We start from the raw sequence: 57,671 nt of genomic DNA on the forward strand, positions 1-57,671 counted from the left end.
GGACCGGCCGTGTCGTTGACCGCGTCGATCGCCGCCGCAGCCACCACCACCGTCACCACCGCACTGTCGCAATTGACCGGATTGGTCTGTTCGCAGATCTGGTAGGTCGCCGTGTAAGTTCCGGCGGGTGTGTTCGGCGCAACATCCACGCTGCCGCTGGGATTGATCGTCAATGGGCCGCTGTTGGTCGGCGTCAGCGTGATTTGCGAGAGAACGGCCGGGCCGCCGTCGACCGTATCGTTCGACAGCACATTGACGACGCCCACGCCGCCAGCGTTTCCGTTCAATGGCCCGGCGTTGTCGTCGGCCGCCTGGATGACTGCTGGCGACACGGCAACGGTTACCAGGGCCGTATCGCAATTGGTCGGATTGCTCCGCTCGCAGATGCGGTAAGTAAGCGTGTAGGTCGCCGCCGGCGTGGCGGGCGCAACCGTTACTTCTCCATTGCTTGTGTTGAGCGCCACGCCCGGATGACTGGCCGGATCGACCAGACTCAGATCCACACTGGCAAGGGTAGCCGTCGCACCGTTGAGGCTGTCGTTGGCCAGGACATTGGGTACGGCAATCCCTCCGGCCAGGCCGGGCACGGGCGTGGCGCTGGCATCGTCGTCGTTGGCTATCAGTGGATTGGCCAACACCGCCACCGGTGGCGTGGTACTGGTGTTGTCGCCGGGGTTGGGGTCGGTGACGGAAGGCGGTAGCAGGACGCTGGCGGTGTTGGCGCCGATGGTCGCCGGTGTCGCCAGCGGCGCGGTGCCGGCGACATCGATGACGACTGCGCCACCTACGGCAAGCGCCACCGTCAAGTTGAGGTTGCCGGTACCCGCAGCCGCGCTGCAGCTTGAGCCTGCCGAGACGGGCGCGCATGTCCAGCTGATCGCGCTCAGTTCACTGGGCAACGTATCTGTGACCGTCACGCCCGACACTGAAGAGGGGCCGGCATTGCTGACCTGTATTCGATAAGCGACCTGGGATCCGGCCAGTGCTGGCGAAGCGCTGATCAGCGTCTTCAAGACCGTGATATCGGCCTGCAGGGAAAGCGCATTGCTGTCGGTGGCGCTGTTGTTGCCGGCGGCGGGATCGGAAATGTCTCCCGGCAGCGTTACGGTGACCGTGTTGGACAGAGTGCCCGGATAAGTCTGGGCGAATGCGCCGAATCCGGCCGTCAAGGCGGACAGGAATATCGAGGCCGCCATGGCGTAGCGCGCAAGCGCGCTTCTCATGCCGGTGGGCATGCGTCGCGGTAGTGCAGGAGCGTCCTGTGCCATATCCCTGTTCCCGCCATAAGTGGCTACCGCGTTTTCCATACTGGCCATTCGCATTCCCCAGTCCATTGCTGTCGGTCTTGCCTGGGCCTGCTTCGAAATCAATACGCCGCGGGGTCGGCGCTGAACGCAACGGGCACGGTGATCGTCGCCTGACCGCCTGCGGCAAGATCGACCGTAACGCTGATGTTCTGTTGTCCCGGCGCGCCGCCGCTGCCGGCGGCGCAGGAGCCGCCGGTTGCGACGCAGGTCCAGGGTGCGGAAAGCGTGGCGCCCGCAGGAAGGACGTCGTTGATGGCCGCGCCGACGACCGGATCCGGCCCGGCGTTGCTGACGGTGATCGAATACGTTGCGGTATCGCCGGGCGTGTAAGTGCTGCTGCCATCCGACTTGCTGACCGATACGTCCGCCTGGCGCGCCCGATTGGTGATCCGGCAGGTAATGGTGACCGGATCCGAGGTGAGTTCGGGAGCGGATAACGAGAAGCTGCTTCCGGTGCCGGAACTTATCTGGGTTCCATTCTGGTCGGTGCACGCCCAGGTGCTGACGTAGCGGCTGAGCGTGGTGCCCGTGCCGGCGGCTTCGGCCAAGTCGTACGCCGCCCCCGGAGTCGTGACCGCAGGCGTGGTCGCGCCGCCGTTTCCAACATCGCTGGCCGCCGCCACCACGGCACCGCTTTGGCTTACGCTCAGATTGAATAGCCCGGGGTCTTCCGCCGGTTGCAGCACCTTCGCCAGGGTCAGCAACGCAGCGCAGGAGCGTGCGACGCCTTCGACCGTGAAGATCGCGTTTCCTACCCGGATGCCCAGCAGGCCCAGCAGATTGTCGACCAATCCGCCCAGCAGCGTATTGAGTACCGGTTGCAGCACCGTGGTGGCGGTCGATCCGAGAACGCTCTCCACCGTACTCACGACCGTATTCAAAATCGGCACCAATGCAGCCGGCACGCCGATCGGAACGCCCAGCAGCGTCACCGTCGGCGTTCCGCTGGTGACGTTGATGTCCAAGCTGTTCAACAGGCTCACAATCAATGTGCCCGCACTCACCGTGCCGCTGCTGGCGGTAACGGTCTGCGGATACGGACCGCTGAGGGTAAAACCCTGAAGCGACGGCGACCCGGTTGCGGCCGCGCGTGCCGTCACGGTCAGGGGAACGCGCACTGCGACCAGGCCCACACCCAGCAGGTTGACGTTGAATCGAAGATCCAGATTGTTGATGGCCACGGGAGTGACGACCGCATCGGTGATCACAGTGGTGCGATTGAAGAACACGCTGTCGGCCACGGTGCCGATATAAAAGTTCACCAGGCCCGGGCGGGCGTTGAAGCTCACCGTGCCGGCAAGGCCGTCCACCGCGGTGAGGGTGCCTTCGGCGCGGGCTATATCGGCATAGAGCTGAAGTTTGAGCACATCCGCAGTCAGGGTGACGTTGGTCAACCCCAGACCCAGCGCTTGGATCGCATCGGTGACCGCTTGCAGATCCAGGCCCTGCGCCACATCGACGTTGAGTTTGACGCGGATAGCGCCAGTGTGGAAGGACGCGCCTTGCGGCCCGCAGACGTAGACGGGCGGTTCCACCACCTGAAGCCATAGTTGCAGGTTGGCCACGCCCGTCAAACCCAAAGCAGCGGTGTTGACCGTTATCGGCTGCGGCGTAGTCAGAACGTTGCGGTAGTTGTACAGCTGCGCCGCGCCGGTCACCAGATCCAGCAGATCCAATTCCACCAACGCCAGCGAACCAGGCGGCAATGCGATCTGAAGCAGATCCGAAAGACGGATGGTGCCGACCAGACCCGGCACGCCCAGCGGCAACGCATTAAGCGCATTGGCCGCCGCAGTATTGCCGTCGGCCTGCAAGACCTGCGCCATCGCCAGTTGCAATTGCGCCAATGTGATGTCGGTGTTGAGTATCTGGCTGGTATCGCTCAGACCCAGGTTCAACCCCAGCTGTGCGATCAAGGCGTTCAAGTTGATGTCGGACTGCGCCAATGCATTCCAATCCAACACGCTCACATTGACCGTCGTGCCGGGCAACAGCGTACTGAACAGAAGATTGAGCAAGGGCCCTTGGGTACTGTCCACCTGGACCAGGCGGGGGCCAGCCGACACGCAGGCGCCTGCGGTACATCCGGCCTGGGCCCGGGCCGGCGGCGAGATCGAAAACAGAAGGGCAAGCACCGACAGAGAAACCGCCAACGCCATACGGACGTACCGCCCGCGCGCGCGCTTCCCCATACCCAGAAGGTCCTTCATCGGCTTACTCCCCATGTAGTCGATGTCATAGCGCCAGCGAGACGTTCTCCGCTGGTTTGTCCCCGTGCACTGCTACTTGGGGGAATTAATATGGCGCCCCACGGCGGCGGTCAACAGTCGCTAACTGTGATTGCGGTTAGTACGCCTTAGCGCGGAATTCGACTACCATCCGCAACAGGGGAAATTGAACATGCGTCAGTGATTGGCTACAACTTTCTGTAAGAGTTGTTTAGCAGTCAGAATCGCTTACATACGCACATGGGGGATTGAATGCTGTCGATGCCGTGCCGTATCCGCAAGTTGCGGAACAGCGCCAAGTTGTCCCAGACCGAACTGGCGATGCTTGTCGGTGTCCAGAGAAGTGCTGTTGCCCAATGGGAAAGTGAGAATGGAACTCATCCCAGCGTCGAACACCTGTCGAAGCTGGCGGTGGTTACAGGCGCCACCTTCGAATGGCTGGCGACCGGTAGAGGCCCCGATACCAGCAATTTCAGCGCAGAATCCGATACCGCCGCAGTCGCCTGGGATTTCGCCCAGGACGATATCGAAAGCCGGGTGCTGGAGCTTTTGCGCCAGATGCCAGTAAAAAAACAGCTTATAGCGTGCAAGCTCCTGGAAGCCTTGATCGGCCCCTAAGTACGCGCGGCCCCATCGCGCCGTCCTGCCCAACATGCGCACTTGGATCGTCGACAGCAAAGTCGCGCGGCCCATGCCGAGCCAACTCTTCCTTGTGCGACGCTTCACCAACCGAGGCCGGATGCCAGTGGATAGGCGCCGCCTCATACCGCCTGCTACCACCGTCTACAACGTAAATACTTCACAGCCCGGAGCAATCGGCCCGCTGCAAGAACAGCGATGCGAGCGAAAGTGGGCTCCGACGCAGCTTGGTGAGGACTGGGCTGCGCGTTTCTATCGTAAGAAGAGCTCGCTCCGCACATCTCGAAAGAAAGCTTGGCTCGCGTGCTGCAGGACTGGTGCCCGTCTTTCTACGGCCATCCCTGTGCCACCCCAACCATCGTCGGCATTCCCCTGCTTTGTCGCTGGTCGCGGATGCGCTGTGGGTGCGACTGGGGCGCCGCAATCCGTTATTTCTTATCAGCCATACCGTCCTCGGGGAGAGCAGTATCGGAGTCCCGGCTGTCCCAGTGCGCCTTGGTTTCAAGCAGCCGCGGCAGGCAATCAAGGAACAAATCCACCATCCGCGGTTCGAAGTGCATGCCTCGTCCTTCTTCGATCTTTGCGATGACCTGGTCCATGGGCCAGGCCTCCTTGTATGGGCGGCGCATGGCGAGCGCATCGAAGACATCGGCCACCGCCACGATCCGCGCCGACTGCGGAATGTCTTCGCCTGCCAACGCACCGGGATAGCCCGTCCCGTCCCAGCGCTCATGATGGTTCAACGCCACCTCCGCGGCGAGCTGGAAAAGCGGCGCTTGGCTATGGCTGAGGATTTCGTAGCCGATCTGCGTATGGCGCTTCATGATCTCCCACTCGTGCGGGGACAGTTTTCCCGGTTTCTTGAGGATCTCGTCGGGAATACCGATCTTGCCGGTGTCGTGCATCGGGGCCGCTTGTTCCAGCAACTTGGCGCGCTCGTCTTCCCAGCCGGCCACCTCGGCCAGAATCCGCGCATACGCGGCCATCCTCCAGATGTGCACGCCCGTGTCCGAATCGTTGTAATGGCCGGCGATGCCCAGCATCCGGATCGCATCCTGGTAGCTGCTGTTGAGCGCGGAGGCTCGAACCAGAGACAGATGCGTGTTGACGCGCGCCCTCAAGATGAAAGGCGAGACCGGCTTGGCGATGTAGTCCACGCCGCCGCAGGCGAAACCGGTGCGCTCATCGGCCTCGCGACCCAGCGAGGTGACGAAGATGATGGGGATGTGTTCGGTTTCGGGATTGGACTTGAGCGCCGATGCGACTTCGTATCCGTCCATGTCCGGCATCTCCACATCCAGCAGGATGAGCGATGGTGCGTGCTTCTCGGCCGCGCGTAGCGCTTGCGCGCCGTCGCGCGCCAGCACCAGGCGATACTCGCCGCCGAGTATCTGACGGAACAGCGCCAAGTTGTTCGGCTCATCGTCAACGCACAGAATCGGACCTTGAGGCATGCAGTACTCCTAGCCGTCGCCTTGGTTGTCCATGGCGCCATTCGCGGCCGCATCGCGGATCAACCCGCAAATGAAGTCCTCCGCACCGCGGAAATCGAACTCTTCGATGTACTGGAATATCCTGTCGGCGGCGTCGAACCGGATTCGGCCCGAAAGCGGCGCCGCAGCGGCGTCGATGGATTCGGGATCGTCGCTATCGAGAACCTTCAGCAACTCGCTCAGCAAGGCTATGGAATCCTGCCCCTGACTCGCCGACACTGTCTCTGCGATCGGTTCCGAACCGACGTACTGATGGATGTCCTCCAGGGTTTCGCGCAGGACCAATCGCAGTCCGCCCATCAGGTCGTCGATATCCCTTCCGTCGCGCAGGAGTTCTTCCATCTCCGCCGTGGCGGCCACCAGCGAGGGCAGCGCCAGAGAAGAAGCCGCGCCGCGCACCTTGTGCATTTCTGCGCAAGCGCCGACCTTGTCGCCGCGCCGCAGAAAAGCCTCGAGCGCATCCGCCATTCCCGTGTAGCGACGCGCGAACTGAGCCAGATAACGCCGGTAGGGTCCCGCCTCGCGCCAATAGCTGAGCCCCTTTCTGATGTCCAGCAGTTGCGGGTCGATGTCCTCCACTACCGGCCCGGCATCGTAGGCCGGCACCCGCTTGTCACTGAAGCTTTCCTGCGGATGGTGGGGCGGGAACTGCAGGATGGCGGCCACCAAGTCCGGCACTTCGAACGGTTTGGCGACGAAGGCGTTCATGCCGGCCTGCAACGCGGCGTCCTGCTGCCGTTTGAAGGCTCCAGCGGTCAGCGCGATAACGGGCATCTCCGCCAACTCCGGCGACTTGCGTATCCTGGCGGTGGCCTCGTAGCCATCCATCTCGGGCATCTGCACGTCCATGAGAACCACATCGAACCGATCGGCCTGCGCCTGCAACATCTCCAGCGCCTGGCGTCCGTCCACCGCGAGCTCGACCCGTGCGCCCTCGCCTTCAAGGATGCGCTGGGCCACTTCGCGATTGATATCGCTGTCGTCCACTACCAACAGTCGGTAACCGCTCAGTCGCTGCTCCACCGAGACCCTGTCCGGCAGCGCGGCGTTGCCGACGCGCCGCCGCAATACTTCGTTGATGACGTTGTAGAGCGCCGAGGCCGTGATCGGCTTGGTGAGCACGGCATCGACGTCGTCCCGGCAGGGATCCTGTTCGATCAGCTTCCGCTCGAAGCCGGTCACCATGATGATGATCGGTTGCCGCGGCGACGGAATGCGGCTTCTGATCATCGCCGCCGTCGCCAGGCCATCCATGCCCGGCATCTGCCAGTCCATCAGCACGATGTCGTATTGCGTCGCATCTTGCCGGTCCAGCCTTTGCATGGCCCGCTCGCCGGAATCGGCAACATCCGCGGTCCAGCCGAAGCCGCGGACCAGCAGACCCAGATGTTCCCGGGCGATGTCGTGGTCGTCGACCACCAGCACGCGATACCTGTCCTTGCTCGCTTTCGGCTCGGCCCCCGCGTCCAAGGCCAACGGGATTACGAAAGAGAACCGGCTGCCCTTCCCCGGCTGGCTCTCCAACGCCAAGGTACCGCCCATCAACTTGACCAGGCGGCTGCAGATACTCAGCCCCAATCCGGTGCCCCCGTACTTGCGCGTCGTGGAAGAATCCACCTGCGAGAACGGCGAGAAAATCATCCGCTGCTTTTCTTCCGCAATACCTATACCCGTATCGGTAACCGAGAATCGCAGATGGACGCCTCCATCCTCGGCGCCGGCAAGCTGTTCCACGTCCAGCACGACTTCGCCTTGCTGGGTGAACTTGATCGCATTGCTGACCAGATTGACCAACACTTGGCCCAGGCGAAGCGCGTCTCCGCGCACATACCGCGCCGCTGGTGGCGCAGGGGATATCAGCATCTCCACGCCCTTGGCGTCCACTGCGGAAGCCATCAGCGCCGCCACACTCTCCATCACGTCCGCCAGATCGAAAGGTTCGTCTTCCAGCTCGATGCGGCCCGCTTCTATCTTGGAGAAATCCAGAACGTCGTTGATGATGCTCAGCAGTGACTGGGCGGCAAGGCGGATCTTCCTGGTCATATCCTGCGCGGCGGAGGGAAGTTCCGCACGGTCCATCAGATAAAGCATGCCCATGATGGCGTTCATGGGCGTTCTTATCTCGTGGCTCATGTTCGCCAGAAAGTCGCTCTTGTAGCGGTTGGCCTGTTCCGCTTCGCTGATCGCCCTGCGCAGTTCCGCGTCCAGGGCCTTCTGCTCGGTCAGATCGGAAGCCATCACCAGATAGCCGATGGCTTCCTGCCGATCGTCCCTAAGCACGCTGATGCTCAGCCTGACCGGCAACGGCTCGCCGTCCTTGCGAAGATATTTCCACTCGGGAATTTCGACGGCGTGCCGCTCCAGGTGCGATGCGATGCAGGTGAAGGCCGGGGCCACGCGCTGATCGCTCGTTGCCGACAGCTCCTCCGATTTCGTGCGCAGGTCGCCGTCGTCGTGAAGGCATTCGATGCCACTCTGGCCTATGAGTTCGTCCGCCGAGTAGCCGAGCATCCGTTCGGCCGCAGGATTGAACAGATTGATGGTTCCATCGATGTCGGTCGCTACGATGGCGTAGCCTGCGTGCTGAAGAATTGCGGTCAGGCGCGAAGAGTAAGTCCGGATTTGCTCCGTACGCTCCATGACCTGCTGTTCGAGCGTGGCGTTGAGCCGGATGATGCGCTCTTCCTGGCGCTTGCGTTCGGTGATGTCGATGATCGATGCCAGGGCATACAGGCCATCGGCGGTGGGGAGAGGATTCAGCCCTATCTCGACGGGCACGCGGATGCCGTCGCTGCGCAGGCAGTACAGGTCCCGGCCCGCACCCATGGCGCGGGCTTCGGAGTTCTCGAAGTAGTGCGCGATGAACGCATCGTGTCCTCCGCGCGCATCCACGGGGAGAAGCTTGGTGATCGAATGTCCCAGAAGCTCGCTCCTGGGATACCCGAACAGCTCTTCGGACTTGGCATTGGCCAAGCGGATGATGCCCGCTTGGTCCACCATCAGGATGGCGTTGGGCGAAGCTTCCACTACCAGTCTGAAGTGTTCCTCCGCGCGAAGGTGGTCGGCCATGTCGTGCAGCAGCAAGCAGGTTCCGGCGATGCGCCCGTCGGCTACGCTGAAAGGCGATGCCAGGACCATGAAATCCAAGAGCTGCGCATCCGCTCCGCGCAGCTTCATGCGGCGTCCATCGATTTCCTGCGCATCGTGCCGCACACCGTCGCCGGCCTCGTCGACCAGCAAATCCTCCAGATCCTGGCCCAGGGCGCTGCTGGCCGTTCGGCCGAGCATGCGCTCGGCGGCGGCATTCCAGTGCGTGACCTTGCCTTGGGTATCGCAGGCGATGATGGCATCGACCGAGCCCTGCACCATCGCCGCCAGCCGGGCGCTCTCCAACTGCGAATGCTGCCTTCGCTCACGGGCCAGCGCCCACACATACCAGAGCAATGCAGCCATCGCGCCAAGTACTGTCACCAGGCAGCCAACCAACCAGGGCGGCGTCAGGCCCAGGTTGGCGACGATCGATGGCCGGGCCCGCACCTCCAGCAACCATCTGCGGCCATGCACATCCAGCGGATATCGGCGCGAGAGGCTGGCGGAACCGAGAGCGCCGAAATCGGGGCTGGCATAGAACGGATGGGCCGCGGCTTTCTCGCTCTCATCGGCCAGCGAAAGCGCATAAGGCTGGTTGGCGGTATCCAGGGTGCCGAGGATCGCTTCAATGCTGAGCGGCGCGAAGACCCAGCCGGAGGTCGCCTGCCAACGCGCGTCGCGCGTCGAGACGTCTGCGTTGTCCCGGTATATCGGCAACAGAAGCAAGAAACCATGACGCACGCCTTCTTCGCGCTGGACAAGCGTAATGGGGTGGCTCAGCACCGCACGGCCCGTCTGCGCAGCTTCAAGTGCCGACGCACGGCGGTTCGGCTCGGAGGCGATGTCCAAGCCGAGTGCGCTGCGATTTCCTTGCGCCGGCTCCAGGTAGAGGATGATGAAGCGTTCGCCGTCGTGCGGCGACAACTGGCGCAGACTGAAATCCGGCGCGCCGTCCCGGCGTGCGCGCTCCTTGAATTCCTGTATTTCCGGCAAGGGAACACGTTCGATGTAGCCGTAGCCCCCCACGCCCGGGAACTCCCTACCGTATTCGCGCGAGCGGCTGTATGCGGCGAACCGCTCTCTGCTCAATTGCGGACCGGAGGCGATGATGGCGCCGCGCGCTCCGCGGAGACCATGTTCGTAGGTATTCAGGCGATCGCCAAGACTCGACACGAGCTGGCCAGCGACCTCATCGAAATGTTGATCGATGCGTTTCGCATCGGCTCGCGCGTAGAGCGAACTGGCTGCCCAGCCGGCGAGGATTGCGGCCAACAGGAAACCGGTCAGGAGCCATTGGCGCCGTCCCCAGTGTCGTGCGATCGCCTCTCCCCTCTGCTGCATGCTTTCCCTCACGTCGTCATGACATGGGTCGGCGGCCTGATCGACGGCCGCTCTAGTCCTGCAAGCTTTCCTCGGCACTATAGGTCAGGATCCGGCAGCCCTCAACAAGCCCGCCCTATTCCTCGGAAATAGGTAAGACCATACACCTCGCTGCTCGAGCAAGCTCGGTTTGCGTACCCATAGCGGGATTAGGAACGTAAATAATTCACACACGATCGCCCGGTGTTGCATGCACTGGGGGCAAGCTGGAAGCTGCCTCTCTCCGCTACGTTGGAACAAATTCCGACGGTATCCGCCGTCGATACGTAGGAGGCGGATATTTCAGCACTTGGCTTACGACTTCCATCGCCGGCGCTCAAGCAGGTTTGATGAAGAGGATCTCGTTCCTGTAGGATTGGTCCCGACGATTTTTTGCTTCAACCGCTGGCTAGGGCACCGGGCCAACGTTCTGCGACACCCCTCCGGCGGGCGCTGCCAACCAGTCAATGGAGGGCAACTCGTGCCTGTGATCAATCGCCGCCAACTGCTGCTTGGCGGTCTCTCGCTTCCCTTGCTTGCCTTGCCTTCCGTCGGACGGACGCAAGTCCAGGCCTCGCGCGTCTCCTTCGAATCGCTTCTGCGGCCCACGGTCCATTCGGGAAACGAACACTGGGAACTCACCCAGCGAATGTCCCACTACGGCGTGCCAGGCGTGGCGGTGGCGGTTCTGCGCGATGGACGGGCGGTTAGCCTGAAAGGCTATGGCTCAAGGCTGGCCGGACATGATTTTCCGATAGGGCCGGACACGCTGTTTTCCGTCGGCTCGGTGAGCAAGGTCGCGACCGCGGCGCTTTGCCTGAAACTCGTCGCGCTGGGCAAGCTCGATCTCGATCGAGGCGTCGGCCGCTGGCTGCGCCGCTGGCGTCTTCCGCAAGGACCGGAAGGCGACACCAGCGACATCAGCCTGCGAATGCTGCTGTCGCACACCGCCGGCTTCAATGTCCATGGGTTCAAGGATGTGCAACCGTCCGAGCCGTTGCCCTCCCTTCTGCAAACATTGAACGGCGTACCGCCAGCGCTGAACAAGCCGCTGCAACGGGTCGATCGGGCAGGAAGCCGGTCCCGTTACTCGGGTGGCGGCTACATGGTGGCGCAAGCCGTCATTGAAGATGCGATGGGGCAAGCCCTCGACACGTTGGCGCGCCGGTATCTGTTCGCTCCGCTGGGCATGGGCCGCAGCCGGTTCGATGCAGCCCCTTCGGCTACTACGGCCGATATCGCTCACGCCCACGACGGCTCCGGCAAGCCCGTGGCGCTTCCTCGTGGATGGCAGAGCTTTCCCGAACTCGCTCCGTCCGGGCTCTGGACTTCAGCCCGCGACCTTGCCCGGCTGGTCGAAGCGCTCTGCGCCAGCTACCGTAAATCCGGCGGCTTTCTGCCGCAAGCGCTGGCGATAGACATGATGACCACGGTTTCTCCGGGCACGTTCGGACTCGGACCGCGCCTGGCCGGCGAAGGCAGCGCGCGCATCTTCCATCATGCCGGTGCGAACGACAGTTACAAAGCCTATATCGAGGGCAATCTCGACAGCGGCGACGGTCTGGTGATCGTCGCCAATGGCGCCAATGGCGACGTCCTGGGCGATGAGATACGCAACGCCGTGTCCGACTCGCTGGAGTGGCCTGGCGACTGGTCGGTGAAAATGAATCCCGCCGCCGCCACGGGTTTGCTCGACGAATTCGTCGGCGCATACAAGCGGCGAGCGGATCAGAGTCCCGAGTTGATGGGGATTCTGGACACCAGTTTCGATATCCAGGATCTCGCCGTGCTCCGCACTCCCGATGGACTGGAACTGCAAGCGAAGGGCAAGCGCAGGTCGCTCGAACCGGTGAGCAGCAACCGATTCGTCGCGCCCGATTCCTACATTCCGGCCGGCACCTTGCAGATCGCATTCAATCGGGGGGCGATGCGAGGCGTACAGAGCTTAACGGTCGTCGCGGGCGGTGGTGTTCTCGTCTTCGACAAGCAGCCCACCCAAGTTCAATCGGATTGAGCCGTCCAAATTCTGTCGGCACTGTTCCGGATTGGCCCGGGCAGTTCTCATTGGGAAGCAGGCTCTGCGCATGACGCAAACGAGAACACCCCTGGAACTATCGGGACATCATCAACGGTACCTCGACGCCCTCGAATATCGTCCGCGTGGCTCCGCCCAACAAGAAGTCGCCGACGTACGGGTGAGCGCGACCGCCGGCTACCAGCATGTCCGCGTTGAGGTCCTTGCACCGCCCGAGGAGAATTGCTCCGGCATCGGCGCCGACGTGCTGTTCAAGCACCACCCGCACGCCATGCCGCGCCAGATGCGCGGCCATGTCTGCGCCGGGCTCCGGTCCGTAGGGACCCCGCAAGCGTCCTTCCGGTACGACGACAAGATGCACCGATTCGGCCAAGGCCAGGAACAGCATGGCGTCGGCAATCGACCGCGCCGCTTCCCGCCCCCCATTCCAGCCAACGACGATGCGCCGCGCAGTCCTGTCTTCCGGCCAACGTTCCGGGAGAAGCAGGCAAGGACGGCCGGATTCGAATATCAAGCGTTCCGATAAGCCGAGACGTGTGGTTCTACTCTGCTGACAAGCGGGAGGACCGAGAACCGCCAAGCTCGCATGCCGCGCGTGCTGCATCAATGCCTCGCTGTCCTCGTTATCCGAAACGCGCCACTCCGAACTGAAGCTCCGGTCGTGCACAAGCGCGTCGAAGTCTTCCCGTGCCCTGGAGAGCGATTCCGCGGCTGCTTTCGAGTGTTCGGCCAGCATGTCCGTCAGAGCGGCGCCGACCGCGAAACCTGCATACGGCTCCAATGCGAGTTCACGTACGACAAAAGTGGCGATCAGATGCGCCCGCCACTGTTTGGCCAGGAAAGCCGCATAGCGTAGCCGCGAGTCGCGCTCCCGGGCAGGCTCTAGAAAGACAACCAAGTCTGCCGGCGCTGCGATGTCCACCATGGCGAACTCTCCGTCGTAGGAGGCTTCAGGATGACCTCGCCCTCCTCGAGAAGGATTGACATGGATCAACGAACATTCTGGCGCCCGGACCATGATCGACACTCATGGCGACGGACTCCTCTTGCTTCAATTGCCGGGCCGCGGCGTAAGTGATTTTCGATATGACGCACTCTTCCGGTGGCTTGGTCGTATGGCTTTCTGAAACCTAAAAACGCCCGCAAAGATTGATCCAGGTCAATCCGGCCATGCGGTCCGGCGGTCAAGCTCGGCCTACCGAACCGGAGGATGCATCCATGACTGACAAGCCTTCCCATGCCGCATATCTGGGGCCGGACTATCCGCATTGGAATACGACACTGTCCGACGGCTCCGAAGTTCTGATCCGCCCTATCGGTCCGCAGGATGCGGCGGCGGAAAAGGCGTTCATCGAGTCGCTTTCCCCGCAAAGCCGGCGCAACCGCTTTCTCGGCCAGATCGCGCATCCCAGCGACGAATTCATCCATCAGTTGACCGACATCGACTACATCAACGACGTAGCGCTGGTGGCCATCGCGCCCGAAGGCGCTGGATACAGGATCGTGGGGGTAAGCCGCTACGCGATCGACTCTTCGCGCAAAGACTGCGAATGCGCGGTGGTGGTGGCGGACAAATGGCAAGGCAAAGGTCTGGGAACGGCCCTGATGGAATGCCTGAAAACCCTGGCCACCGAGCGCGGCCTGCTCAGCATGAGATCGGTCGACTTGGCGGAGAACTGGGAAATGCGGGACTTGGCCTCTGCGCTGGGATTCCATTCCAGCCCCGACCCTTCGGATCCGCACTAGGTGGTCCATACGATTTCTCTCGTTTGCCACGCGGCGCCGGCAACGGTATCGATCAGATCCGATCTGGCCATCTGAGGTCGCGTCGCCCAGCGGTCCGCTTGGCTTGTCGGACGGCCGGGGACGGCATTCGCATCAACCGGTGCGCATCACGCTGTAAAAAGCTTCGGCACGTAAACCGTTCTGGAATCATCCGGGCATTCGCCGTAAGGCATCGGTCGTCCATTCACGCCATCAGTACCGCCACGGCGAATGCCACCAGCATCAGCACGATCCCGGGGACTACTCTGAGCGCATACGCGTTCCCGCCCTTCAGCCAGGCCATCAGGCTCTTGAGCAGGGAATTTGCACCGAAGGCGGCCAGCAATCCGTACTCGGCCTGTATCGACGAGAGGGTCGCGGCAGACTCCAGTTGCGCCGCCGACGCAGCGGCGGCGTGCACATCCACCAGTCCCGATACCCCGAGAACCCATATCGCGCTGCCTTCTCCCAGCACGCTGCGCAGCCATGCAGCCACGAGCATGACGCTGGCCAGCAAAACGGCGAAACCGAACGCGCGCAACGGCTCGAAAACGCGTTTTCCGTAGAACGCGCCCATATTCACGGGTTTGGCGAACGAGTTCCTGCTGGCGATCAGCGCTGCCGCGACCGCGACCGCGCCTGCCGCTGCCAACGGCAAAGCCAACCGCTGCAGCAGCGCCAGCGAGAACGTGCCGATTACGACGACCAGCTGGACTATGGTTCCGACATTGGACATCAAGGCCGCACTCGCCGCCGCGGGAACGAGCGTCTGTGTTGTCCTGGCGCGTTCGCCCATGGCCGCTATCGTCGCGGTGCTGGACACGAAGCCTCCGGCGAGCCCGACGATGGCAAGGCCAGCACGCGCACCCAGCACTTTCAAGGAGAAGTAGCCCAGCGCAGTGACCCCCATCATCGCCACCGCAAGCAGCCATAGCCTGCGCGGGTTGAGCGCACTCCAGGTGTCGACCGGATGGTCGGGCAACAAGGGAAGGATCACGAAGGCGGACAACGACAGGAACAGCAAGTCGTGTACTTCCTGCCCCGAAAACAACCGGGTGGCGAGGGTATGCAGGTGCGCCTTGCTGTGAAGCAGCAGCGTGACGACGATGGCCAATGCCCCCGCTTGTCCCGGCTTGGCAAGGGCCATGGCGCCCAGCAGGAAGGTAGCGAGCATGGCCACTTCGGTGGTGAGGCCGGGGTCGGCCGCGCTCGTGCGTCCGTAGCTGACGATCATCGCTGCGATGACGAAAACGCCCGCAACCAGCAACGCGGCGTCTCCCATCGACGCCGCCGAGGCGCCCACAAGCGCGAGCAAAGCGAAGGTTCGTATTCCGGCGGCTTTCCGGCGCTGTCCGGTGCCTTTCACGCGTTCCCGCTCCAGCCCGACCAGCAAGCCGATGCCCAGCGCCACTGCGAAGCCGGCGGCAGCCGTTCCCAGCCATGCCGATGCGGCTGGCGAGGCGGCTCCCTCGGTCAGGTCGGACAACCTCATTCGGCCACCCCCAATGCAGCATCAGCAATATGCGACATCAATGCGGCTGGGAATCCAAGGATCGGGCCGCTTTCCGCATTCTCTCTTCCGCAACGTGCGCCAGCAATAGCAGCAGCAACAGGAGGACGGGCCACCAGACGCTGGTCACGGCACACGGATAAGTGGGCGCGAATGGCATGGCTGCCGGTCAGGTACTGGGATCTATCGCCGAACGTTCTATCTTGAACTGGCTGATGGTCACGCCCACGTCGAAACCGTCGCCGCTGCCTGCGAGCACCAAGGACACCTTGCCATTGGTAAGCGCCTGCACGGTACCGGATTTCACCAGCCCTACGTTCGCGCTCAAGGCCGCATAGCTTCCAAGAACGTCGCGCAGCTTGGCGACATGGGTGAACTTTCCCGTGGCGCGGTCGATCCTCCATTTGCCTGCGGTGAGGCCCACGCCCTTGGCTGAAATGTCTACTTCCATCTTTTTCCCGTTGTCGCAGGTCACGGTCCCCGTGCCTTCGGCGTGCTCATACAGCACAGACCACTGGGTGGAAGAGAATTTGAGCGTGCATGAGACGTCGCGATCGGCCGCTCTTGCGCAGGATGAAAGGGAGAAGGCGGCTGCAAGGCCGAGAATGGCGACGATCTTCATGACGTACTCCATTGATGGATGACCCGGTAACGGCCGGTGCCGTATGGCGGGCGAATGCGTGAAATGGAATCGGACGGAACGTCCGGAACTCAAGGCTTGGCGATGTCCAGCACCACGCGGCCGTCCACCTTTCCTGCCTTGAGTTCGGCGAAAACCTCGTTGATCTGCTCCAATTGCCGGTGCACGAGTGTTGCGCGCACCTTCCCTCTCACCGCGAACTCCATCGCCTCGGCCATGTCCTTGCGCGTGCCGACGATGGAACCGCGCAAAGTGATGCGCTTCAGCACGACATCGAATATGGGCGTGGCGAACTGGCCGGGCGGCAGGCCGACGAGACTGATGGTTCCCTTGCGCCGGACCATGCGCAGGGCCTGCGAGAAGGCCGAAGTGGATACGGCCGTCACCAGTACCCCATGCGCACCGCCGCCCGTCAGGGCGATGACTTGTTCGGCGGCTTGTGGATCGTTCGCCTGCACGGCTGCATCCGCGCCCACTTGTCGGGCCAGCAGAAGCTTGTCGGCGGTCACGTCCAGAGCCACCACATAAAGACCCATCGCCTTGGCGTACTGGATGGCAATGTGTCCAAGCCCGCCGACACCGGAAATGGCGATCCATTGCCCTGCCCTGACCTCCGTTTCCAGGATTCCCTTGTAAGTGGTCACGCCTGCGCAAAGGATCGGCGCCAGTGCGGCGAAATCGCAGTCGGGCGGCAAGCGCGCAACGAAGCTTTCGTGCCCGATGGCGTACTCGGCGAATGTGCCGTTCACGCTGTACCCCGTGTCGTGCTGGCGCTCGCATAAAGTCTCCCACCCAGTCAGGCAGTACTCGCACCGCCCGCAACTGTCGTGCAGCCATGCGATCCCCACCGCGTCGCCGACCTTGAGGGAGGTGACGCCCTCTCCCAGCGCAGCCACGATGCCGGTACCTTCGTGGCCGGGTATGAAAGGCAGGGTTGGCTTGACCGGCCAGTCGCCGTCGGCGGCGTGCAGATCGGTATGACAGACGCCGCTGGCCATGATCCTCACCAGCACCTCGTCGCGGCCAGGTTGCGGGATGGGTACTTTCCGTATGTCCAGCGGCTTGCCGAAAGCGCTGACGACGGCGGCGCGCATAGTGCCTGCGACAGCGGCCATGAATCCTCTCCAATGGGGGAACGCGGCCAGACTGGCGCCTATTGCGCGAACGCACGTTGATCCAGGTCAAACCGATAGCTCAACCCAGCAAGAGCCGTCGTCGGCGCGTCTCCAAGCGACTTGCCTTATAGTAGATGCGCGGCTCGTAGCACGACCTTGGTACAACAGGCCATCGAATGCCAGCAACTGGCCCTTCCAACGCATCTTCCGGCGCTGAACAGCGAGTACTCATCGTCGACGACGATGCGGACATCGTCACGCTTCTCACGCGCTATCTGAGCGGGCATGGATTCCAGGTTTCCGGAGCAGGCAATGGGGCGCAGTTGCGTGCCCATGTCGAAAGCGTAGGCACCGATGTCATCCTTCTGGACCTGGGTCTTCCAGACGAAGACGGCCTGGAACTGCTGCGCTATCTGCAGGCGACCTGGAGCGGACCCGTGATCGTGGTGAGCGGACGGGGCGAACCCGTTGAACGGGTGGTCGGTCTGGAACTGGGAGCGGACGATTTCGTGTCAAAACCATTCGATCTGCGTGAGCTGTTGGCGCGGATCAGGTCGGTATTGCGTCGGAGCGCGAAGACGGCACCGGCGCCTGCAGCGCGATCCAATGTGTTCGAATTCTCCGGCTTCCGGCTCGACCTGGCCAGCAGAAGGCTGACCGACCCGCAGGGAGACGAGGTCCCGCTTACCACGGGGGATTTCCAGCTGTTGTGCGCGCTGTTGGACAAACCCAGGCAGGTGTTGTCGCGCGATGAGCTGATGGATGCTCTGTACAAGCGCGAAGCAGGCCCCTTCGACAGAGCCGTCGATATGGGAATAGGACGTCTACGGCGGAAAATAGAGCCGAATCCGGAGGTTCCCGTTTTGATCAAATCGGTACGCGGAGTCGGCTACCTGTTCGCCACCGAAGTGGTCAGGAGCTGAGGCGCGCATGTATCCGGAACTTTTCGAGGCCGTACCCGATGCGCTCGTCCTGGTGGATGGCCAAGGATTGATCGTCCAAACCAACAGCCAGGCCCTGAGTTTGTTCGGCTATCCGGAAAGCGGGCTCGTCGGCCTCGCGATCGAGATGCTCGTTCCCGAGGGCGCGAGAGCGCGCCACCGCGCGCATCGTTCCGGCTACATGTCGCATCCGCATGTGCGCGCGATGGGCGCGACCGGACAGACGCTGATGGGACGTCGCCACGACGGCACCCAGTTCCCGCTGGAGATCGCGCTCAGCCCGATCAATAACGATGGAACGGTGCAGTACCTGGCTTCCATTCGGGACATTTCCGATAGCCCACGCGCGCGCCAGATGCTGGTCCGCGCCAACTACGACGCGCTGGTCGCCCGTTTTGGCCAGCTTGCGCTCGAGTCCAAGGAGGACGAGGACGTCCTCGCCCACGTGCCGCTGCTGCTGGCCGAAAGCCTGGGCATCGAATCGGTCCTGATCGCATTCGTTTCTGCCGACAACGAACGCGTGGAGATCCGCGCTTCGACCGGGCTTGACGGGCAGGCGTATGCAGACGGTCCGCATATCGACCAGCAGATGCTTCTCGCAGCCTTGCGCAAAGGCCGCGCCTGGATGGTGGAAGACTTCTCGTCGGCGAGCGCGCCGGAACGGGCGTTCCCGCTTTCGCAACCCGCCTCCGGCAGCGCGGCGCTGGTTCCCTTGCAGGACGTGAATCGTCCGATGGGCGCACTGCTGGCATTCTCGCGCCAGCCGCGGAAGTTCGACCATGACGCCCTGCATCTGCTGCAATCGTTCGCCAACCTGATCGCCGCTCTGGTGCAGCGGCAGCGGACCCAGGACCAGCTGTCCCATGTTCAACGGCTGGATGCATTGGGGCAATTGACCGGCGGCATCGCACACGACTTCAACAATCTGCTCACCATCATGTCCGGCAATCTGCAATTGCTGGAATCGGAATACGAAGGAACGTCGGAGGCGCGCGAGCTGATCGACAGCGCGCTGCGCTCGGTTACCCGCGGCGCGGAACTGACGGCGAAACTGCTTTCGTTCGCGCGGCGGCAGCGGCTGGTTCCGCAGGCCGTGGATCTGAAGGCGATGCTCCACGACTTGAACCAGATGCTCAGGCGAACCCTGGGCGACTCGATCCGCTTGCGCATCGTCTGCCCGGACGGCCTGCCGAGCGCGCATGCGGATCCGGCGCAGCTGGACACGGCACTGGTGAACCTGGCCCTCAATGCGCGCGACGCGATGCCGCGCGGCGGCGAGATCACCATCGAAGTGAGCAGGACGGCAGGGGGCGGCGGCGCTCCGGCGGATCTTCCGATCGGCGACTACCTGTTGATCACCGTGTCCGATACCGGGCGCGGAATGAGCCAGTCCACGCTGGATCATGCGATGGAACCTTTCTTCACCACCAAGGAAGCCGGGCGCGGCAGCGGACTTGGACTGAGCATGGTGCATGGCTTCTCCAAACAGAGCGGCGGCGACTTGTGGATCGACAGCGCACTTGGATACGGCACCCATGTCCACCTTTGCCTTCCCGTCGACCGCGGCGGCGGTACGCTGAAGAGCGCCCAGCCAGCGGCGAATCCGCATGGGACGGGCGAAACCATCCTGGTGGTGGAAGACGAGGACTCCGTCCGCCGCATTGCCGTGGCGTTCCTGCGCAAGGCGGGTTACCGGGTCACGGAAGCGGCGAGCGCGGATGTTGCCTTGCGCGAACTGGATGCCGACGACCGCATCGCCCTGCTGTTCACCGACGTGCTGTTGGGCGAGGGCGGCAACGGCAAGGAACTGGCGACCGCCGCGCTGCGGTTGCGGCCGGATCTGCCGATTCTGCTCACCTCGGGGTTCGAGCAGAAACCGTCCCCTTCCGTGCATGCGGAAATGGAGCCGGTTTCCTTCGATCTGCTGCGCAAGCCCTACCGCCGCGAGCAATTGCTGGATGCGGTCAGGCAATCGCTGCTGCAGGACGGCGCCGGCCGGGATTAACCGCAGTCGGCGGTCTGCAACAACTCGTTCATCGATGCCGGGTCGCGCAAGGTTATTTCCTTGCCTTGTACGGCGATGAACCCTTTGTCCTGCAGACGCGATAGCGCGCGGGTCACGGTTTCCAGCTTGAGCGCGAGGAAGCTGCCCAGGTCGGCGCGGGTCATGCGCAGGATCATGTGCTGCCGGCTGAATCCGAGCGAACCCAGCCTGGTCGCCATATCCAGCAGAAAAGACACTACCCGCTGATCGGCCGACAACGTGCCCAGAGTCAGCATCCAGTTCCAGTCGCGCCGGATTTCGGCCGCCAGGAACGAAGTGATGCGCTGTTCGAATTCCGGCAGGGAACCGCAGAGGTCCGAATACGGCAGTTCCCACACTTCGCCGGTATCCAGGGCGATAGCGTCGCACGCATAGCTCTCTATGCCTAGCGAGTCCAGACCCAGCATGTCGCCGCGCATCCTGAAGCCGGTGATCTTTTCACGGCCGTCGGCGCTGGTCAGGCAGGTTTTGAAAAAGCCCGCGTGCACCAGAAACAGGGAATGGCGCGGCTGACCCGCGCGGAATACATGCTCCTTGGCCTTCAGCGTGCGATGACGCAGGGGAATTCCCCGCAGCAACTCCTCCATGTCGCGGGTGATCTGCCTGGTCTCCGGACAACCGTGCGTCGCACCGGACAGGTAATCGCTGGATTGATCATGGGATTCTCGAACCTGGAGCATGGCCGCCACCTCGAAGGATATGGCGGAAGGCTACCCGCTGCGCAACCTGGCAGAAATTCAATCAAGTAACCCTGTGTAACGGTTTGTAACTTCGCCCAGTTGACTTCGATCAACGGGCCGAACCGCCGGGCGGCGCACTCTGTCGGCGTCAGACCCAGGGAATCTGCGCTTGTCCTTTCCGACAAAATTCACCACGGCTATCGCGGTCGACACATGGGACGCCCACTTCCGCTGGCGCGTGGGCGACGACCTGCACGATCGCACCATCGATGCGACCTGGCGGCGCGTCGCCTCGGCGGTCGCGGGCGTAGAAGGCGACGACGCCGGGAAATGGGAACAACGCTTCGTGGAAGCCTTCCAGGACTGGCGGATAGTCCCCGATGCCCGGCTGCTCAAATGGGCGGGGACCGGTGTGACCAGCATCAGGCTCCACGACCCCCGGGCCACACTCAACCTTGGGGCATTCGTCGTTCGTCCGCACATTTCGCAGCCATATTTCGACTATGAAGCATTCAGCGACATGGCGGCACTGGCGGTACGATTCCTCGATGACGCCTGGCTGACCTACGAAGACAAGTCCCCGGTCACGGCTGTTTGCGTGGGCGTGATGGGATTCGCCGACGCCCTGGCGGCATTGGGACTTCCCTATGTAAGCGAGCAAGCTTGCGAATTCGCATCCGCCGTCGGCGAGGCGCTTTCCATCGCGTGCTCGAAATCCTCGCTGCGACTGATGCAGGAGCGGGGATGCTGCCGGTCTTCGGCCGGAGCGGACGAATGCGAATCCGTACACAACCCTTGCCAGTCCTCGCGCGGCGCAGCGCGGCACCCAAGAACGACGGCGATCCAAGCACAGCCCCTGATCGCCTTGTTCGCCAACAACGCCAGCGACGCTCTCGATCCCCTGTCCGGTTCGGCCTGGGACCTGGCGTCGCATCTGCAACTCCCGGCGCAGGCCGATGCTCCGGACACGCAGCAGATGCTGTTGCAGCAGATCAGAATACGCAGCCTTCTCCAGTCCTGGATCGACGCGCCCATCGACTACCCGCTGGTATACAGCGGCGATGGCCTGGAGCCGGAAGTGATCTCGGCCTGCAAGCTATTCTCCAGCCAGCGGTATCTGCCGGAACCGCAGTTCCGCAGATCGGAAAGGGCGATCTTGAGTTTTGCATGAATCGGATAATCGCCCTACGCAAGCAGCCAGCGGGTTGACCGATGCCATGGTCCGATCGCACACGCATGCAACCAAGCATCGCCGCGAGCATTTCAACCAGAGAACAGACCATGCAGCTTTCATTCAATCGCTTCGCCAAGGCCATCGCGCGATTCACCGGCCGGCCGGTGAGCTTCGGCCTTGCCATGCTGATCATCGCGCTATGGCTGGTCACGGGGCCGGTCTTCGGCTTCAGCGATACCTGGCAGTTGGTGATCAATACCGGAACCACGGTGGTGACGTTCCTGATGGTATTCCTGATCCAGAACACGCAGATGCGCGACACGGAGGCGATGCAGATAAAGCTGGACGAGCTGATCCGGGCGACCGAAGCAGCAAGCAACGCACTGCTGGACCTGGAAGAGCTGGACGAGGCGACGCTGGACCGCTATCGCGAAACCTACGAGGTGCTTGCGAGGAAATCGCGTTCCGGCGGACCGGAATAGCAGGTGCTGCAGGCGGTTGCGGGACTCCTTCGCATCAGGACAACGGCAAACGCCGCACCTTACCTTCCTGGAATCCCCTGGCGTTTGCGTCTGCGAACAACGGGGAAATTCTGCGCGCTAATTGCTTGCCTAGCAGGAATATTGCGCCATTCTCAGCGCATGGACCGCATCCAGGAATTCGTCGTAAGCAAGGAAGAACGATTTCAATTCCATGGATTTTCCACTGATGGATGCATCTGCCATGCGGCTGTAAGCAGCGGATATGAGGACCTGCCGGCTCTCGAGGTCGGCCAGGGCGCGGCGCACTTCCGGTTGGTACGGTGTTCCGATCCTCGGCCCCTCGGCCAGGTCCCTGCGCACCATGGCGATGAACCAGGCGCTCCTGTCGACCGCATCCTTGGCATGCTTGAGCGCCTGCGCTTTTCCCTCGACCGTAAGCTGCGGTGCTTCCAGGAATACGTGCCTGCCCATCAGTGCGAATAGAACACGGGCAGGTTGGCTTCGAACAGCAGTTCCCGGGTCACTCCGCCCAGGGCCCATTCGCGGAACCGCGAATGCCCATAGCCGCCGACGACCAGCATGTTGGCATGCATCTCCGCGGCGTGGTCCAGCAGCACGGAGGCGATCCGGTTGTCGTGCGACTGTCGCACCTGCACATTGACCTTGACGCCATGGCGGGCCAAGTGGGCCGCGATGTCCGCCCCCGGCTGCTCGCCGTGGCCGAGTTCTCCCCGAACAGGATCCACCACCAGGACATCGACCGATTCTGCCGCCACCAGCAACGGCAGTGCATCGTGAAAAGCCCGGGCGCACTCGCGCGTGGGCCGCCAGGCGGCAACGATCCGCTTGGGAGGCATCGGCACTTTGCAACGCGGGGGAATGACCAGCACCGGGCGTCCCGATTCGATCAGCAAACCGCCGAAATAGGTGCGGGAGATGTCGCCTTCGGTACTGTCCCCCAGCACGCCGGCGATGACGGCCAAGTCGGCGTAGTGCGCGCAATGGGCCGCCAGCCGGGAAGGTTCGCTGAAGAGCGCTTCGACCAGCCGCACCTCCGTCGAAACCGTTTCCTTCTCCAGTCTCTTCTTCAAGACCGCCACGTTCGCTTTTCCCTGCTCCCGCAGCTGCTGATAAAGATCGCTCATGGACACATCCGGCATCAGGCCCCACGGCCCCGCGACCGGCAATGGCAGATTGACCATCTCCATGACGGTGAGGTGGGCTTCATGGGCCAAGGCCAGGTCAAGCGCCATGTTCAACGCATAGCTGTCGCCCGAAGTCCCGGTGATGGGTACGACGATATCTTTGAACATATTCCTGCTCCATCGGCATCGCGGTTTCGCGCAGGCGAACTACGCGGCAAATCGGAGCGGTTGGCTTTGACCTGGATCAAGCTCCGGTTGAATCTCCCCGGATGGGAAATCGCGCCGACAGGGCGCCGAAGAGTTGGCGCTCGATCCACGCATGTGCCTGGGTAAGCCGGCATCCCCTTCGGATCATCGGGTCTCGTCGGGCGCATTGCCATCGGATTGATCCTGGTCAAGGCGCATGGGCTATGCAGTACGTAGCCTGCGCCCATGCTCGCCCATCCCGCCTTCGACACCGCCCTGCTGCAGCGTTACGACCGCCCCGGGCCGCGCTATACCTCCTATCCGACCGCACCGCAGTTCTCGGCCGAATTCGGCGCCGAAGCGCTGCGCGAGGCCGCCGAAGCCAGCAATGGCGATCCGATACCCCGGCGGCTGTCCCTTTACGTGCATGTGCCGTTCTGCACGAGCCCCTGTTTCTACTGCGGCTGCAACCGGATCATCACCCGCGATCTTGCGCGTGGCGAGACTTACCTCGCACGGCTCTACCGCGAAATCGCCATGACGGCCGAGCTTTTCGATCGCGACCGCGAGGTCATCCAGTTGCATTTCGGAGGCGGCACGCCGAATTTCATGTCTCCGGCGCAACTTGGGGAAGTGGTCGGCGCCTTGCGTCGCCAGTTCCATTTTTCGGATTCGCCCAGTCGCGACCTGTCGATAGAGCTTGATCCGCGCTTCATCTCGCCCGAAGACGTCGGCGCGCTTGCGGCGATAGGCTTCAACCGCACCAGCCTCGGCGTGCAGGACTTCGATCCCGACGTCCAGGCGGCCGTCAACCGCATCCAGCCGGTCGAAGAAACGATCGCGGTCATCGAAGCCTGCCGCCGCCACGGCATGCGTTCGGTCAACGTCGACCTGATCTATGGCCTGCCCAAGCAAAGCAGCGCGAGCTTTGCGCGCACGCTGGATACCGTGATCGCGGCCCGGCCCGATCGGCTGGCTGTGTACAGTTATGCTCATCTGCCGGGATTGTTCAAGCCGCAAAGGCGGATCGACGCTTCCGACCTGCCGTCCGCGGAAGCCAAACTGGGGCTGCTGGAACTGGCAATCGAAAAGCTCGGCGTCGCCGGCTATGTCTATATCGGCATGGATCATTTCGCGCTGCCCGGCGATGACCTTGCCCTGGCCCAGGAGCGCGGCACCTTGCATCGCAACTTCATGGGATACACCACCCATGCCGATACCGACCTGGTAGGACTCGGGGTCAGCGCCATCAGCCACATCGGCGATTCCTTCAGCCAGAATCCACGCGACTTGCCCAGTTGGCAGACTGCCATCGACGAGGGCCGGTTACCGGTATTCCGCGGCATGCGCCTGAGCGAGGACGACCAATTGCGGGCCGATCTGATCCAGCGACTGATGTGCCAGGGCGAAGTGCAGATCGACGCTTTGGAGCGGCGATACGGCATAGATTTTCCGACCTATTTCGCCGAATCGCTGGCCAAGCTGCAACGCCTGGTCGCCGATGGCCTGGTGCGGATGGAACCGGACCGGATCGTGGTGACATCGCCCGGACGGCTCTTGCTGCGTAATATCGCGATGTGTTTCGACCGCTATCTCGACAAGCCTGCCTGCGAACCGCAACGGTTCTCCCGCGCCATCTGAGAACCGCATGGAGACGAATGTGAGCGGCAGTGCTTTCCCGCGCCTGGATCGCCGTACGCTCGCCGACGACGGCGATTCCCTGCATTTCTGTTCGACCTGCGCTTTCTCGCAGGCTTGCCTGTCCGAAGGCATGGACAAGCGCTCATTGATGGATCTGCACATGCTGGTCGAGCATGTCGGCCCGCTCCATGCCGGCGAGCATATTTTCCGCGAAGGCGATCCGTTCGAAGCCATCGCCGCGGTCCGCGCCGGCACCGTCAAGACCTACGTGACCAGCCGCGACGGCCACGAGCAGGTGCTGGATTTCCATCTGCCCGGCGAAGTGATCGGGCTCAACGCGATCGACGGCGACCGTTATCCCTGCAATGCGGTGGCGCTGGACACGGTGATGCTTTGCCGTTTTTCGTTCCCCCGGATCTCGATACTGGCAACGCGCCTGCCGGGACTGCAGCAGCATCTGTTTCGCCTGATGAGCCGCGACATCGGCCGCGCCTCGCTGCTGGCCGGTGATTATTCCGCCGACCAGCGGATGGCGGCGTTTCTGGTAGGACTTTCGCGGCGACTTGCGACACGCGGCTTTTCGCCCGATCGCTTTCAACTGACGATGGCACGCACCGATATCGCCAATTATCTGCGGCTCGCGCCCGAAACCGTGAGCCGGGTGCTCAAGCGCTTCCATGATGATGGCTTGCTACAAGTGGACCGCCGCGAACTGCAGCTGCTCGATCGCATACAACTCGAAGCGCTCGCTGCGTCGGTGCTGCGGCAGTAATGGCAACAAACGGTGACCGCATGTTGCTGCCCTTTTCCCGCCTCCTCGCGCTACCCCCCGCAGCCACCGCAACATTCGGACGGCAAGCGCTCCAGTTCATCCTCGGCTACTGGATAGCCAGCTTGGCCCATCAGTCTTAGCAGATGGACGGCGTCGAGGGACGTGGCAACCCGTATCATTTCCCCGGCCTGGTCGATATCGGCCAGCGCTGATGGATCGACCGCTCTAATCGTATGTTCGATGGCGTCGATATCTGGAATAAAACCGGCGATCTCTATCTTGAACTGCATTCAGAGGGGTCCTCACTGACGGTGGGCGGGAACGTACGCATGGGTTCAAGCGCATGGCGGCGGAGCCGGCGATGCTCGAAGAGAGCCATTACTCCCGAGCCGTCATGTTCCAGGAGGCGTGCAGCTTTTGCCCTGACTTGTATCAAGCAGGCATCAAGTAGTCGGTCCCGCTTTTGCGAACCGCTTCCGGACAAAGCGCCCAAGCGGCTGCAGATGAGCGGGATTGATGTGGTCCAACGCTGCGGGTATGCGGGGGTCTGGCGCGACAGGCTGTGAATTCCGGCGGTGCCATCCAGCGCCCATGGCCTGCGGAAGCGCCGCTGTCACACCCTGACAACGGGCCTGGGGCCACATTGGTCCATCAGGCAGCACCGCGCTTGACCTAGGTCATGGCGACGTCCGGAGCGTACGGACCACCATGCGAGCATTCGCACTGGAGATCGCCATGAGCAACACCCGCAAGCTATGGACGGCGCTGGCCGTCCTGCTTATCTGTTCGTTTTCGGTCTTGTTATGGGCGGGTGGCGAGATCTTCCGCGCCGCGCCACCCATGCCCGAGAAAGTGCTGACCCAGAATGGCGCGGTCATCTATACCCGCGCCGACATCGAGCAAGGCCGGCAGGTTTGGCAGTCGATGGGCGGAATGCAGCTGGGATCGATCTGGGGGCATGGCGCGTACGTGGCGCCCGACTGGAGCGCCGACTGGCTGCATCGGGAGGCCACCGAAGTTTTGAACATCTGGGCGCGCCGGGACGATGGCAGCGCAAGCTATGCACGATTACCCGCCGAACAGCGGGCCGCTCTGCGTGGCCGCCTGCAGGAAATGATGCGTGCCAACACCTATGACCCGATCGCCAAGACCATCACTCTGACCGAGGACCGCGCGGCTGCACTCTCGAACGTCGCCGCACACTACGTCAGCCTGTTCGGCAACGACCCGGCCACCGCAGAGCTGCGCGAAGCTTATGCGATGAAGGAAAGCACGGTGGGCACGCTGGAACATCGGCGTTCCCTGACGGCCTTCTTCTGGTGGACGGCCTGGGCCGCCACTACCGAACGCGCCGGAACCGTTGGAGAAACGCTGGTGCCGGATCAGGCCGGCGTAGTCAGCAGCAAGGTGACCTACACCAACAACTGGCCCAGCGAGCCACTGGTGGGCAATACGCCGCCGCCGGCGTTGTGGGTGTGGTCGGCCTTCAGCGTGCTGTTCCTCATCGCAGGCATCGCGATACTGGGCTGGCATTACGCGGTCACCCACGGACGCGGCGAAGAGGGCCACACCATCCCGGCCACCGATCCGTTCGCGTTGCTGAGGGTCACCCCCTCGATGCGCGCCACCGCCAAATATTTCTGGGTGGTGCTCGCGTTGTTCCTGGTGCAGATCCTGCTGGGCGCGATCACCGCGCATTACCAGGTCGAAGGCCAGGAGGCCTATGGCTTCAAGTTATCCGACTACCTGCCCTACTCGCTGGCCCGCACCTGGCACACGCAGTTGGCTGTGCTGTGGATCGCCACCGCATGGCTGGCGACGGGCCTGTACATCGGTCCTGCGCTATCGGGGCATGAGCCAAAATACCAGCGCTTCGGCGTGAACTTCCTGTTTGTCTCGCTACTGTTGATCGTGGTGGGAGGGTTCGCCGGCCAATGGCTGGCGGTCATGCAGATCATGCCGCTGAAATTCAACTTCTGGTTCGGCCACCAGGGTTGGGAGTATGCGGACATGGGTCGTTTCTGGCAGTGGTACCTGTTCATCGGTTTGCTGCTTTGGGTGACGTTGGTAGGCCGCTCGCTGTGGCCCATCTTCAAGGGGCCCGCTTCCGATTCCAAATCGATCGTCGCCCTGTTGTTCCTGTCCACCGTTTCCATCGGCCTGTTTTATGCCGCAGCGCTGATGTGGGGCGAGCACACCCATATCTCGGAAGTGGAGTACTGGCGCTGGTGGCTGGTCCACTTGTGGGTGGAAGGCTTCTTCGAGGTCTTCGCCACTGCAGTGATGGCGCTCATCTTCACCCGTCTGGGCCTGGTAAAGACTTCCACCGCCAACATCGCGGTGCTGTTCGCCACCATCATCTTCATGGCCGGCGGCGTACTGGGTACGTTGCACCATCTTTACTTCGTAGGTACGCCGATCTCGGTGGTTGCATTGGGTGCAAGCTTCAGTGCGCTGGAAGTGGTGCCGCTGGCCTACCTTGGCTTCGAGGCGTACCACACCTGGAAACTAGGCAAGGCCACATCATGGATGGCACGCTATCGCTGGCCGGTGATGTTCTTCATCGCGGTGTCGTTCTGGAACCTGGTCGGTGCGGGCCTGTTCGGCTTCCTGATCAATCCGCCGCTCTCGCTTTACTACATGCAGGGCCTGAACCTGACCGCACTTCACGCCCATACTGCGCTGTTCGGCGTGTACGGAATGCTGGGAGTCGCGCTGGTGCTGTTCTGCCTGCGCGGGCTGCGTGGACAGATGGTGTGGGATACCAAGGCCCTGAAAGTCTCGTTCTGGACGCTCAACATCGGCCTGGCTTTGATGGGCGTGCTTACCCTGCTGCCGCTGGGCACGATGCAGTTGCTGGCCGCGATCGAACATGGCTACTGGTATTCCCGCTCGGCGGAGTTCATGCAGAAACCCATCGTGGAACTGCTGATCTGGATGCGCATGCCGGGAGACATCCTCTTCAGCGTGGGCGCGGTGGCTTTGGCCTGGTTCGTGCTGCGGCTGTGGATAGCGCCACGGCGCGAAGCGGCGCTTGCGGGAAACGCCGAAGCCGGCGACGCCTGAACCGGTTCGGGGATGGGGCAGGGAAAACGGGGCGGCGATTGCCGCCCCGTTCGTGTTCGCGCCAGGCGGCGTGCGGATGATCTGGGTCAAGGCGGGGCCGACGCCGCTGCTGCATTCTGGGCGCATGGACAAGCTCACCCTCGCCGCCCCAACCCTGTCGCCGCGGCTGTTGGCTGCGGCCCCGCATCGGCTGATGTTCTTCATCGGCGCCAGCAATCTGCTGCTGGCGATGCTGTGGTGGGCGGCGTGGCTGGCCGCGGCGCGCTGGCCGGCGCTGGCGATGCCGCAGCCCAGGCCCTACGCGGGCTGGCTGCACGCGTTCGTGATGCAGTACCAGGTGCTGCCCAGTTTCATCTTCGGGTTTTTGCTGACCACCTTTCCGCGCTGGATGGGACTGCCGGAATTGGAACGCTGGCGCTACGTGCCGGTGGGCATCGGCATCTTCGGCGGCCAACTGGCGACCTTGCTCGGCGCGCTGGGCTGGGAAGTCGGGGTCACGGTCGGCCTGCTGCTGACGCTCGGCGGCTGGAGCGCCGGACTGATCGCCCTGGCGCCGCTGCTGTGGCGCGAACGCGGCACCACCTGGCATGCGCGTTCGTGTTTCGCATCGCTGCTGCTGGGCTACCTGGGCTTGCTGGGTTTCATCGCTTTCTTGCTGGGCGGTTCGCCGCTGTATGTATTCGCCAGCATCAAACTGGGCAGCTTCGGCCTGCTGTTGCCGATATATGTGACCGTGGCCCACCGCATGTTTCCGTTCTTCGCCGGAAACGTGGTGCGCGGCTACGAACCCTGGCGTCCCCTGTGGCTGCTGGGTGTTTTCTGGCCGCTGTGCCTGGGGCATCTGTTGCTGGAACTGGCGCACGCCTACGCCTGGTTGTGGCTGGTCGATGTGCCGCTGCTGGCGTTGTTCGCGACGATGTTGTGGCGCTGGTGGCCGCGCGGTGCCAAGCCGGGATTGCTGACTGCGCTGTTCATCGGTCTGGCGTGGTTGCCGCTGGCATTCTGGCTGTATTCGGTACAGAGCATCTTCTACGCGATGACCGGCGTGTACTGGCTGGGGCGCGGCCCGGCGCATGCGCTGTTCGTCGGCTTCTTCGGCAGCGTGCTGATCGCGATGGTGACCCGGGTGACCCAGGGCCATTCCGGCCGGCCACTGGTGATGCCCGTCGTGGCCTGGTTCGCGTTTGTCTCCATCCAGCTGGTTGCGATATTGCGAGTGGCGGCTGAAGTCCTGCCTGACGCAGGACTCTGGCAGACGTTGGCGGCGGTGGGCTGGCTGGCGGCATTCCTGCCCTGGCTGTTGCGTATCGGCCGCATCTACCTGGCGCCGCGCGCCGATGGCAAGCCCGGCTGAGGCCGGCGGGAAAGTCGCGATGATCGAGTTCTACCCGCAAATCAGAAGCGTGCACATCCTGATGGTGCTGTTGAGCGGCACGCTGTTCGCATTCCGCGGCATCGGCGTGCTTGCGGGTGCGCGCTGGCCGATGACGCTGCCGCTGCGTTGGGCCAGCTACACCATAGACACCACCTTGCTGACCGCGGCGCTGATGCTGCTGACGATCCTGCCATGGGCGATGTTCGGCAATGGCTGGCTGGCGACCAAGCTGGTGCTGCTGGTCGTCTACGTGCTGCTGGGCAGCCTGGCGCTGGGACGCGGCCGCAACGCACGCACGCGTGCGTGGTGCTATGTCTCTGCCGTGGCGGTCTATCTGCTGATCATCGGCACCGCCCGCGCACATCATCCGCTCGGCTGGTTGCACTTCTGGCTGGGATGAGCGTGATGGACCGAATGCGCTTCATGCCGGTTCGATGATACGTCGCTACTCACTGGGCCACAGCGGCCCCAGTGCGGTCGAGGCAATACCGTCCAGCTTGGGCAGGGGAATCCGTTCAGGGCTGCCGGCACTCATCGAAATCGCTTTACATCGTTTCTGGCGGGCAACGACGACGGACGACGATGCTCGGTACGACTGCAGGTGCCGGGGTGGAGGGAGGCATCGATGCAGGCACGGGAGGCTGAAGACGCCGATAGATCTCTTCGCGGTACACGGGCACTTCATGAGGGGCAGCAATACCGATGCGCGGCTGCTCGCCGCGCACCTCCACCACGCGCACCCGGATGTCCGCACCGATCACAATCTCTTCGCCAATGCGACGGGTGAGTATCAGCATGGAAAGTCCTTGTTCCCGATGACGCCCCGAGTCGACGGTTCCTGTGGAAACAACTGGGCAACGCCATCACGATGGAAGTTATTTGCAATGGAAGTGCGAGGAGCTGTCACAGATTCAGGCCAATCGTTGAACTTGAGGCGACATCCGCTCTATTCCTGCGGCGCTACGCCAAGGTAGCTGCCGGCCGCTGCAACCGTCGACCAGACGTCGGATTCGAGTTTGAACGAGCGGTCGAACAGGGCTTCCGCGGCGGCGCGGTCGCCACGCATCAGGTAATAGGAACCGACCTCGGCCATGCCTTTGCTGTCGTCCGGTTCCTCACGCAAGGCGCGTTCGAACAGCGCCTTGGCCTGCTCCCAGTCGCCGGCCTCGCGGTAGACCCGGGCGATGCGGAACAGATCGCCCGCCTCAGGCTTGTGCGCAAGCACGTCGTCGAAGATCGCCTTCCCTTCTGGCTTGGAACCGCTGAGGTAATAGATGCGGCCGATCGCGATCAGCTCCCAACTGCCGCCGTCGGCCTGGATTTTGGCCGTTTCCAACAGGGCGCGAGCGGCCTCCTGCTTGTCCTTGCCGTGATATTGCGATGGGGTGGTTTTCTGGGCTGCAAAGCAGACCGTGATGCCGGAGACGAACAGGATGCTGGCAGCTGTAATGGAACGAAATTTCATTTATTCCTCCTTGATGGTGAGCGAGACGAGAACCGTCGCGGCTCTGGTTGACATTGTTGAATTTTTGGCTTCCTTACATCGCTCGGCCCCAATCTGCTTCGCTCAATCGGCCGGGCCCGACAAATAAACGCTGAAAATAAATCCGTCACCTTTTCTTTTCAGCCATTTTTATCTGGCCCCGAGTTCCGGGCGGTTTATTCCGATCCTTTCCGCCATACGTGACCATTGAGTACAGCGTCCTTGACCTACCAACAACCGACAGAAAATGAATCTATTTTCTCGATCTCAGTAAACAAATCTGCCCCATTATTCCTGCAGTTCTAGTTGTCAGCACATTCACCCGCAACTTCGCTGGCCTGGGAAGCCAACGCGTAGGAATTGCCGGCATGTTCAATCCGGTAGAGTTCTATTGAGCATGACTGATCACGCCTTAGAATTGTTGCCACGTAATCCTCATCGGATCTCGGAGTAAAAGTCCGTATTTGACTGCAACGAGATACTCCGACGGGGCACTTTCCGTTAAAACATCCGCCTGAGGTGAGCGAGAAAGTGAGAGGCTCATCCGCACGCACATAGATTTCAGTGACCGCAACGCCACCTTGCACACTGACTTTCGGCATACCGATAGTTCTATACGTCAGGCCACCGAAAGCACCACGGGAGTCCGGAACAACGCCAGCTCCCGCGCACGGCATCCTCTGTGCGCAGATCGCTGAAGGTCAGACTGTTGGCGGTGAGTTTGCTATTGGCCACGCACTGACCGGCAGGCAGCGCCGTCAGCATCCTTGAGGCAAATGTTCTGGTAGCCACCATTGATACCGCGTGGCATATATTTGTATCCATTCTTGAGCATGCAGAGGTCGAACCCATCAAACGCCCGAGCCCCAATCTCTTCGTACCTCCGTTCAAATCCTTCCGAGCAGCCTCTCATGTCGGCATCCTTTTCGTTTGTCGATACACCATCTTTCTTCCACAAAAGATCGGTTGGTGCTGTTGGTAGGTCCATCTGAGTGATGACCTCATACGTCTTACATCCAGCAGCCGTGGCTACGATGCAGGCGACAAATAGTAACGCGCCAATTTTCATTCTCTCCCCTCTTTTTTCCCTTCGTGGACTCAACGATAACGGGCTTACTATAGTTTCCTTGTCCCCACGCTTTATCGGTTTGTTTGCGTATATCGTTTGGCTTCCCATCGACGCCGATTAAGGGAGGCAGGTATCCTGTGTAGGAGCTATGCGATTTAGGGAAGCTCCCATCATTCTTTTCGGCCGTCGCGGGATTCCTGCCAATCCACCTAGCAACGAGGTCAGTGGGGTGCGTCGACTGAGACACTTCACCCCAGCCATTACCCACTTTACTCACCAAACTATCTGCTTCCTGCGCATTGCCAGCTGCGCCGTTGTATCGCACGGAGCCGATCGGCATCCCTGTGATTCCTTGGCGGTTTAAATCGCCCAATGCATTCGTCATCGTCATTCCGCCGCGGCTGTGATTTACACTGCTCACGACCCCTCCTTGCTCATTGGCGATCCTCAGGAATTCCTGATTTGTTTGCGAAGCGCTTGTCAAAGGTAGTGCACCACCCAGCAGGTCATTTAGCTTGTCATAGCCGGCGTACAAAACTTCGGCTACCGGGTTACCCGTGTACGGATTAAGAATGTGGTACACACCTTGCTCGTTCGCTTCGTTGCTGTTCTGCTTGGCGCCAGTCGCTAATGCATATTCCTCCGCATTGAAAATTCCGTTGTTGAACACGTAGAGCTTGCCATCGCCCACGGCAACCTGATTCATATCAACTTCGCGCTGCGTGCAGTTCTGCCCGCCCGCATCGCACTTTTGCAGGACAATCTTGCTGTCGGCAGTAGCGGTGCGACGCACTAAGTCCATCTGAGCGAGTGTCTGCCCTAGCAGGGCATCACTCAGATCCGGCCCAGTGAACACGGCCATCGCCGCGGTGTCGAGCCACATGGCGTTCTTCTGCAACTTGTCTGCCTCATCGTCCAGACGCTCGGACTCCTCGGTTTCCACGCCACCGTTGGCCATACGAATTTCGCGGGCTTGATCGCGTTTGTCGTCTGCTCGCGCGTACAGCTCCGCTTTGGCCTCCTGACGGTTCTGATCAAATGCTTGTGTCACCTGCGCCTGCAGATCGATTTCCTTCCGCACCTCTGCCGTATCGAACTTATTGGCCAATGCACCACTATTCTCGGCCACCGTGTCGGTGGTGGTCGTAGTGGTGATCTCTGTTTTTATCTGATCCGCGGTCTTGCCGGTGGCCGCTTGGCCATCCATATCGGTGATCGTAATGTTGCGGGTGTTGATACCACTGTGGGTCGTGCTGCTTTGATGATCACCGTCGCTACCGTAGCCGACGGACTTGCTGGCGGTGGAGCCTCCTGCCTTGCCGTCCGCCGAGCCTTGCGCCAGTTGGTGCTCGCCTTGCTCTCCACTGCCATTCTTCCCCATGCTACCGCTCAGCCCAAAGGCCGAAGCGTCATAGTCGGCATGGTTCTCGATGTCACTGCTGGTCAGGATGCCCGTGCTGAAGCGATTGTTGCCTGCCTCTTCTGCCGTCTGCGTACTGGTGATGATTCCGCCTTTTAGATCGGTGTTGCCCTTCACGTTAACGGCGTAACCACCGTTGCCGGCCAGGATGCCGCTTTGCTCGGTGACACTGGCATAGTCCGAGTCGATCTTGGATTGGTTGTAGCTGGCACTGACCGAGACCCCATAACCGGCGGTCACTTGGGCGCTAGCGTCCATCTGGTCGCTCTTGTAGGTCTCGGTGTCCTGCAGGCTTTCGATGACCAACTTGTTGGCATTGACTTCGACGCGCTCGCCACTGACTTGTCCGCCACGGATCGTGGTGGTGCCGCCACTGGTCAGAGTCGTAGTACCGCCGCTGCCCACATGGGAGTTGACGTTGGTGACGGTCTGGCCATCGCTATCGCCTTTGCCCACATTGCCACCAGCAGTGATGCCTGCCGCCCAGCCACCGGAGCCATAGCTGATGGCCACACCGACATTCCAGCCGCTGGAATTGTTCTCGGTTTGCTGGTCGAACGCGCTTTGCGCGGCGACGATGTCGATGGCGTCGTCCGCGGTCAAGCTTGTACCGGCACCGCCATACACCTCAGAGCCGGAGATGCGGATATCCGAGTCTTCGCCGGCGCCGGTCGCCGTAATGTCAACGCGACCGCCCGCCTGGACGGAACTGCCTACCACCTCGCTGGTCTTGGCGGTGACCTCATTCTGTGACTTTTGCGAACCGTAGGTGATGGAGACGCTGGCAGCTTGACCGCTCATCGCACTGGACGCAGCCCCCGCTGCTTGATAGGCATCGTAGGCGGTATTGGCAGCGGCCATTGCGTTGACACGGCTGTCCTTGCTCTGGCCCACGGTCTTGGATGAGTTATAGGCGGCCATCGCCGCATCGACTACGGGAGCCGAGGCGCCCACGCTCAAGCCGCTTTGTTTGCTCTTTTCTATCGAGTGATAGGTCGAAGTGTCGTAGGCCTCTTCTATATTCACGGTTTGACCGGCGATGAGGATGCCGCCTTCCGGCGAGGCTATCGTTGAGCCTTGGATATGCACGGCGCCTTCGCTGGCCGTGATCTTGGTGTCACCCTGCAGGCTGCCGACCGTCGAGCCCCGAACCGTGCTGCTATTCGAATGGACATCGGTTTCGTTCTTCTTGGAACCGATGGTGAAGCTTGCACCATTGCCCGAGAACACACCGGAGGTTTTTTTGCGGCTTGAGTGCTCCTCGGTGCTTTCGTCGGTGGCATTGATAATCTCAACGCCCTTGGTACCAGAGATCGTCGTTCCGTACGTACTTACGACATCGGAGCCTTCGATCGTTACCACATTGCCGGCTTTGATTGCCACCGTCTCGCCACTGAGCGTGGAGCCCACCGCCGAGTTGTCGATCACCTTGTCATGCGTAGTGGTGGTCTTGCTGCTAAGGAAGCCGGACTTCTTCTTGCTGGCATCCACTTCCAGCACATGCTGCTCGCTGGTCGTCGTCAGGTTCACATCCCTCCCAGCCGCCAGGGCGATACCGCCCTGCTCACTGACCACCGAAGCCGCCTGCAAATTGATGTCCTGCCCAGCCTGCAACGCGATGTTGCCCCCGGCAGTGAACTGGCTGCCCTTGACCGTCTGGTCCGAGCTGGACGCCACCAGCGAGTGCTTCCTGCCCTTGTCCTGCACTTCGGCGGTCTGCACATCGGTGGCGGTCAGGCTGTTGATGTCGTTGCCCGCCACTACGGCCAAGGCCTGCCCGGCGCTCACCTGCGCCGCCGTGGCGTTGACGTTGTTGCCGGCCTGCAACACCACATCGCCTGCGCCCTGCACCGTGGTGCCCACCTGCATGGTCGTGCTGCTGCGCCGATAGTCGCCGTCGTCGGCGGTGGTGCCGGTGCTGCGGCTGGTGGTGAGCGTAGTCAGATTCAAATCGCCGCCGGCTGACAGGCGAGTGATGCCATCGGTGCCTGCATTGACGACCTGCGCCGCCTGCAGATTCACATCCCCGCCCGCGCTGACCGACAGCACGCCCAACCCGCCGGGGTTGGTGACATACAACCCAGCCACACGATTGAGATCGGTGTTGCTGTACTGACGGGTGCCGCCGCCTTGCTGCGTCTGCGTGGTGGAAGCCACCGTAACGTTGCCGCCGGCCTGCACGTTCAACACCTCGCCCGCGGTGACCGTACTGCCGATAACGTTGACATCGTGCACCGCCTGCAGCCCCACCGACCGGCCGCTGATCGCACCGCCGGCCAGATTGTCGATATTGGCCGCATTGATCGACACCACCTGGCGCCCGGCGATGTCGCCGGTGTTGACCAGATTGCCGCTCAACTTCAGATTGACGTTTGCGCCCGCCAGCAGCGCTCCGTTTTCATGCAGATCGCCGGGCCGCAGGCGCAGGTACACCTGCGGCACCAGCGCCGTGGCGGTGCTGCCATCGGGCAGCGTGACGGTCTGCTCAACCAGCCACACGATATCGCTGGTCAACTGCGCCATCTGCGCTGCGCTCAGCGCCACGCCCGGGCGCAAGCCGAACTGTTGCGCGAACAAGGCGCCGGCGCTCATCAACGCCCGGAACTGGTCCTCCTCGTTGCCGTAACCTTCCAGGAAACGCCGGCCGGTCAGCTGGCCGATCTGCTCGCGGATGAGTTTCTGTTCGTAGTAGCCATCGCCCAGGCGCTTGTGCACGCTGGCCGGATCCAGGCCCAGCGCATCCAGCAGATAGTCCGAACCCAGCCAATGGCGATAGTCGGCAAAACGTGGATCGGTCTCCACCAGATACTGGCCGCCATTGGGCGTGATCTGGAACAGGCTGCTGGTGGGCAGCTGCATGTTGAGGATGCCGGTGGCGACGTTGCCGGGAGTGGCGCCGCCGGCGTTGCCAACAGTCGCGCCCGTTGCCGTGCCCGGGCCATTGACCGAAGTGCCACCGCCAACGGGGCCCGTACCGGTGCCATGCGCGTTGAGAGTGGCCAAGCCAGCGCCGTCCTGCACGTTGGGCGCATCGCGGCCGTCGTTGAGGTTGCTCAGGTCGCCCACGTCCACCGTCAAGCTGCCGCCACTGGTGATGACGCCGCCTACCTGTCCGGTCTGTTCGGAAATGGAAGGATTGCTCCAGGCCTGGGTGGTGCCGTTATAAGCATGGGTGACATTGTTGAAATCGTAGGTGCGGTAAAGCGTCTGGCCCACGTTGGTCACGCTGGCCGCGCCGGTGAGACCTTCGATGGCCAGGTTGCCGCCCGCAGCGATCTGCCCGTACTGGTTGAGCAGCGCGTCGGTGCCAATGCGCATGTCGCCACCGGCGTGGATCACCGCCACCGCACCGGCGCCGGGCGCCAGCACGTCTTCGGTCACCGCCTGGGTGGCGATGCGGTATTCCTCGTTTTCGCCCAGGCTCGCCCCGCGCACCATGTTGGTGAGGATGTGGTCCGGATCGGCGTACTGGTACTGCCCCCACAACTGGACGCAATTGGTGGTGCAGGTGCCGTAGGCGCTGGAGTAGTTCAGCGTATCGTCCACGTAAGTGAACGCCGGATCGCCGGGCTGCTGCGCCGCTACTTCAGTGAACGGATCATCGGCGCCCGCTGCCACCTGATCGGGGTTTGCCTGTCCATCCTGACGGCCGAAGTAATAGATCGTCACCGTACCGTCTTCGGCTTGCGCACGCGAACGTTCGCCGAGTGCGCCATACAGGCCGCCGCGACCGAAGAAATACACGCTTGTCTGTGGTGTCAGCCGGATGACTGCGCGCCGTACGGTATAGCCATCTGGCGTGACATACGGCTCGTCCTCCAGAATGTCGTCGGGATGCAGGTAGTAGACGTTGCTGGCTTCGTAATTGCTGGTGCTACTGATGTCGGATGAGGCGTTGGGCCCGTTGTTGCGCCAGGTCGGCTGATCCAGCCGCACCGGTGCCTTGACGGTCGTGGTCTGGGTGATGACCACGTTCTGGCGCACGTTGTTGACGGCCTGCGCCTGCATGTCCAGGTCGCCGGCCACCTCAATGGTGGAACTGAGGTTGTCGATGACATTGGCCGTGCCCGTGGCCGACAAAGCCGCATCCAGCGCGCCGCCGATGCGGGCGTTGCCGTCGCTGTAGACCAGGCCGCCGCCGCTGTTGGTCAGGCTGCCTGCGCCGATATCCAACTGCTGACGCGCGGCGATGGTGCCGGTGCGGGTGGCGCCGCCCACGGTTTCCTCGTGGTTGTGCAGTTCGCCCGCTTCTATCGCGACATGGTCGCCATACACGCGCCCGGTGCCCAGGTTGTCCAGGGTGCCGGCTTCGATATGGGTGGTGGCGCCATCGATCAGGCCGCGATTGGTCAGGGTGTCCTGCACGGCCAGATGGGTGAGGCCCATGCTGGTGAACTCACCGATGGCCGTGTTGTCGATGTTGGCCGCCCGCACGTCCAGGTTGCCGGCCTGCATCTTCGCTTCGTTGCGCACGTTGCCTGCGGTCGTCAGCGAGAGCGTGCCGTTGACGCTCATTTCTCCGGTATGCAGGAAGTCCTCCTGCAGCAGGACCGTCGCATCGCCCTGCGACAGCACCTTGCCATCGCCGCTCAAGGTACGGGCGGTCAGAGTCTGATTGCCGCCCGAGAGCAATGTGCCGGCGGTGTTGACGACACTATCGGCGCTGATATCCAACACTCCGCCCGATGAAACTTGACCGGCACCGTTGTCCAACAGGCCGCTGAGCGTCATGCGGCTCTGGGTGTCGGCGATCACCTGCCCCTGCCGGTTGTCCAGACTGCCGGCGTCCAGCTGCAATCGCGTGGCTTGCAGACCCAGCGCCGCGTTGGCCGCGGACAAGGTGTTGCGGTTGTCTACCGTGGCGGCAGTCACCGTCAACGCCTGCCCTGCGGCGACCAGACCGGCCTGGTTATCCAGGCCTCCCGTCAACGAGACCTGCGCATCGCCGCCGGCCTGCACGGTGCCGCCGGCATTGGACAAGGCCGTGCCCACAACCGTCAGATTTTTGGCGCTACCCAATAATCCAGCCTGGGTATTGTCGATGGAACCGGCGCTGAGCTGCGCATCGCCTTGAGCGAATACGACGCCGGCCTGGTTGTCGAATGCACCGCTGGCAATCTGCAATCGGCCGCTGCTGACGATACCGCCATTGCTTCCGGACTGCCGATTGATCAGCGCCTGTCCGGCAGTGTCGATGCTCAGGTCGCCGGCCGATTGCAGCCGCCCGGCCGTGTTGTGCAAAGCGCCGCTGCGGATGTCCATAGTGCCGGCCACGCTGCCCAGCGTACCGCCGTCGTTGTCCAGCACGCCGCCATGCGTATCCACCTGCAGTTGTGCGCCCAGGATGCTGCCAGCGGTGTTGATCAGGTTGGCGCTGCTCACGCGCAGGGCCTGCCCGGCCTGCACGGTGCCCGAGGTATTGTTGAAGCCAGCGGCGGACACCAATTGCAGTTCGCTCCCCGCACCCAGCACGCCGGTACGGTTGTCCACTTCACCAGCCGTCAACTGCAGATCGCCGCCGCTGGCGACGAGGCCTTGATCGCGGTTGTCGAGCAGGCCATCGACGCCCAGCTCCAGCTTCGAAGCGCCTGCCGCTTGCAGGACGCCTGCCCGATTGTCGAGCGTTCCCGCACGCACCTGTGCATTGCCTGCGGTCAGAAGTTGGCCAGCGTTATTGTTCAGCAGGTCGGCGACCTGCACGACAGTGTCGCCCGACCCTGCTGCCTGCAACACACCGCCCGCGTTATTGAACGTATTGGCCGTCAGGTTCACCACGCCATTACTGGCGATGGCGCCGCCCACGTTGTCCAGCGCGTTGCCTACCTGCAATGACAGCGTGTCGGTTCCGGTGGCGGTCAGATGGCCGCCGGCCGTGGTCAGGTCATGGGTGTCGATGGCGATTTTCTTGGCCGAGGTGGTGCCCTCGCGCAGATCCGCGGTATCGCCGGTCAAGATCAGCGCACCGTTGCTGACGAGGATGCCGCCCGCACCTTCCAGCGTCGTCGCGTCGATCGTCAACGTACCGGTGCCGGCATGCTGCACGGCGCCGCCTGCGTTGCCGAACGTCGTGGCCCGGAGCTGCAGATCGCCGTTGCTGGCAATCGTGCCGCCCGCGCCGTTGTCCAAGGTGCTGGCGACGGCAACCGTGCTGGCGTCCGCGCCGGTCGCGATCAGCTTGCCGCCGCGATTGTCGAACGCATTGGCGGTGACGGTGAACTGGGTAGCATTGAGCGTGGCGTTACGGTGATCGACGGTATCCGCCTGCAACCTCAATGCACCGGCTGTCGCGACGGTACCGCCTGCGCCATGCAATGCGCCGGGCTGTAGATCGAAGCCCTGCGTGCCGGCGTGGCGAATGGCGCCGCCTTCGTTGACCAGCGTGCCCGCCGTCAACGCCAAGTGCGTCGCATTGGTAGCCAGGGCGCCATCGGTGTTGTCGAAGGTACCGGCCACTCGCAGCGCGGTATCCTGCGTACCGCTATGGAGGATCTCGCCGCCGCGGTTGGACACCGCTTGCGCGTTGAGGTCGAACGGCCCACCGATGCTGAAACGGCCCGCATCGTTGTCGACCTGGTTCACCTGCAGCGTTGCCGCACCGGTGACCAGCAGTTCGCCGCTCGCGTTGCGCAAGTCGCCGCCGCCAAGGGTGAGCTGACGAAGACCGAGATGGCCGCCGTCGTTGTCCAGGCCCTGATCCGAAGCCAGATCGATGCCGCCGCCCACGATGATGCGCCCGCCGTCGTTGTCGAGCAGGCCGGCGATGTTCAGCGCGCCATCGGGCAGCGGCGTCACGGACGTTGAGCCGCCTGTGCCAGTCCCGGTCCCACCCTCTGCGCCACTGCCGCCTTCGCTGCCGCCCGAACCGGAACCCGTACTGCCGCCGCTGCCGCTTCCGCTTCCGCCCCCGCTACCGCCACCTTCCAACACGGGCATTCCGATGCGGCCAGCCTCACGGTTGGAGAGTGCACCGCTGTGCAGCGCCAACGCCTGCACGCCGGTCTGCTCGATCGCGCCGCCGTGGTTGCGCAGCGATTGCGCATCGATCTGCACGCGCATCGCGTTGAGGGTGCCGCCGCTGTTGTCCACGTCCCGCGGGGTGACGACGATCAACTCGCGCGCCGCGCTGACCGTGCCGGCGTTGGCCATGCCACCGTTGGCATCGATGCGTGTGTTCTGTTTGGCCTGCAGCGTGCCGGTGTTCTCCAGCCGGCCATCGGCGGTAACGACCAGATCGCCGACCTGCGCGCCGATCGTGCCGGCATTGCGCACGCCCACGCCGCTTTCCGTGCCCAGCAGCGTAATCTTGCCGGCATACATGCCGCCCAGCGCGCTCACGTCCAACGCAAACGCCGGCGCCGTACCAGTCGCAGCCGTTGCGGTTGCCTGTCCATCGGCGGTGACCATGTTCGTACCGGCCGTGACCTGCAACGTCTTCGCCCATACACCTGCGTTGAGTTCCAGGGAGCGTGCGATCAGATCGGTGTAATCGGCCGTGCTGGCGTCCAGGCCGGCGCCGTCCACGCGCAACACGCCACCGCCGACGCGGTAGCCGTCCAGTGCGCCGCCATTGAGAATCGGCGTGCCCGTGGTCAGCGTCACCCGATTGGCGTTGATGAAACCGCAGCCCGAGCAGCTGATGCCGGCCGGATTGGCGATCACCACCTGCGCGCGGTCGCCGCCGACTTCGATGTATCCATTCAACAGGCTGGGGTTGCTGCTGTTGACTTCGTTCAAGATCACCCGCGCAGTGCCGGTGGCCAGCCACGGATTACCCTGCACCCAGCCGCCAAGCTGCGTCTGCACGTTGGTGCGCGAATTGTTGAGAATCGCGCCTTGCGCGTTCACATCGAATTGGCGGTAGGTGTTGTGCGAGACGCCGGCCGCACTGGGGGTCTGGATGTTGATCACCGGCACCCCGTTGGGCGCATTGATCACTGTCGGCCGCTGGTTGCCCGGCGCGGCGGGGTCGGCCACGACCTGGGCGAAGGCCGGCACCGTCGTCACCCACCCCAGCGCGATCCACAGCGCAAAACGCATCGTCGGCACCGTCGCCTCCGCCGCCTGCGGAGAGGCGGCTTTGTCTCCCTGCCCGCCGGGCCGGCGCGCAATCTCGGCCACGACCTGCAGCAGGCCCAGGGCACGGTTGAAGACGATGCGATGGAGATGCTTGTTCATGCGAAGTGCTTCCTTGACTTGTTCATACGAGAGGCTTCCTTGGTTACATCCACGACGCGGTGCGGTGAATCGCGCCGCGCGCGATCAATAAGACCAACTGAGGTTGAAACCGGTGGTGGTGTAGGCCGTGGGGAAGCCGTCCGGCGAGTCGATCGGCGCGCCGACGAACAGGTCCCAGTACGCGCGACCGGCACCGCCGCGCAGACCGATCACCGCGCCGGCCAGGCGATTGCCGAGTTGCCGCTGCGTGGACGGACCGCTGACGTGACCGACGTCTGCGCCGAGGTACAGCTCCTGGCCGCCGCCCAGAGTCAGGCCCAGATCGTTGCGCCATAGCCAGCCGCGCTCACCACTCAGTGATGCCTCGCCGTCGAAGCCGCGCACGGTGTAACGCCCGCCAATGGCGAAGCGGTCCTGCGGCACCAGCGGCGTGCGGTTCCACTGCGCCCGCCAGGCGCCGGTATACCGCAGGCGCTGCTTCCCCCACTGGAACGGCACGCTGAGCTGCGCGTCGGCGGTGATCAACTTCGATCGCGAGGTGCCTTCGCCAAAAGCCTCTTCCGGCGCCGGCAACGCATCGAAAGCACCGGTGCCGTGGCGTACGGCCACGTTGGCGTCGAGCGTAGCCGCGCCGATGAACTGCCGGTGGGTAAGGCCGACCTCCCAGCCCGCCATGCGCCGGCGCTGCACCAGCACCTCGGTGTCGTCGATGAAATTGTCCGAGTCGCGGTACCAGCCGCGTCCGTAGGCACCGGACTTGATCGTTGCGTTACGGAACAGCAAGCGCGAGACGCGCAGTTCGGCGTTATGGCTGCTGCCGCTGTAGACGTAAGACTGACTGTCGCCGTCGACGCTCTGGTGGTACTCGTAGCCGCTGGCAGTGGCGCCCAGCAGCCAGTAGCCCAGCGGCGCGTCGTAGTGAATGGTCCAACTACGGGTGCCTTGGCCTTCATGGTTGAAGACATCGTGCCCCAGGTTGAGGTAGAACAGATCGTTCGCCCTCAACAGGTGATCCCACGACAGTGTCGCGCCGGCCTGAAGCTCACCCGTCGCCGCGCTGCCGGAGTCGTCCATGGACAGGTTGGCGCGGAACCGCCGCGACTGCACCCAGCGGATCAGCAGGTCGCTATCGCCGGGCCGGGCATCGTCGCCCTCGGTCGGTGCGATCTGTATATCGGCCTCCGCCGTTGGCACGTGCTTGAAGTTTTCCAGTCCCTGCTCGATATCGCGCAGGTTGAGCAGATCCCCGGGCTGTGCGGGCAGCGCGTTCCACACCGTGGCGCGCGAGTCGGTGCCTTCAACGAAGCGGATCGCGCGAATGCGGCCGGGCAGCAGAGTCAGGGTCAGCACGCCGCCCGTGAGATCCTGCGGCGCCGCCAGCACGCGCGTAGTGACGAAGCCCCGCGCCACGATCGCGTTCTGCACGCGCTTGAGTACGGTATTGACGCCCTCGGTGCCCAAACAGCCTCCGGTGGCTGGATCGTACGAGGGATCGGCGGCCTTCAGCGCCCAGCGAAACCGATCGGCGGCCTCGCCTGCAAGTTCGATGCGCCGGACGGGAAAACAAGGCCGTTCATCGATGGGAAGACGCAGCGCCGCGTCCGCCGCGGGCGCTTCCAGCCGCACATCGGGCGTGCGTTCCTGCTGCTCGCGCAATTGCCGCTCGCGCTCTTGTTGGCGCAACAACTCCTGCGCGCTTTGATCAACACTTATGGGCGGCGCCGATTGCGCCTTCACGGGCAGGAGCGGCACCAGCAAACTACTGGCAAGCGCCAGTGTCAGTGAGCTCACATTAATCTGGAGAAAACGACACCTGGTTTTTAGCCGTGTCTTTTTTTGAGTAAGGCTTCCAGCCTCCAAGGCGCACTCCTAGCGACAATGGTCGTCCATGGAGACACATCCTATCCGTACATTCGACGTCCTATCCGCGCAAACTGGCGAACGTTACGTTCGCGCTTCGAGAACGACCGGACCGTCGCCGGAGAATACTGGCTGACAAAAGTGATTGGAATCACTCCAACGTTGAGCTGCTCTGACTTTTCGGAGCCTTCAACTATCGAGCGGGTAGAGCAATGTCACTCACACTTATATTTTTCGCGCTCACGTTGGCGTTGTGTCTGCGCATCCCAGCCTTATGCGAAGCGAATGGGCGTCGCGTTGGTCGCAGGGAGAAGGGTTTGCAGACGGTGATACCCAAAACCGTCAGTTCCACGATGCGCGCCTCGGACAAGACCACTTGGCCGTCGCCAGCGCAGTCCCAGTTTCGGCCTCGACAACCCGTTCTCGAAGATCCCGATTGCGCGATCGCATGACCAGGATGTTCTGTCGAGGCGATGCGTATCGCCGCTACTGCGGATTTAGTCCACTGCTGGATGTGCGTGGCAAGTCTCGCGAACCCGTGCACACCGTGCCAGTGGCTTGAATCCACCCCACTTCCATTCGCGGCCCATTGCCCGACTCCCTTCCCGCACCGTTACCGGCGTGGTTCCACCAGACCGCTTCGTGCCGGCCATGGCCCTGATCCTGGTCAAGCCGCGCCGCTTTTCCGCGGACTTGGCCATCCGCTTGATCTAGATCATGTATGGCCGGGCCATCGAGGACTAGCGTACGTGCATGGATGGGACGGGCCCTATGCGCGTCCGCCGATGCTGGGATACGGCACGACATGGGAAATATGGACGCTCACCACGGCTTCGGCGGCTGGTCCGACCGCGTGGTCTTCGGCATCACCTGCCGCTTGCGGTTGCTGGCCGGCACCGTCTTCGCGGAATGCTTTGGAAATCCGGACATCGCGACGCGAACCACGGTTTCGCCGATGCGTTGCGCAACGCGACCGCTGCCATCGATCCGGCCGGCTGAAACATCGCTCACTAGGGGAACACCATGAAACGCGCACTGTCCTGTATCGCGATTGCCATGCTGCTGGTCGTGGGCGGCTGCACAAAGGAATCGGGTTCCGAATCCGCTGCAGCGGTCGCAGCCGATACCGGCGGCTCCCGCAAGGGCGACTTCGGCCCGCCGCAGGGACGCGAGATCGACGCGGTGCTGACTTCGCCGCCCATGGTGCCGCCGCCCACCGGCCGCACGGCCCCGGCCAAAGTGATCGTAAAGCTGGACGTGATAGAGAAGGACCTGCCGATCTCCGAAGGCGTCACCTATACGTTCTGGACCTTCGGCGGCACGGTACCCGGCAGCTTCATCCGCGTGCGCCAAGGCGACACGGTCGAATTCCACTTGCGCAACATGCCCGAATCCAAGATGCCGCACAACATCGATCTGCACGGCGTCACCGGCCCCGGCGGCGGCGCCGCATCCAGCTTCACCGCGCCCGGGCATTCCTCGCGTTTCACCTTCAAAGCGCTCAACGCCGGACTGTACGTGTATCACTGCGCCACCGCGCCGGTGGGCATGCATGTGGCCAACGGAATGTACGGATTGATCCTGGTCGAACCGCCGGAAGGCTTGCCGCCGGTCGACAAGGAGTATTACGTGATGCAGGGCGATTTCTATACGACGGGCAAGTATCGCGAAAAAGGCCATCAACCCTTCGACATGGAAAAGGCCATCGACGAACACCCCACCTACGTGCTGTTCAACGGCAGCGAAGGGTCGCTGACCGGCGACAAGGCGCTGACCGCGCACGTCGGCGACAACGTGCGCCTGTACGTGGGCAACGGCGGCCCCAATCTGGTGTCCAGCTTCCATGTGATCGGCGAAATCTTCGACAAGGTCTGGTTCGAAGGCGGCACCCGCTTCCAGGAAAACGTGCAGACCACGCTCATCCCCTCCGGCGGCGCGGCGATCATGGATTTCCATGTGGAGGTGCCGGGCAGCTACGTGCTGGTCGATCACTCGATATTCCGCGCCTTCAACAAGGGCGCACTGGCGATCCTGAAGGCCGATGGATCGGAGAACAAGGAAATCTATTCCGGCAAAGAGGTCGACTACGTGTACCTTGGCGACCGCGCGCAGAAAGACATGAAAGCGGTAGCGACCGCGGCCGCGGCTGCGAAGACGGGCGATCTTTCGACGGAGGAGCAGATCGCGGCGGGCAAGGCGCTGTTTGCCGGTACCTGCTCGACCTGCCATCAACCCGAAGGCCAGGGCATGGCGGGCGTGTTCCCGCCGCTGGCCAAGTCGGACTACATCGCAGGCGACCCGAAACGGGTGCCGAACATCATCCTGCACGGACTTGTCGGCCCAGTGAAAGTCAACGGCACGGATTACAACTCCAACATGCCGCCGATGAGCCAGCTGACCGACGACGAAGTCGCGAACATCGCCACCTATGTCCTCAACAGCTGGGGTAATCCGGGCGGACGCGTCACCAAGGCCGAGGCAGCCCAGATCCGGTCGTCGAAGCCGGCGAACGCGTCGGAAGGCCATTGAGCAGTGCGTCGCCTGATCGCCGTGCTGCTGATCTTCCTGCCCATCGCCGGACTCACCGCCGGCGCGGCCGGACGTTATGCAGGGCTGCCGGGCGGGGCGTTCAAGTCGGCGCTGCAGTACGAAGATCGCCCCGACGGGCAACGCGTGGCGCCGTTCGCGCTGATGCGGCGGCCCGTCACCAATGCCGAATTCCTGTCGTTCGTGAAGGCGCACCCGGAATGGCGCCGCGATCGCATCGCGAACGTTTTCGCAGAGGCCCGTTATCTTTCCCATTGGCGTTCGGCTACCGATCCCGGCTCCCCGGTGCTGCTGCAGCAACCGGTGACTTCGGTAAGCTGGTTCGCGGCGAATGCCTATTGCGAATCGATAGGCGCGCGCCTGCCGACCTGGACGGAATGGGAGTACGTAGCAGCCGCCGACGAAAGCCGCCGCGACGCGCGCAAGGATCCTGCGTGGCGCGAACGCATCCTCGCCTGGTACTCCAAGCCCTCCAATCAGGCCTTGCCGCGCGTTGGACTGCAGGCGCCTAACGCATACGGAATACAGGATATGCACGGTCTGGTCTGGGAATGGACCGAAGATTTTTCTTCCCTGCTGGTATCGGCCGACAACCGCAATCAAGGCGATGCCGACAAGGCCAGGTTTTGCGGCGCTGGCGCGCTGTCGATGGATGACCGGGACAACTACGCGGTGCTGATGCGCGTGGCCTTGCTGTCTTCCCTCGAAGCCCGCGACACCACCACCAGCCTCGGCTTCCGCTGCGCCAGGAGCGCCCCATGAACCGCTTCCGTTCGATTCCCGCGATTCTGCTGCTGTTCGCCGCAGGCGCACTGGCTTCGCCGGCCCAGGCGCCGATACCCGAAGATTCGGTCTACAGGCTGCCGCTGCAACTGACCGATCAGCATGGCAAGGTCTGGCGCTGGGAAGAAAAGCGCGGAAGACCACAAGTCGTGGCCATGTTCTATACCTCCTGCCAGTACATCTGTCCTTTGATCGTGAACAGCGGCAAGGGCGTAGAGCATGCGCTCACGCCGGCCGAACGCGGCCGCATCGGTTTCCTGCTGATCAGCATGGACCCGGTTCGCGACACGCCTGCCGCGCTCATGTCCGTGGCGAAAAAGCGCGATCTCGACGCCGCGCAATGGACGCTCGCCAGCCCGAAGGCAGCGGACGTGCGAAGCGTTGCGGGAATTCTTGGCGTGCGTTATCGCCAACTCGCCGACGGCGAATTCAATCACACCAGCGCCCTGGTGTTGCTCGACGCGGAGGGACGCGTCGTAGCGCGCACCGAGCAGGTCGGCAGCAAGGTCGATCCGGAATTCATGGCGGCCGTGCGCCGCGTCCTGGTTAGATGAGGCAAACTGGAATCTGCACACGCCTGCGCTTGCGTGACAGGGACCGCAAGCTGGTCGATCCGCTGGCGGTCGCTTCAATCGGCCCGATGCCCGCTTCCGGCCGATAGCCGGACAGCCAACAGATCCGGTCCGTCGATATGCCGCTATGCGATTCTCAGGCGATCAGTGGACAACTTCGCAATCTCCGAGAAGAGCGACGCGTCGCCAGCCGCCCGGGCGGCAAGCATTGCACCGTGTATCGACGCCATGAACATGGAGGCCTCCGCCGACGGGGCGTCAGCCAGTTGCATGCTGCCCTTCGACTTCCCCTCCTCCATCGTGGAGGCAACCCATGCATGGAGGTCTCTGAAGTGCCCTTTGACCTCATCTGCGACTTCGGCCGGCACAGCCGGCAGCTCCGCCGCCAGCAGTGCACAGATGCAGATTGGAGGATTTGATTCTTCGATGCATTGCGCCCAGAAACGACAGTAAGCAACAAGGCGCTCCAGGGGATCGGCGGTTGACTCATCAAGCGACTGCAGGCCGCGCCGCACTGCGTCCCGATGGAGGGCGACGGTTGCTTTCACCAGATCCGCTTTGGTGGGGAAGTGATGGTGGATGCTGGCTTTTCTTACATCGACCAACTCGGCGATATCCGCGTAGCTGAAGCCGTTGTATCCGCCCGATGCCAATAGCTCATTCGTTCTCCGAATGATCTCCTGGGCTTTGGGCGAGTACTGCAACTGCGAATCTGAGCGGGATGACGTCATCAACTGCCTGCCTTGTTTTGAACGGCTTTCCGCTTGTACAGCGCGCGCATCTGCAAAGGAATGCCAACGATCAGCGCCAAGAACAGCGCGCCCTGCACACCGAGCAGAAGCGGGTCTTTCAAATCGGTCACCAGCGGATCGCCGACAGGCAGCCTACGCAGACTTTCGCTTACGGTGGGCACCATCAGCAGGAAGACGCTGATGCTAAGTGAAATCGTCTCGATGTACTTCCCGAACCGCTTGGCCATGGGCCACCTTGAGACGCCATAGCCCAGAAGAAGCACCGCAAGCGTGACCGTGGCGATGATCGAGCTTATGGGTTGATGCGCAATGGGATAGACCGTGAGCACACCCAGCAACATGAACCAGAAATACGCCCGCCCTGCCCTGCTTGCAGGAACGATTCGTCCATGCCTGACCAGCATATAGGCGGCAAGAGGTATGGCAGGGAGGCTTCCGAGCGTATGAAGCCAGCCAAGAGGGGAGATGCCCATGGAGTCATTCCAGTAGAAGAGGAGTTTAGACTACCTACCAGTAGGTAGGTTGTCAACTACCCGACCCGTCGCGCTGCCGGGGCACCCCAGCTGTCTCTTAAGCAGGCAGCGTCTCGACGCTGGGTCTGCCGCCGTACCAAGGTGGCGCTCTGGCGGGTCCATTCGCTCGACAAACTGCCGCTGGAGCTTGTTGCCAACCGGCGCGCCCCCTGCGAAACAGCGATCGAATGGATCGACAGTCCTGCCGCCACCCCGCGTGAGATCGCTTCCCGCTCAGCCAAGCTCGGCACCGAGCAGAGACCGTCGTCGCTGCGTCGATGGATATCTCAGACGTTCCGGACCAGCAGTGGTATCGCTCAAGCAGCGCTGCGATCCGAAGCAGGGAAGTGTGTTGCATCCATCAAATGAATCCCTGGCCCAAAGCGGACATAGCGGTTTCCGGCCTATAGACTTCGCCGATGTCGAACGTGCCGCCCGATGTCCAGGTGTTCCTGTCCACACCGGACGTTCTGCTCGCTTCACCGCACGCCGGCCAAGCGCTGCAGTTTCTGGATGCGCAGGACCGTTCGCATATTGCGCGCTTCCGGTTTCCGCGCGACCGCGAAATCGCCACGGCTTCACGCCTGCTGCAGCGCTTGGCGGTGGCGCACTGCGCGGAAATTCCTCCGCAAGCCATGGCCGACATCCGATTCTCATCGGAACCCGGTCGCCGCCCCTTGGTGCTTTCGCCCGCGCAGGCCAAAGCAGTAAGTTTCAGCGCGGCCAATACGCGCGGGATGGTCGCATGCGCGGTTAGCGGGACTGTACTGGTGGGCCTGGACGTGGAAGAGATCGGCGAAAAACTGCCGCCCGAGTTGGTCGAGCATTGCTGCACGCCCGATGAGCGCAAGGCGTTGTGGCGGTTGCCCGAGCGTGAGCGCCGCAACGCCTTTTTCCAGCTCTGGGCGTTGAAGGAGTCCTATCTCAAGGCACGCGGCATTGGCCTGGAAATATCGCCTCACCTCATCGGCTTCGTCGGTTCCGGACAAGAGGGATCTCCAAGACTGCAGGCCGCTCCGAGTACCGAGCCTTATCCGGAACACTGGCATTTCCACACGATCGATGCCGGTCCGGCGCACGCCGCTGCGTTATGCCTGTGCAGTCCGGGCGTAGCAGCGAATGTCAGCGTGCGCCGCGCCGAATGGTCCGGCAGCGAACTGAGGCCGGTCGCGCAGGAATGATGTAGCGGCAGCCGGCCAGTCGGCGATGCCGCTCAAGTCCAGGATCTGCACCATCGCACCACCAGCGCCTGCAGCTCGGCCTGCGCCGACAGTTCGGTGAAGGTATGGTTGGCATGCGGAAAGAAAGCGCTCTCGACCCTGCCTCTCAGTTCGGGAAAGGTTTCGAACAACTGGTCTTCATGGTTGAAACGCGCGCCCAATACGCCCGAATAGATGGCCAGGATGCGGACGCCGCGATCGACCAGCGCATTCAACTGTCGGCGGTATTGATCGATGGGTGGTACCTCGCGACCGCCCGAATGCGCCTGGGCCGAAGACGGCGCCCGTAACGTCTTGGCGATACGGCGCATGGCCGATCGTCCGAAACGCAGAGGCAAACGCAGCCAAGCGCCGATCCTTCCGCCGCGGCCAAGCGATTGCCGCATTTGCGAGCGCCTGGTTGCGTAGGCCGGTGGGTCGACCACCACCACGCCGCGGACGCGCGGATCGGTCTCCGCCGCGGCCAAGGCGTTGTCGGCGCCGGAACAGATGCCGAACAGGATGAAACCCGATGAATCCCCTTCGGCGGCAAGGCTGTCCAGCGCGGACCTGATGTCGGCCACCGAACTCTCGCGGAAAGTCATGCGTCCGGGCAGCGCGCGGCTGTCGCCGATGCCCGAAAGATCCATCCTGGCGACGCGGTGGCCAAGTCCCGCCAAGGCGCGGGCCAGGTTCACATGCAGCCGGTGCGGGCCGACCCGATGCAGCACGCCCGCGTTCAAGATCAACACGCCCGTCACCGGCGCCGGCGGCGCAGGGGGATCGGAAACGATGGCGATCAGGTTTTCCTCGTCGCCGAACCACGCCACCCGTTCCTTCACTGCCGCTTGCTCCGTCGACATCGATCATCAACCATTGTGACCAGCGTGCAAGTATCGTAACCGCAGTACCAGGGGGCTGTCGGATGAACGTGGAGTACTTCGAAGGCAATGGCCGCAGCCTGCTGGGTACATCGCACCCGGCGCCCCGGCTTCGCGCCGGCGGCACCTCGGTGCTGTTGTGCAATCCCTTCGGCGAGGAAGCCGCGCGAGCGCACCGCGCCTACCGGGTACTGGCCGGAAAACTGCAGGACGAAGGCTACGCGACACTGCGCTTCGACTATTCCGGCACCGGTGATTCTTCGGGCGATGCCATCGACTCGACGGTGGAGCAGTGGGTCGACGACATAGAAGCGGCCATCGGCGAGTCGCGGCGCCAGTCGGGCAGCTCGCAAGTGGTGCTGGTGGGCCTGCGTTTCGGGGCTGCGCTGGCGACGCTTTGCGCGCGGCGCGAAAACCTGGGAATCGCGCACCTGGTGCTCTGGGATCCTGTGGTGCGCGGAGATCTCTACCTGCAGGAACTGGCGGGAATGCATGCGGCCTACTTGAACGAAGAACTCGGGCGCACGGATTTCCAGTCGGGTGGGAATGACGGAGGCTTTCCCGCCGAAGCGCTGGGCATGCCCATCAGCGCCACGCTGGCGGCGCAGATGGCCGGGATCGACATCGCGCCAGAACTGCCGCGCACCAGGCACATCACCGTCGTCAGCACGCGCGACTCCACGCAAATGCAGCGTCTGCGCACTTTGTGGCAACCCTGTCCGGCCCTGCGCTGGATCGACGTTATGGAAGGGACTACCTGGAACTCGGACGCGGCGCTGAACAGTGCGCTGGTGCCGGCCCGGGAAATAGCATCCATCGTCACAGGGGTCATGGAATGCAGTCCACAACGCCGGGGGGCGGACTAGCGGGTGCCGAACGGCCCCACCAGTCTGGCGACGGGAACAGCGACAACCAGACCAACTTTCGGCCTGAAGCGACGGTGCACGCGCTGTTCCGGGAACGCGCGCTCGCGCATCCGCAGCGACTGGCGCTGGTCTGGCAGGGCGGCCAGCTCGACTACGCAGGTCTGGACCGGCGCTCGGATGCAGTCGCACGCCATCTGATTTCGCTCGGCTGCCGGCCGGACCAGCCGGTCGCCCTGTGCCTGCCGCGGTCGGCCGAGGCGGTGATCGTCGCCCTTGGCATCCTCAAGGCCGGTGGCGCCTACCTGCCGCTGGACCCCGCCTATCCGCGCGCGCGCCTGCAGGCGCTGCTGGAAGATGCGCGCGCCGACATCGTGATCGCCAGCGACCAGGCGCGTAGCGCGCTGGTCGGGCTGTCTACCCATCTGCTCTCGCTGGAAGCGCTGGAGGCCGAACTCCCGCAAGCCGCAGAGGACCTGCCCGAACGTACGTCCGCCAGTGGCCTGGCCTATGTGATGTACACCTCCGGATCGACCGGCGCGCCCAAGGGCGTGCAGATCGAACACCGCTCCATCGTGCGTCTGGTCGGCGATATCGCCTATGCGACGCTGGACGCCGACACCTGCTTCCTGCATGCCGCCCCGCTGGGATTCGACGCTTCGACCCTCGAAATCTGGGGACCTCTGCTCAATGGCGGTCGCTGCGCCATCTTCCAGGAACCGGTGCCCGATGCGCGCGCGCTCGCCGCCTGCATCGAAGCCCTGGGGGTCACCAGCGCGTGGCTGACTGCCGCCCTTTTCAACTCCATCGTCGACGAAGACGTATCGGCATTGGCGCGGCTGCGGGAACTGCTGATCGGAGGCGAGGCGCTGTCGCCGCGTCACGTGCGCACCGCCCTGCACGCCCTGCCCGATCTGGCGCTGAGCAACGGCTACGGTCCCACCGAATGCACCACCTTCGCCACTACCTACCGGATACCCCGCGATCTGCCCGCCGAGGCCAGGACCATTCCGATCGGCCGCGCCATCGCCGACACGCTGCTGGTCGTGCTGGACGAACGGGGAAAGCCGGTGCCAGCGGGCGAAGTCGGCGAGCTGTATATCGGCGGCCGGGGCCTGGCGCGTGGATACCTGGGGCGTCCGGATCTGGATACGGAACGCTTCGTCATCGACGCATCCGGCCGCCGGCTGTATCGCACCGGCGACCTGGTCAGCTGGGGCGACGACGGAATGCTCAAGTTCGTCGTCCGCGTGGACCAGCAGGTGAAGATCCGCGGATTCCGCATCGAACCGGCGGAGATTGAAGCGGCCCTGTCCGTCCATCCCAATGTGAAAGCCTGCGCGGTCCTGGCGTTGCCCGGACCGGGCATGGACAAAAGGCTGGTCGCCTACGTCGTCTCCCAGAGCGGCGACTGCGACGCGGCCGATCTGCGCCAGCATCTTCAGTACTCGCTGCCGGACTACATGGTGCCGGCGATATTCCTGCCGCTGGAAGCGCTGCCGGTTACGCCCAACGGCAAGCTGGATCGCGCCGCACTGCCCATGCCCGGCAATGCGCGACCCGATCTGGCGCGGCCTTTCCGCACGCCGCGCGGCGAACTCGAAACTGCGTTGTGCACGGCGTTCGCGTCGGTGCTGGGACTGGACAGCGTGGGCGCCGACGACGGCTTCTTCGAGCTGGGCGGCGACTCGCTGCTGGCCATACGGCTTCTGCACCAGCTGCGTGTCGCCGGGATCGCCGACTACACGCCGATGCGCCTGTTCGAGTCGCCCACGCCGGCCAAACTGGCGCGGGCGCAGACGTTCGCCGCCCAAAGCAGGGACGCCGGCCCGGCGCTGCCCGACGAACCCATCGCCATCGTCGGGATGGCGGGGCGGTTTCCGGGCGCGGACGACATCGAGGCGTTCTGGAACAACCTGTGCGCGGGCACCGAATCGATCCGCATGTTTGCGCCGGAAGAGATCGACCCCAGCATTCCCCCGGCGCTACGCGATCATCCCGACTACGTGCGCGCCCGCGGCGTACTCAACGATACCGCGGGCTTCGATGCGGCCTTCTTCGGCATCTCGCCGCTGGAAGCGCAACTCATGGACCCGCAGCATCGCCATTTCCTGGAAACCGCCTGGCATGCGCTCGAGCATGCGGGTTACGTGCCTGAAACCGCGCCGGGCCGGGTCGGCGTGTTCGGCGGCATGTACAACGCCAGCTACTACCAGAAGCACGTGCTGCCGCGCCCGGACACCATCGCCAGGCTGGGCGAACTGCCCACCATGCTGGCCAACGAAAAGGACTATCTGACCAGCCGGGTGTCCTACAAGCTCGGATTGAATGGTCCGGCCGTCAGCGTGCATACCGCCTGCTCGACTTCCCTGGTCGCCACCGTGATGGCGATGCAGAGCCTGCGCCGCGGCGATTGCGACCTGGCCCTGGCCGGCGGCGTCGCCATTACCTGCCCACCCGATAGCGGCTATCTGTACCAGGAAGGCGCGATGGCCTCGCCCGACGGGCATACGCGCACCTTCGATGCCGATGCGGCCGGTACGGTGTTCTCCGATGGCGTGGCCATGCTCTCCCTGCGCAGGCTTTCCGATGCGGTGGCCGCGGGCGACACCATCTACGCGGTGCTGCTCAGCGGCGCGGTCAACAACGACGGCGCCGACCGCGCCAGCTTCACTGCGCCCAGTCCCGGCGGCCAAGCCAGCGTCATCGCCCTGGCCCATGATCGCGCGGGAATCGATGCGCGCAGCATTTCCTACCTGGAAGCGCACGGCACCGCGACTCCGCTGGGCGATCCGATCGAGATAGAAGGACTCACCCGCGCGTTCCAGCGCCACACGCGCGACACCGGTTTCTGCGCCATCGGCTCGCTCAAGAGCAACGTGGGCCACCTGGTCACCGCCGCCGGCGCGGCCAGCCTGATCAAGACCTCGCTGGCGCTGCATCGGAACACGCTGCCGCCGACGATCGGCTTCGACAAACCCAATCCCCACATCGATTTCGCCGCTACGCCTTTCGTGCCGCTGGCGCGTTTGGCGCACTGGCCGCGCACCGGCGAGCCGCGACGCGCAGGCGTCAGCGCGTTCGGCTTCGGTGGCACCAACGCGCACGTGGTCGTGCAGGAAGCGCCCGAGGCGCCGCCCCACGCAACGTCCGCACGCCAGGCACAGTTGCTGGTGGTGTCAGGGCGCACGCCAGAAGCATTGCAGGCCAATTGCCAGCGGTTGGCCGCCCATCTTGCCGACGCCGCCGAAGACCCGCTTGCGCCGCTTGCCGACATCGCCCATACCTTGCGGTTGGGACGGCGCGCGTTCGCCCATCGGCATGCCGTCGTCGCGAGCTCCATAACGGAGGCCGCGCGCCTGTTCGCCGAGCCGTTGCCGCAGCGCCCGCTGGCGGAAAGCGCGCCGGACATCGCATTCCTGTGCTCCGGCCAGGGATCCCAGTACGCCTCGATGGGCCACGGCCTGTACCAGACCGAGCCCGCATTCCGGGCGGCCTATGACCAGTGTTGCGAGATACTGCGCAAGTCGAGCGGGCGCGATCCGCGCAACGAGTTCTTTTCCACCGACGCCGACGCCCTGTTGCCCACCCGCGTCACCCAGCCGGCGATCTTCGCCCTGGAATACGCGCTGGCCCAGCTATGGATCAGCTGGGGAATCGTCCCCACCGCGTTGATCGGACATAGCGTGGGCGAGTTCGTCTGCGCGGTGCTGGCGGAGGTCATGTCGCTGGAAGACGGACTGGCGCTGGTGGAACTGCGCGGCCAGCTGATGCAGCTGCAACCCGAAGGCAGCATGCTCTCGGTGCGCCTGGCCACCAACGAACTTGCGCCCTACCTGGAAGACGGCGTCGAGCTGGCGGCGGAGAACGGCCCGCACCTGTGCGTGCTGGCCGGCCCCACGGCGGCTGTCGATCGGGTCGAAGCGCGCCTGCAAGCCGAAGGCGTCGCCGCACGCAGACTGGTGACCTCGCACGCGTTCCATTCGGCGATGATGGAGCCGGTAGTCGAGCCGATGCGGCAACGGCTGCAATCCGTCTTCCTGCAGGCGCCCAGGATTCCCATCCTGTCCACCGTCACCGCCGACTGGCTTGGCGATGAGCAGGCTTGCGACCCCGATTACTGGGCCCAGCATCTGCGCAAGCCGGTTCGCTTCGCCCCTGCGGTGTCGAAACTGGTGGCCGATCCGGCACGACTGTTCGTAGAAATCGGTCCGCGCGCCACGCTGACCACGCTGGCGCATCAAGCGGCGGTGGGAAAACGCGGACAGACTGTCGCCGTCGCCAGCCTGTCCGATTCGCCGGCAAGCGAGTCCTCCGCCATCGCCGCGGCGCTCGCCAAATTGTGGACGCTGGGCGCGGCTCCCGACTGGCAGACCTACACCGCGCACGAATCGCGCCGCCGCGTGGCCTTGCCCGGCTACGCCTTCCAGCATCAGCGCTACTGGCTGGACGGTGTCGCCGCACAAACAATGACGGCGCCGGATACGGCGACGCCCGAGGAGGTCGCCACCGCGCATGAGCCTGCAGCGATGGCCGTTAGCAGCGACGGCGATGCCGTCCACGGCGCTCTGTTTGCGCAACTGCAATCGGTGATCGAGGAAGTGTCCGGACTGGAAGTGACCCAGGTCGAATGCGCCACGCCGTGGCTGGAGCTGGGCCTGGATTCCCTGGCGCTGACGCAGCTTTCGTTGCAGGTGCAACGCAGCTTCAAGGTCAAGGTGTCGTTCCGGCAGATGATGGAGCAGTACGGATCGATGGCCAGGTTGCTCGACTTCCTTGCCGAAGCCGGCGGCAACGCCGCGATCACCGCATCCCCCGCGCCGGCCAAGGCCAGCAGCGCGGCCGGCGACGAAGAGGAAACCGACGGCA

Annotated in this window: 38 protein-coding genes (1 of these 38 running past the window's edge); 18 read left to right on the forward strand and 20 right to left on the reverse strand. The window is 63.3% G+C overall.

Features of this window, described 5'->3' with window-relative positions; all coding sequences use genetic code 11:
* Both BLR66_RS13645 and BLR66_RS13650 read right to left on the reverse strand, forming a co-directional pair.
* Positions 1–1,268: DUF11 domain-containing protein (locus BLR66_RS13645; protein WP_218119651.1), on the reverse strand; the 1,268-nt coding region annotated here is incomplete at its 3' end.
* 98 nt (positions 1,269–1,366) lie between these two features.
* Complete coding sequence (locus BLR66_RS13650; RefSeq protein ID WP_176943881.1) at positions 1,367–3,373, reverse strand: DUF11 domain-containing protein; 2,007 nt, start codon at positions 3,371–3,373, stop codon at positions 1,367–1,369.
* A gap of 414 nt (positions 3,374–3,787) precedes the next feature.
* Between BLR66_RS13650 and BLR66_RS13655 the strand changes: the two genes are divergently transcribed.
* Positions 3,788–4,153, forward strand: a complete 366-nt coding sequence (locus BLR66_RS13655; protein ID WP_093287995.1) for a helix-turn-helix transcriptional regulator — start codon at positions 3,788–3,790, stop codon at positions 4,151–4,153.
* A gap of 449 nt (positions 4,154–4,602) precedes the next feature.
* On the opposite strand, the gene BLR66_RS13660 is transcribed toward BLR66_RS13655, so the two are convergent.
* The gene (locus BLR66_RS13660; RefSeq protein WP_093287998.1) at positions 4,603–5,628 is read right to left on the reverse strand and encodes a response regulator; all 1,026 of its coding nucleotides are present in this window, start codon (positions 5,626–5,628) and stop codon (positions 4,603–4,605) included.
* Between the two features lie 9 nt (positions 5,629–5,637).
* A complete protein-coding gene (locus tag BLR66_RS13665; protein WP_093288001.1) occupies positions 5,638–10,098 on the reverse strand; it encodes a PAS domain-containing hybrid sensor histidine kinase/response regulator in 4,461 nt (1,486 codons plus the stop codon).
* A 499-nt stretch (positions 10,099–10,597) separates the two neighbouring features.
* On the opposite strand from BLR66_RS13665, the gene BLR66_RS13670 reads away from it, so the two are divergent.
* Positions 10,598–12,130, forward strand: coding sequence for a serine hydrolase domain-containing protein (locus tag BLR66_RS13670; RefSeq protein WP_176943882.1), 1,533 nt, complete (start codon positions 10,598–10,600; stop codon positions 12,128–12,130).
* A 97-nt stretch (positions 12,131–12,227) separates the two neighbouring features.
* Here the strand turns inward: BLR66_RS13670 and BLR66_RS13675 are convergent, their stop codons facing one another.
* Positions 12,228–13,076, reverse strand: a complete 849-nt coding sequence (locus tag BLR66_RS13675) for a universal stress protein (protein WP_093288007.1) — start codon at positions 13,074–13,076, stop codon at positions 12,228–12,230.
* A gap of 293 nt (positions 13,077–13,369) precedes the next feature.
* Here BLR66_RS13675 and BLR66_RS13680 point away from each other — a divergent pair, with 293 nt between their 5' ends.
* On the forward strand, positions 13,370–13,897 hold the full coding sequence (locus BLR66_RS13680; protein ID WP_176943883.1) for a GNAT family N-acetyltransferase: 528 nt from the start codon (positions 13,370–13,372) through the stop codon (positions 13,895–13,897).
* Positions 13,898–14,120: 223 nt separating this feature from the next.
* On the opposite strand, the gene BLR66_RS13685 is transcribed toward BLR66_RS13680, so the two are convergent.
* The 3 genes from BLR66_RS13685 to adhP all read right to left on the reverse strand — a co-directional run bounded on the left by BLR66_RS13685 (position 14,121) and on the right by adhP (position 17,180).
* Entirely contained in the window at positions 14,121–15,407 is a 1,287-nt protein-coding gene (locus tag BLR66_RS13685; protein WP_093288013.1) for an MgtC/SapB family protein, read from the reverse strand.
* A gap of 187 nt (positions 15,408–15,594) precedes the next feature.
* On the reverse strand, positions 15,595–16,047 hold the full coding sequence (locus tag BLR66_RS13690) for a hypothetical protein (RefSeq protein WP_255402605.1): 453 nt from the start codon (positions 16,045–16,047) through the stop codon (positions 15,595–15,597).
* Positions 16,048–16,136: 89 nt separating this feature from the next.
* Entirely contained in the window at positions 16,137–17,180 is a 1,044-nt protein-coding gene (gene adhP / locus BLR66_RS13695; RefSeq protein WP_093288019.1) for an alcohol dehydrogenase AdhP, read from the reverse strand.
* Positions 17,181–17,356: 176 nt separating this feature from the next.
* Between adhP and BLR66_RS13700 the strand changes: the two genes are divergently transcribed.
* Both BLR66_RS13700 and BLR66_RS13705 read left to right on the forward strand, forming a co-directional pair.
* The gene (locus BLR66_RS13700) at positions 17,357–18,103 is read left to right on the forward strand and encodes a response regulator (protein ID WP_093288022.1); all 747 of its coding nucleotides are present in this window, start codon (positions 17,357–17,359) and stop codon (positions 18,101–18,103) included.
* Positions 18,104–18,110: 7 nt separating this feature from the next.
* Positions 18,111–20,126 (forward strand): ATP-binding protein, encoded by a 2,016-nt coding sequence (locus tag BLR66_RS13705; protein WP_093288025.1) that lies wholly within the window; start codon positions 18,111–18,113, stop codon positions 20,124–20,126.
* Here BLR66_RS13705 and BLR66_RS13710 read toward each other — a convergent pair.
* Positions 20,123–20,845, reverse strand: a complete 723-nt coding sequence (locus BLR66_RS13710; protein WP_093288028.1) for a helix-turn-helix domain-containing protein — start codon at positions 20,843–20,845, stop codon at positions 20,123–20,125. The genes BLR66_RS13705 and BLR66_RS13710 overlap by 4 nt on opposite strands.
* Before the next feature lie 238 nt (positions 20,846–21,083).
* Between BLR66_RS13710 and BLR66_RS13715 the strand changes: the two genes are divergently transcribed.
* Both BLR66_RS13715 and BLR66_RS13720 read left to right on the forward strand, forming a co-directional pair.
* Positions 21,084–22,016, forward strand: coding sequence for a hypothetical protein (locus BLR66_RS13715; protein WP_176943884.1), 933 nt, complete (start codon positions 21,084–21,086; stop codon positions 22,014–22,016).
* 110 nt (positions 22,017–22,126) lie between these two features.
* Positions 22,127–22,501, forward strand: coding sequence for a low affinity iron permease family protein (locus BLR66_RS13720; RefSeq protein ID WP_093288034.1), 375 nt, complete (start codon positions 22,127–22,129; stop codon positions 22,499–22,501).
* Between the two features lie 129 nt (positions 22,502–22,630).
* Here the strand turns inward: BLR66_RS13720 and BLR66_RS13725 are convergent, their stop codons facing one another.
* Positions 22,631–22,972, reverse strand: a complete 342-nt coding sequence (locus tag BLR66_RS13725; RefSeq protein ID WP_093288039.1) for a hypothetical protein — start codon at positions 22,970–22,972, stop codon at positions 22,631–22,633.
* A complete protein-coding gene (locus BLR66_RS13730) occupies positions 22,972–23,814 on the reverse strand; it encodes a universal stress protein (RefSeq protein WP_093288044.1) in 843 nt (280 codons plus the stop codon). The genes BLR66_RS13725 and BLR66_RS13730 overlap by 1 nt, the downstream gene beginning before the upstream one ends.
* 264 nt (positions 23,815–24,078) lie before the next feature.
* Here BLR66_RS13730 and hemN point away from each other — a divergent pair, with 264 nt between their 5' ends.
* Positions 24,079–25,473 carry an oxygen-independent coproporphyrinogen III oxidase gene (hemN, locus tag BLR66_RS13735; RefSeq protein ID WP_093288048.1) on the forward strand — a complete coding sequence of 465 codons (1,395 nt, stop codon included), beginning with the start codon at positions 24,079–24,081 and terminating at the stop codon, positions 25,471–25,473.
* A gap of 7 nt (positions 25,474–25,480) precedes the next feature.
* The gene (locus BLR66_RS13740; RefSeq protein WP_093288052.1) at positions 25,481–26,245 is read left to right on the forward strand and encodes a cyclic nucleotide-binding domain-containing protein; all 765 of its coding nucleotides are present in this window, start codon (positions 25,481–25,483) and stop codon (positions 26,243–26,245) included.
* 50 nt (positions 26,246–26,295) lie between these two features.
* Here BLR66_RS13740 and BLR66_RS13745 read toward each other — a convergent pair whose 3' ends face one another.
* On the reverse strand, positions 26,296–26,535 hold the full coding sequence (locus BLR66_RS13745; RefSeq protein ID WP_093288059.1) for a hypothetical protein: 240 nt from the start codon (positions 26,533–26,535) through the stop codon (positions 26,296–26,298).
* Positions 26,536–26,980: 445 nt separating this feature from the next.
* On the opposite strand from BLR66_RS13745, the gene BLR66_RS13750 reads away from it, so the two are divergent.
* From BLR66_RS13750 to BLR66_RS13760, 3 genes are all read left to right on the forward strand, one after another.
* On the forward strand, positions 26,981–29,311 hold the full coding sequence (locus BLR66_RS13750) for a nitric-oxide reductase large subunit (RefSeq protein ID WP_093288064.1): 2,331 nt from the start codon (positions 26,981–26,983) through the stop codon (positions 29,309–29,311).
* 124 nt (positions 29,312–29,435) lie between these two features.
* On the forward strand, positions 29,436–30,665 hold the full coding sequence (locus BLR66_RS13755; protein ID WP_093289857.1) for an NnrS family protein: 1,230 nt from the start codon (positions 29,436–29,438) through the stop codon (positions 30,663–30,665).
* Positions 30,666–30,684: 19 nt separating this feature from the next.
* Positions 30,685–31,086 carry a SirB2 family protein gene (locus BLR66_RS13760; protein ID WP_093288068.1) on the forward strand — a complete coding sequence of 134 codons (402 nt, stop codon included), beginning with the start codon at positions 30,685–30,687 and terminating at the stop codon, positions 31,084–31,086.
* A 145-nt stretch (positions 31,087–31,231) separates the two neighbouring features.
* On the opposite strand, the gene csrA is transcribed toward BLR66_RS13760, so the two are convergent.
* The 5 genes from csrA to BLR66_RS13785 all read right to left on the reverse strand — a co-directional run bounded on the left by csrA (position 31,232) and on the right by BLR66_RS13785 (position 45,704).
* Positions 31,232–31,483, reverse strand: coding sequence for a carbon storage regulator CsrA (gene csrA, locus BLR66_RS13765; RefSeq protein ID WP_093288072.1), 252 nt, complete (start codon positions 31,481–31,483; stop codon positions 31,232–31,234).
* Positions 31,484–31,632: 149 nt separating this feature from the next.
* Positions 31,633–32,151, reverse strand: a complete 519-nt coding sequence (locus tag BLR66_RS13770; protein ID WP_093288075.1) for a tetratricopeptide repeat protein — start codon at positions 32,149–32,151, stop codon at positions 31,633–31,635.
* Between the two features lie 1,028 nt (positions 32,152–33,179).
* Positions 33,180–42,833: a two-partner secretion domain-containing protein gene (locus tag BLR66_RS13775; protein WP_093288080.1), complete on the reverse strand. Its 9,654-nt coding sequence runs from the start codon at positions 42,831–42,833 to the stop codon at positions 33,180–33,182.
* 84 nt (positions 42,834–42,917) lie between these two features.
* Positions 42,918–44,585, reverse strand: coding sequence for a ShlB/FhaC/HecB family hemolysin secretion/activation protein (locus BLR66_RS13780; protein WP_255402754.1), 1,668 nt, complete (start codon positions 44,583–44,585; stop codon positions 42,918–42,920).
* A 930-nt stretch (positions 44,586–45,515) separates the two neighbouring features.
* Positions 45,516–45,704: a hypothetical protein gene (locus BLR66_RS13785; protein WP_093288089.1), complete on the reverse strand. Its 189-nt coding sequence runs from the start codon at positions 45,702–45,704 to the stop codon at positions 45,516–45,518.
* A gap of 12 nt (positions 45,705–45,716) precedes the next feature.
* Between BLR66_RS13785 and nirK the strand changes: the two genes are divergently transcribed.
* From nirK to BLR66_RS13800, 3 genes are read left to right on the forward strand one after another with little or no spacing between them, the layout of a single operon-like run.
* Positions 45,717–47,222 (forward strand): copper-containing nitrite reductase, encoded by a 1,506-nt coding sequence (nirK, locus tag BLR66_RS13790; RefSeq protein WP_093288095.1) that lies wholly within the window; start codon positions 45,717–45,719, stop codon positions 47,220–47,222.
* Positions 47,223–47,225: 3 nt separating this feature from the next.
* Positions 47,226–48,002: a formylglycine-generating enzyme family protein gene (locus tag BLR66_RS13795; RefSeq protein ID WP_093288099.1), complete on the forward strand. Its 777-nt coding sequence runs from the start codon at positions 47,226–47,228 to the stop codon at positions 48,000–48,002.
* Positions 47,999–48,577 carry an SCO family protein gene (locus BLR66_RS13800; protein ID WP_093288109.1) on the forward strand — a complete coding sequence of 193 codons (579 nt, stop codon included), beginning with the start codon at positions 47,999–48,001 and terminating at the stop codon, positions 48,575–48,577. The genes BLR66_RS13795 and BLR66_RS13800 overlap by 4 nt, the downstream gene beginning before the upstream one ends.
* Positions 48,578–48,720: 143 nt before the next feature.
* Here the strand turns inward: BLR66_RS13800 and BLR66_RS13805 are convergent, their stop codons facing one another.
* Entirely contained in the window at positions 48,721–49,326 is a 606-nt protein-coding gene (locus BLR66_RS13805; protein WP_176943885.1) for a TetR/AcrR family transcriptional regulator, read from the reverse strand.
* Positions 49,326–49,820, reverse strand: coding sequence for a hypothetical protein (locus BLR66_RS13810; RefSeq protein ID WP_093288114.1), 495 nt, complete (start codon positions 49,818–49,820; stop codon positions 49,326–49,328). Before BLR66_RS13810 ends, BLR66_RS13805 begins: the two co-directional genes overlap by 1 nt.
* A 458-nt stretch (positions 49,821–50,278) precedes the next feature.
* Between BLR66_RS13810 and BLR66_RS19485 the strand changes: the two genes are divergently transcribed.
* Positions 50,279–51,040 (forward strand): 4'-phosphopantetheinyl transferase family protein, encoded by a 762-nt coding sequence (locus BLR66_RS19485; protein WP_093288118.1) that lies wholly within the window; start codon positions 50,279–50,281, stop codon positions 51,038–51,040.
* Between the two features lie 32 nt (positions 51,041–51,072).
* Here BLR66_RS19485 and BLR66_RS13820 read toward each other — a convergent pair whose 3' ends face one another.
* The gene (locus BLR66_RS13820) at positions 51,073–51,921 is read right to left on the reverse strand and encodes an alpha/beta fold hydrolase (RefSeq protein ID WP_093288123.1); all 849 of its coding nucleotides are present in this window, start codon (positions 51,919–51,921) and stop codon (positions 51,073–51,075) included.
* Between the two features lie 62 nt (positions 51,922–51,983).
* Between BLR66_RS13820 and BLR66_RS13825 the strand changes: the two genes are divergently transcribed.
* Complete coding sequence (locus tag BLR66_RS13825; protein ID WP_093288128.1) at positions 51,984–52,805, forward strand: alpha/beta fold hydrolase; 822 nt, start codon at positions 51,984–51,986, stop codon at positions 52,803–52,805.
* Positions 52,775–57,671, forward strand: the start of a protein-coding gene (locus BLR66_RS13830; protein WP_093288133.1) for a hybrid non-ribosomal peptide synthetase/type I polyketide synthase. It continues 7,787 nt past the right edge of the window; only the first 4,897 of its 12,684 coding nucleotides appear in the window; its start codon is at positions 52,775–52,777; the stop codon falls past the right edge of the window. The genes BLR66_RS13825 and BLR66_RS13830 overlap by 31 nt, the downstream gene beginning before the upstream one ends.

This window comes from Pseudoxanthomonas sp. CF125 (assembly GCF_900104085.1).
In the GTDB taxonomy this organism is placed as follows: Bacteria; Pseudomonadota; Gammaproteobacteria; order Xanthomonadales; family Xanthomonadaceae; genus Pseudoxanthomonas_A.

Bases quoted from the DNA above. Each gene is read 5' to 3' on its own strand.
- BLR66_RS13675 (WP_093288007.1), bottom strand. From the start codon at position 13,076: ATGGTGGACATCGCAGCGCCGGCAGACTTGGTTGTCTTTCTAGAGCCT.
- BLR66_RS13825 (WP_093288128.1), top strand. From the start codon at position 51,984: ATGAACGTGGAGTACTTCGAAGGCAATGGCCGCAGCCTGCTGGGTACA.
- adhP (WP_093288019.1), bottom strand. From the start codon at position 17,180: ATGGCCGCTGTCGCAGGCACTATGCGCGCCGCCGTCGTCAGCGCTTTC.
- BLR66_RS13655 (WP_093287995.1), top strand. From the start codon at position 3,788: ATGCTGTCGATGCCGTGCCGTATCCGCAAGTTGCGGAACAGCGCCAAG.
- BLR66_RS13680 (WP_176943883.1), top strand. From the start codon at position 13,370: ATGACTGACAAGCCTTCCCATGCCGCATATCTGGGGCCGGACTATCCG.
- BLR66_RS19485 (WP_093288118.1), top strand. From the start codon at position 50,279: ATGTCGAACGTGCCGCCCGATGTCCAGGTGTTCCTGTCCACACCGGAC.
- BLR66_RS13660 (WP_093287998.1), bottom strand. From the start codon at position 5,628: ATGCCTCAAGGTCCGATTCTGTGCGTTGACGATGAGCCGAACAACTTG.
- BLR66_RS13820 (WP_093288123.1), bottom strand. From the start codon at position 51,921: ATGTCGACGGAGCAAGCGGCAGTGAAGGAACGGGTGGCGTGGTTCGGC.
- nirK (WP_093288095.1), top strand. From the start codon at position 45,717: ATGAAACGCGCACTGTCCTGTATCGCGATTGCCATGCTGCTGGTCGTG.
- BLR66_RS13760 (WP_093288068.1), top strand. From the start codon at position 30,685: ATGATCGAGTTCTACCCGCAAATCAGAAGCGTGCACATCCTGATGGTG.
- BLR66_RS13665 (WP_093288001.1), bottom strand. From the start codon at position 10,098: ATGCAGCAGAGGGGAGAGGCGATCGCACGACACTGGGGACGGCGCCAA.
- BLR66_RS13705 (WP_093288025.1), top strand. From the start codon at position 18,111: ATGTATCCGGAACTTTTCGAGGCCGTACCCGATGCGCTCGTCCTGGTG.
- BLR66_RS13730 (WP_093288044.1), bottom strand. From the start codon at position 23,814: ATGTTCAAAGATATCGTCGTACCCATCACCGGGACTTCGGGCGACAGC.
- BLR66_RS13700 (WP_093288022.1), top strand. From the start codon at position 17,357: ATGCCAGCAACTGGCCCTTCCAACGCATCTTCCGGCGCTGAACAGCGA.
- BLR66_RS13810 (WP_093288114.1), bottom strand. From the start codon at position 49,820: ATGGGCATCTCCCCTCTTGGCTGGCTTCATACGCTCGGAAGCCTCCCT.
- csrA (WP_093288072.1), bottom strand. From the start codon at position 31,483: ATGCTGATACTCACCCGTCGCATTGGCGAAGAGATTGTGATCGGTGCG.
- BLR66_RS13800 (WP_093288109.1), top strand. From the start codon at position 47,999: ATGAACCGCTTCCGTTCGATTCCCGCGATTCTGCTGCTGTTCGCCGCA.
- BLR66_RS13770 (WP_093288075.1), bottom strand. From the start codon at position 32,151: ATGAAATTTCGTTCCATTACAGCTGCCAGCATCCTGTTCGTCTCCGGC.
- BLR66_RS13745 (WP_093288059.1), bottom strand. From the start codon at position 26,535: ATGCAGTTCAAGATAGAGATCGCCGGTTTTATTCCAGATATCGACGCC.
- BLR66_RS13775 (WP_093288080.1), bottom strand. From the start codon at position 42,833: ATGAACAAGCATCTCCATCGCATCGTCTTCAACCGTGCCCTGGGCCTG.
- hemN (WP_093288048.1), top strand. From the start codon at position 24,079: ATGCTCGCCCATCCCGCCTTCGACACCGCCCTGCTGCAGCGTTACGAC.
- BLR66_RS13690 (WP_255402605.1), bottom strand. From the start codon at position 16,047: ATGAAGATCGTCGCCATTCTCGGCCTTGCAGCCGCCTTCTCCCTTTCA.
- BLR66_RS13755 (WP_093289857.1), top strand. From the start codon at position 29,436: ATGGACAAGCTCACCCTCGCCGCCCCAACCCTGTCGCCGCGGCTGTTG.
- BLR66_RS13740 (WP_093288052.1), top strand. From the start codon at position 25,481: ATGGAGACGAATGTGAGCGGCAGTGCTTTCCCGCGCCTGGATCGCCGT.
- BLR66_RS13750 (WP_093288064.1), top strand. From the start codon at position 26,981: ATGAGCAACACCCGCAAGCTATGGACGGCGCTGGCCGTCCTGCTTATC.
- BLR66_RS13805 (WP_176943885.1), bottom strand. From the start codon at position 49,326: ATGACGTCATCCCGCTCAGATTCGCAGTTGCAGTACTCGCCCAAAGCC.
- BLR66_RS13685 (WP_093288013.1), bottom strand. From the start codon at position 15,407: ATGAGGTTGTCCGACCTGACCGAGGGAGCCGCCTCGCCAGCCGCATCG.
- BLR66_RS13725 (WP_093288039.1), bottom strand. From the start codon at position 22,972: ATGGGCAGGCACGTATTCCTGGAAGCACCGCAGCTTACGGTCGAGGGA.
- BLR66_RS13720 (WP_093288034.1), top strand. From the start codon at position 22,127: ATGCAGCTTTCATTCAATCGCTTCGCCAAGGCCATCGCGCGATTCACC.
- BLR66_RS13710 (WP_093288028.1), bottom strand. From the start codon at position 20,845: ATGCTCCAGGTTCGAGAATCCCATGATCAATCCAGCGATTACCTGTCC.